We start from the raw sequence: 48,648 nt of genomic DNA, 5'->3' as shown, positions 1-48,648 counted from the left end.
CAAACTTTGCTGTTGGGCAAATCCCCCCTCGCCGGACAAAGAGTCCGGCAACCATGCAAACCATAAACCGGTCAAAACCCAGCGCGAGGGTCAAAATCAACCCAATTCTGCGCTTGAAAAAACACAGATGCTTGCCGTAGTCGATAAGCTTCTGCCGGTCGAGGTGCCCGATCTTCTCCTTGCCCAGATCGCGCTTGAGCGTCGTAAGCGTGGCGGCCTTGCTGCGACGCGGCGGTTTCCCTACCTCGCACATATCGGTTATATGAAGATCAATGAGGTCGCCAAAGGTCTGGAGGCGGGAAACGGACGACTTGTTCGGCGCCAGCCCCTGATCGACCCGGGTCTCCGCCTGGCGGGCCCAACGATGGGCGTCGTCGCGGCGGAGGAACGTCTCGCTCGCGTAGCGGCCCTTTCGTCTGATCTGGACCCGGTAGGCACCGGAGGGGAGCTTGGTGATGGAGGCCATTTTCGTGTGCGCTATGTGTGCAATGAGTCGTCGTAAAGGGGCAAATTCGGGGATATTGGGGCGTATTCCAGCGTAGAAGCATCCGCCGCCAACAGTTTGAAGATACACAAAAAATGCAAATAAATCAACACGCTATATTATCCTGTGCCCCTATGATGGATTGGACCGACCGGCATTGCCGTTATCTGCACCGGCTGCTCAGCCGTGACGTTTTGCTTTATACCGAGATGGTTACTGCGCCTGCGTTGGTGCGTGGTGGAGCGCTGCATCTGCTGGAGTTTCATCCCGCCGAGCATCCGGTTGCGCTGCAATTGGGCGGGTCGGATCCGCGTGAACTGGTGCAGGCCGCGCGACTGGGGGCGGCGGCGGGGTATGATGAGATCAACCTCAATGTCGGGTGCCCCTCGGACCGGGTGCAATCGGGCTGCTTTGGCGCGGTGTTGATGGAGCAGCCCGGCCTCGTGGCCGATTGCGTCACGGCGATGCGCGATGCGGTGGATGTCGACGTCACCGTCAAATGCCGCATCGGTGTGGATGACCAGAACCCCGAGGAGGTGTTGCCGGAGTTTCTGGCCCGCATCGTGGCCGCCGGCTGTGAACGGGTCACGATCCACGCGCGCAAGGCCTGGTTGCAAGGTCTCAGCCCCAAGGAGAACCGCGATATCCCGCCGCTCGACTATCCGTTGGTGCAGCGGATGAAGGGGCTCTTTCCCAACCTCCACATCTCGATCAACGGGGGCATCTCCTCGCTGGAGGAGGCGCAGGGGTTCCTGGATGCCGGGCTTGACGGGGTGATGATCGGGCGCGCGGCCTATCACCAGCCCGCCGATATTCTGTGCCGCGCGGACCGGCTGATCTTTGGCTCCGGGAGGGACAGCACGCCCGAACAGGCCGCGCGCGCGATGCTCCCCTATATCGAGGCACATCTGAGCGGTGGCGGACGCCTTCATCAGGTTACCCGTCATATGCTGGGCCTCTTTGCGGGACGTCCCGGCGCGCGCGGATGGCGGCGAACGCTCTCGGAAGGGGCAGTGCGCGCGGGTGCCGGGCCGGACCTGGTCGAGGCGGCGCTTGCGCAGATATCCGCACTGGATACCCAGGCTCACGCGGTGTAGAGAGCGGCTGATTTTCTATCCCCGAAACGAGGTTTTCTGATGCCCGACACGGTGCTCCTGTTGCAGATGCTGGGGCTTTTGATGGTCATCGGCGCCATCGCGGGCGTGCTTGCGGGGCTTCTGGGCGTGGGCGGCGGTATCGTCCTGGTGGCGGCGTTTTTCTATGCATTCCAGACGCTTGGCTATGACAGCCCGCAGTTGATGCAGATCTGTCTTGCCACGTCGCTGGCCACGATCATCGTGACCTCGGTACGGTCTGTTCTGAGCCATCACGCGAAAGGGGCGGTGGATTGGCAGATCCTGAAGACCTGGGCGCCGGGGATTGCGATCGGCGCGATCGGGGGGGTGATGGTAGCATCCTCGTTGAGATCCGAAACGCTTCAGGCGATCTTTGGGGTGCTGGGCGTGACGGTGGGTCTTTATATGGCCTTTGGCCGGGCGACCTGGAGGTTGGGCGAGGCGATGCCCGGCGGTTTGATCCGTGCGGCGCTCTCCCCCGTTGTGGGGTTTTTGTCGGTGCTGATGGGCATCGGCGGCGGCAGTTTCGGTGTGCCGCTGATGACGCTGTTCGGTCGGCCCATTCACCGCGCGGTTGCGACGGCGGCGGGGTTTGGCGTGTTGATCGCGGTGCCCTCGGTGATCGGATTTCTGCTGGTACCGGTTGATCCGGTGTCGCGGCCGCCTTTTACCGTGGGCGCGGTCAATGGCGTGGCTTTCCTGGTGGTGATCGCGATGACGCTGATCACGACCCCCTTGGGTGTGCGGATGGCGCATGCGATGAACCCCGCGCCACTCAAGCGGGTCTTTGCGGTTTTTCTGATCGTGGTGGCGCTGAACATGCTGCGCAAGGCACTGGGATGGTAGACGGGCTGGCGCGGTGCGGTTGGGCCCGGTTCGGCTGGGACAGCCGGACGGCGGATTGGACCGAGGCCGCGCGGGAGGCCGGGCTTAAAGCTCTTCATGATCCTGCGCTTGCGCATTGGTATGATTGTGAAAACACCTGGTTCATAGGGGTCGACGCGCTGCCCAATGACATCAGCGGCGCGCTTGCGGGCAGAGCGCTGGAAGGCCCTGCGATCGATGCGCTTCGGGACAGTTTTGGGCCGCTCCCGCCCCTTCATCCGGCACAGCTGTCGGTGATCTTTCCCGGCTATCCCAAGCCGCGCAGGGGCGAGAGTGCTCAGGGCTTTCGGTATCGTCTCAACCGGGATGCGGCCCATGTGGACGGGGTTTTGGCCGAAGGGGCCGCCCGCAGACGGTTTGTTCGCGAGCCACATGCCTGGGTGCTGGGCCTGCCCTTGACCGACAGTTCGCCAGAGGCGGCGCCAATGGTCGTCTGGGAGGGCAGCCACAAGATCATGGCCGCCGCTTTCCGCAAGGTCTTTGACGGGCATCCACCCGCATATTGGGGAGACGTGGATGTGACGGAGGTTTATCAGGCGGCCCGTCGCGCGGTGTTCGAGAGCTGCGCGCGCGTGATCGTTCACGCTCGTCCGGGGGAGGCCTATCTGGTGCATCGTCTGGCGCTGCATGGGGTTGCGCCCTGGCAGGGGCCAGAGGCGCCCGGGCGCATGATCGCCTATTTCCGGCCTGAAGTGTCGGGCGGCGGCATGTCGGCCTGGCTGGACGGGATCTGAGCCGGGTCTGACGCGATTTGCCAGGCGGTCTGCCCCGCATCGGATGGCCGTCACTCTGGCCCTGCCCACCGGATCCAATTGCCGCGCCTGCGGCGCGATTCCGATTCTCGATTTGGCGCGGGATGGCAGACGGTCAGCCGATCTGACGGGCCGCGCGCCCGCCGCGGCGTTTGGCCAGGCGCGGGGCACGGGTCGGCAGCTCATCCATGATCCGGCTGCGGTCTTCGGCGCTCATCTTCGACCATTGGGTGATTTCGTCAATGGTGCGGAAACACCCGGTACAGATCCGTTCCGCCGGATGCACGACGCAGATCTGAATGCAAGGCGATTGCACCTCGTTGCGTGTCCAGACCTGGTCGTTTGATGCGCTGTCGCTCATGATTGTGCTGCCTCATTGATATGGCGCAGTCTGTCCAGCGCTCCTTGCAAGATATAGCCCGCGGCCACATGATCAATAACCTCGGCGCGACGTTTTCGTGTCGTATCCGCCTCCAGCAGCGCCTTTTCCGCCGCGACGGTGCTGAGCCGTTCGTCCCAGAAGGTGATGGGCAGATCGGTCAGCCGCTCCAGATTGCGCGCGAACGCCCGGGTGGACTGGCACCGCGGTCCTTCGGTGCCATCCATGTTGCGCGGCAGGCCCAGGATCACGCCACCGGCCTCGCGATGGGCGATGATCTCCAGCAGCCGCGCCGCATCGAGGGTGAATTTCCGGCGCCGGATCGTTTCCAGCGGGGTTGCCACGCTCCAGATCCGGTCCGACACCGCAACCCCGATGGTCTTGTCGCCCAGATCGAGGCCCAAGAGCGTGCTCATCGGCCGCGCGGCCGCGCGGAACGCCGCGATGTCGGCGCAGATCACGGGATCAGCCCGCCCCGGCGCGCGCCGTCCCGGATAACCTCAATCGCCGCATCATCATCGGCAAAGGTCACCAGCGCATTGTTATAGACCGCGATCGCATCGGCCTCGCGCCCCAGCACGCCCAGCGAGCCGATTAGGCGCGCCCATTCCTCGGGCGGCCCGCCTTCGTCGGCCAGCCTTTCGGCAAGCCCCGAGACCATGCCTTCGATCATCGTGCGGCGATCCTCTGCCGACAGACCGTCGGCGGCTTCGATATCCTCGGCAGTGGGACCGGCCAATTCGTCGGGGTCGGGCAGCACGAAATTGTTAAAGCCTGCGCGAAACGCCATCTCCTCGATCTGGAGGCGGATCGGTGCAATCCAGGGCGCGTCCTGCGGCCCTTCGACCAAAAGCTGCTGCCACATGGCAAAAGCCTGGTCGGGGCGGCCGATCTGGCTGAGCATCAGCCCGATATAGTAGCGTGCGGGCCCGTTCTGCGGGTCGATCTGCAAGGCGCGGGTCAGCGCATCCTCGGCCCGGGGCGAGACAAAGCCACCCGCGGCCAGGATCAGCATATCGGCATAGTCGGTCCAGTCCGAGGCCGTCGCCCCCGGACCCAACAGCTCGATCACCCGCGCTTGTGCCTGATAAGCGGCGGTAAAATTGCCCAGCACGGCTTCGTTGCGGGCCAGCAGCCGGTGCCCCTGAATGTCGTCGGGCCGCGTCGCCACCGTGGTGCGCAACTGCTCCATCAAGGCCACGAAATCGGGGCTGACATCGCTGCGCTGGCTTTGTGGGGGCAGGGAGGCTTCGGCCTCCTCCTGGCTGGGACGGGTCTGGCGCGCTTCTTCGGCCAGCGCCATCCGATCGGCCAGCGCCAGATCGCCATAGCCCGGCGCTCCGATCCGGGCATAGAGAAAGAGGCTCCCCACGATCAGCACCACACCTGCGACCGCAGCCGTTATCAGACCAATGGCACGTCCGCCCGCGCCCTCTGGACCCGTTTCTTCGGCTGCGGCATCCGAGGCCAGAATGCGGCGCGAGATTTCGGCCCGGATCCGGTCGGCATCTTCGGTTCCGATCACACCGCGCGCAAGATCGCGATCCACCTCCTTGAGCTGATCGCGATAGACGCGCAAATCATAGGACGCAGCCGTTTGCGCATTGCGCGGTGTCCGCATCAACGCAAGGCCCAAAAGAAGCGCCACAGCCAGCGCCAGTGCACAGGTGAGTATCCAAAACATCATATCCCCCACTTATAACCGGCCTTGCCCCGGAAAAAGGGCAAAACGACCCATGCGGCGCCCATGTCGCAACTGAGTGATATTGCGACGGTTCGGAACGTGGACCTCTGGCCCTGTCGCGCGATATCCAAAATGCAACCCAACCGGTCGGATTCGCCCCATGAAACGCTATTCCGCTTTTGCCATCGCCCGTGAGGCGCTTCGCTTCCATTCCGGATGGGAGCGCGCCTGGGCCTCGCCCAAGCCGAAAAAGAAATACGATGTGATCATTATCGGGGCCGGCGGGCACGGCCTGGCAACGGCCTATTACCTGGGACGCAACCACGGTATCCGCAATGTGGCGATCCTGGAAAAAGGCTGGCTCGGCGGCGGCAATACCGGGCGCAACACCACGATTATCCGCTCGAACTACCTTCAGGATCCGTCGGCGGCGATCTATGAGAAATCCCGCGCGCTTTACGAGACGCTCAGCCAGGACCTGAATTACAACGTGATGTTCAGCCCGCGCGGCGTGATGATGCTGGCCCAGACGCAACACGAGATCCGCGGTTATCAGCGCACCGCACATGCCAACGCCCTGCAAGGGGTCGAGACCCAATTCGTGGGCCCAGAGCGCGTTAAGGAGCTGTGCCCGATCATCAATATCGCCGGGCCGCGTTACCCGGTGCTGGGCGCGCTGTGGCAGCCGCGCGGGGGTACCGCGCGTCATGATGCGGTGGCCTGGGGCTATGCGCGGGCGTGCTCGGATATGGGCATGGACATCATCCAGAAATGCGAAGTCACCGGCATCCGGCGCGAAGGCGCGCGGGTTGTCGGCGTGTCCACGACCAAGGGCGAGATCGACTGCGACAAGCTGGGGATCGTGGTCGCGGGCCATTCCGGGCTGCTGGCCGAACAGGCGGGCTTTCGTCTGCCGATTGAATCGGTGGCCTTGCAGGCGCTGGTCAGCGAGCCGATCAAACCCTGCATGGACGTGGTGGTGATGGCCAATACCGTGCATGGCTATATGAGCCAGTCTGACAAGGGCGAGATGGTGATCGGTGGTGGCACGGATGGCTACAACAACTATACCCAGCGCGGCTCGTTCCACCATATCGAGGAGACCGTGCGCGCCCTGATCGAGACCTTCCCGATGATTTCCCGCCTCAAGATGCTGCGCCAATGGGGGGGCATCGTTGATGTGACCGGCGACCGCTCTCCGATCCTGTCGAAAACGCCGGTGGAGGGTGTGTTCATCAATTGCGGCTGGGGCACCGGCGGGTTCAAGGCGATCCCCGGTTCAGGCTGGGGCATGGCCGAGCTGATGGCCAAGGGCCACTCCCCTCTGACCGACGCCTTCGGACTGGAGCGGTTCCGCGAAGGCCGGTTCATCGATGAAAGCGTCGCGGCGGGGGTGGCCCACTAATGCGGGCGGTTCCAATCATGCACGGCGCGGTGCTGCGCCCGGATGATTTCACTTTCGGTATGCGCGCTGTTCTTGGGGCGCAGGTTCAGGTTATGCTTAAGCAAGCTCCGGTGCTTTCTGCGTTCGATAAACGCCAGGACCGCACTCAGCGCGATCAACCCAACCAACATCACGACAATCGTCTTCATCTCGGCTCCAGGCTCCGTCGTCTCGGGGCAAATCGCTCAGCGGCGTCGAATGGGCCGGTCGGGCGGGTCTTCGCGCGGGCACACCGGGCGCATGGCGTATGCCAGCGCATTCAGGCCCAAAAAGCCACCCGAGACTATGATAAGGTACAAGCTTTCCATAGGTTCGAGATGGGAATCCGGGCTCCGCGTGTCAAGGTGCCGGGGGCGCGGAATGGCGTATGACTCCGACATGGCAGAAACCATGCGCGCCGATCTGGGGGTCGAGCCGGGGCTGTCGGAAAAGAAGATGTTCGGCGGCCTGTGCTTCTTTCTCGATGGCAACATGACCTGCGGTGTGGGCGGGCAGGGCGCGCTCTATCGTCCGGGCAAGGCGGCCGAGGCCCGCGCGCTGGCCCATGACGCGGTCAGCCCGATGATCATGGGCACGCGCCGGATGGGCGGGTTCGTGCGGCTGTCGGATGACGGGTTCGCCGATGATGATTTGCGCAAGACCCTCACACAGATGTCACTGGCGCATGCCGCCAGCTTGCCGGTCAAGGGGTAGGGGATGCGCCGCTTTTTGCCGATCCAAACGCTGCCAGCAGGTTTTGGCCTGACTGCGCCGACCATTCCGGCTGTCGCTGGCCGATCCGCACGCTTGGCCGACGCTTGCGTTGCGGGGGGTCAGAAGCCTGCGATCCTGAGCACCTTCATAACGGAGGAAGTCTCATGGACGAATTCTCGACATCACGTCCCGCGCACCCGCGCGGCGAAGGCACTGGGTTCTGGACGTTGGGCGCCGTTTTGGTTGTGCTGGTTCTGGTCATTGCGATCATCGGACTGGGCAGTGCAGGCGGCAGCGATGACCCTGCCGCAGTGCAGGACCCCGCTGCGGCCTCGACCCCCGCGCCGATCATTTCCGAGTAACCCGCCTCGCACCGGCGGCGGGCGCCCAGCGGTGCCCGCCGCCTCACTCGGCCTTGTCAGAGTTCTGCGCCTTGAGGGCCGCTTCGCTGCCAAAAAACATGATATCCGAGATATCGACAAAAGTGCCCTCGGCCTTGCGTTTGGCTACCGCCCGGCGCTCCATCCAGAACATGCACAATGCCCCCAGACCCAGCGCGCCGAACACCACAAAGGCCAGCAGTGTTTCATTCATCGGTTCTCTCCTTGTTCGCAAAAACTGTCAGGATTGATTGACAGTATAGCCCGCGCCTTTGCACCGCGCCACGATTTCCTGCCTGTCTTGAGAAAAGGAGCCGCCCCATGCTGATCCTTGAATGCCCCTATTGTGGCGTCCTGGCCGATGAAACCGAACTGACCCCCGGAGGCGAGGCTCATCTCAAACGCTTCGGTCCCGGATCCAGCGATGAAGCGTTCCACGGCTATCTGTTTGAACGTGAAAACCCCCGAGGTGTGCATTTCGAACGCTGGCGCCATTCCTACGGGTGTGGCAAGTGGTTCCACGCCGCGCGCGCGACCGACACGCTCGAAGTCTTTGGAACCTACTCTGCGCAGGTCTTCGACCCCCCCGAAGAGATCCGCAAGAAAATCACCGCCAAACGCCCGGGCTGGACCTGGAAGGATCTGAGCTGATGCAGTTTCTTCTCGCCAAAAATACGCAAGACCAACGGCAGACCACGCGGAAAGGCCAGCAGACATGAGCACCCGCCTCTCCACATTCGGTCGCCTCATCGACCGCTCGGTCCAGGTGAAATTCACCTTCAACGGCACGTGGATGCGCGGCCATCCCGGCGATACGCTCGCCTCGGCTCTTCTGGCCAATGATCAGATGCTGGTGGGCCGGTCGTTCAAATACCACCGTCCGCGCGGCATCGTGGCGTCGGGTGCCGAAGAACCCAACGCGCTGGTCAATCTTGGCAAGGGTCCCACGTTCGAGCCCAACCAGCGCGCCACCACGACCGAGCTTTATGACGGCATGACCGCCACGTCTCAGAACCACTGGCCCAGCCTCGATTTCGATATCGGTGCGATCAACACCCATCTCAGCAGGGTCCTGCCCGCTGGCTTTTACTACAAGATGTTCATGTATCCGCGCGCCTTCTGGAAACATGTCTATGAGCCGTTCATCCGCCAATCTGCCGGTCTGGGGCAAGCCCCCAAGGATCGCGATGCCGATACGTATGAGCATTTCTACGCCTTTACGGATGTGCTGGTCATCGGCGGCGGAATAGCGGGGCTGCAAGCCGCCAAATCCGCGGCTGAGACAGGTGCCAGGGTCCTTCTGATCGAGCAGACCGCCCATTGGGGCGGGCGCGCCATGGTCGATGCGCAGGATGCCGAAACCGTCAACGGGGCCCCTGTGGATAAGTACGTGGATGAGATCACCGCGCAGCTGTCGCAGATGCCCAATGTCACACTGCGCACCCGTTGCATGGGCGCGGGTATCTATGACCACGGCTATGTGCTGGCTTATGAGCGGTTGCGGGATCACGCGCCGGAAACGCCCGGTCCGCGCCACAGGCTCTGGCGCGTGCGTGCAGGCCGGGTCATCACCGCCACCGGGGCGATTGAACGGCCCTTATCCTTTGCGGGTAATGACCTGCCCGGGGTGATGCTGGCGTCAGCTTTGCGCGATTACGTGGTCAATTACGGCGTTTCCGCAGGCGACCGGACAGTGATCGCGACCAACAATGACGACGCCTATCTGACGGCAATTCTCCTGAAAAAGGCGGGTCTGGAGGTCCCGAGGATTCTGGATGCCCGCCCTCAGGGCGGCGGTGCGCTGATGGCCGAGGCGCAGGCGCTGGGCCTGCGCGTCGATACCGGCCGGGCGATTGCCAAGGTCAAAGGCGGGCGCCGGGTCTCCAAGGTGCAGATCTGCGCGCAGGCCGGTGAAGGCGGCGTGCTCGACGAGGTTGCGTGTGATGCGGTGGCGATGTCGGGCGGCTGGTCTCCGGTCGTACATCTGTGGTCCCATTGCGGTGGAAAACTCCTTTGGGATGAGGGTCATGCGATGTTCCGCCCCGATGTGGATAACCCGCCGCGCAGCCACGATGGCGCAGGCTTTGTCGCCTGTGCCGGCATGGCCAACGGTGCCATGACGCTGGACGCTGTCTTGCACGACGCACACGATGCCGGGCAGGCGGCGGCCGAGGCGACCGGCCATAGCCCCAAACGCAGCAAGGCCCCGGCGGCGACGTCCTGCACCGCCGCGCCTCTGGCGCCGGTCTGGCTGATGCCTCAGGGCGCCAAACAGGAGCTGCGCGCCAAGACCTGGCTCGATTTTCAGAACGATGTCAAAGTCACCGATGTGCAGCTCGCGGCGCAGGAAGGGTTCGAAAGCGTCGAGCACACCAAACGCTATACCACGCTGGGCATGGCAACGGATCAGGGCAAGCTCAGCAATATCAACGGGCTGGCAATCCTGTCGGACGCTTTGGGCCAGCCGATCCCGGCCACCGGTACGACAACGTTCCGCCCGCCCTACACACCCATTTCGATGGGCGCCATCGGCGGAGAGGCGCGCGGCGACGTGTTCCAACCGATCCGGCGCACGCCGATGCATGACTGGCACGCGGCCAATGGCGCCCAATCGGAGCCCGTGGGCCATTGGCGTCGTCCTTACGCCTATGTCCGGCAGGGTGAAGACGCCCATGACGCGGTGATGCGCGAGGTAACCAATACCCGCACCCATCTTGGCATCCTTGATGCCTCGACACTGGGCAAGCTGATCGTCAAGGGCTCCGATGCGGGGCGCTTTCTCGATATGCTCTACACCAACGTGATGAGCAGCCTCAAGCCGGGCCGCTGCCGCTATGGGCTGATGTGTTCGGAGAACGGATTTCTCAGCGATGATGGCGTTGTGGCCCGCATTGATGAGGACACCTGGCTCTGCCACACGACCTCGGGCGGCGCCGACCGGATCCACGGGGTTATGGAGGAATGGCTGCAGACCGAATGGTGGGACTGGAAGGTCTATGTTGCCAACGTGACCGAGCAATACGCCCAGATCGCGGTGGTCGGTCCCAACGCGCGCAAGGTGCTTGAGAAACTGGGCGGCATGGATGTGTCCGCCGGTACGCTCAGCTTCATGGGTTGGGCCGATGGCACCATCGGTGGGTTCGACTGCCGGGTCTACCGTATCTCTTTTTCGGGCGAGCTGAGCTATGAGATTGCCGTCAGAGCCTCGGAAGGCCAGGCGTTCTGGGACGCGCTCATGGCCGCGGGACAGGCGTTCGGCGTCATGCCCTACGGGACCGAGGCGCTGCATATCATGCGCGCCGAAAAGGGGTTCATTATGATCGGGGACGAAACCGATGGCACGGTGATCCCGCAGGATCTGGGCCTTGACTGGGCGATTTCGAAAAAGAAAGAGGATTATCTGGGCAAGCGTGCGCAGCAGCGCAGCCATATGATCGATCCGAACCGTTGGAAGCTGGTGGGGCTGGAGACGATCGACGGGTCGGTTCTGCCCGATGGAGCCTATGCGGTTGCGCCGGGCATGAATGCCAACGGCCAGCGCAACATGATCGGGCGCGTGACCTCGACCTATCACTCACCGACGCTGAACAAGGGTATCGCCATGGGACTGGTCCATAACGGCCCCGGGCGGAGGGGCGAGATACTGGAGTTTCCCGGCACCGATGGCACGAACTACAAGGCCAGGATCGTGAGTCCGGTTTTCTATGACCCGGAAGGGGAGAAGCAGAATGTCTAAGGTCATCTCCGTCCTCAACCAGGCCCGGTTCCACGGCATCGCCGATGTGACCGAACTGGGGGTGCAAGGCATGATCAGCCTGCGGGGCGATCTGTCCTCAGCCAGGTTGAAAACGGCGGCACGGACAGCGACAGGCGCGACCGTGCCCGAACCCCATCGGGTCACGATCAGCGACCAGGGCGGCCTATGCTGGATGGCGCCTGACGAGCTATTGGTTTTGGTGCCTTACGCGGAGGTTTCCACCCGCCTGACAAAGCTGCAAGATGCGCTGGCAAAGGATCACGCCCTGGCTGTCGACGTGTCAGATGCGCGGGCCGTCTTTCAGCTCGGTGGGCCGCATGCCCGCGAGGTGCTGGCCAAACTCAGCCCGGTCGATCTGTCAGCGCGAGCATTTACCCCCGGCATGCTGCGCCGCACCCGCTTGGCACAGGTCGCAGCCGCGTTCTGGATGACGCAGGACGAGGCGTTCCGGATTGTCTGTTTCCGCTCGGTCGCGCAGTATGTTTTTGACCTTCTGAGTATTGCGGCACAGGACGGCAGCGAGGTCGACGCGTTGTGAACGTGGCACCCAGGTCTTGGACGCGCGGCGCAAGCCCGCCATCCGGGAAGGTCGTATTTTTGGCAAGAAGAAGACCGGGGTAACGCTCTTTTCTTCTTCTTGCTTGCAAATACCGACGGGGAGTTTGAGGGGCTGGCCCCTCAATCATCGGCCGGTTGTCCCGCTTTGCGCGGTGCACCCTTGACGCGGACGCAGCCCCGCCGCATGTAAAGTTCCAGCGAAACACACCAAACAGTGGGGGCCACCATGGCTTTTGAACTTCCTGATCTTCCTTACGCCCATGATGCTCTGGCCGACAACGGCATGTCGAAAGAGACACTCGAATATCATCACGATCTGCACCACAAGGCCTATGTCGACAATGGCAACAAACTGATTGCCGGGACCGAGTGGGACGGAAAATCCTTGGAAGAGATTATTACCGGCACCTACGACGCCAATGCGGTGGCCCAGAATGGGATCTTCAACAACATCAGCCAGCTGTGGAACCACAACCAGTTCTGGGAGATGATGGGGCCGGGCGCGTCCGCCATGCCCGGAGAACTGGAAAAAGCGCTGACCGAGGGTTTTGGCTCTGTCGATGAGTTCAAATCGCAATTCTCCGCCGCGGGCGCGGGCCAGTTTGGCTCAGGCTGGTGCTGGTTGGTCAAGAACGCCGACGGCTCATTGGCGGTGACCAAGACGGAAAACGGTGTGAACCCGCTTTGCTTCGGTCAGACGGCGCTTTTGGGCTGCGATGTGTGGGAACACTCCTATTACATCGACTTCCGCAACAAGCGTCCTGCGTATCTGACAAACTTCCTCGACAATCTGGTCAACTGGGAGAACGTCGCGTCGCGCATGTAAGCGGCGATCCGAGACCTCTTGGAAACGCCTCGCCTGGTTTGGCGGGGCGTTTGCATTCTCGTGCCAGTCTCGGGCATGGCGCGCGCCCGCAGCGCCTGCCCATAATGCGCGGAGGTCCGCGCGTTCATCGTGAGCAGTTCGACAGCCCGGAGGACGTGACCCCGCCTCAACCTCTTGCCTCCGTCGTCGGCCAGTGCCGCAGGAGCGCGGGTCGAGCGAGGATCAACCCGGCATGACAGAAACGCCAGCGTCGCGGTCTGAGCGAAGCGGCCTGGCAGTTGCCCGGCACGGACGACCTCTTCCGGTGGCATTGCCTCGCCTACGAGATATATGATCTCGGGGGCGCAGCAAACCGCCAGACTGATGTCGGTGTCGTCCAGGCGAAGGGGGATAGCCGGAACCGTTCTGTCTCAAGAGCCGCGGCGCGGACTGCGATCAAGTTTGGCTGGTTTCCGCCAATGTCGTACAGGGTGAGCGGTTGCGGCAATATCGGGACCACGCTCGACAATTGTCTGCCTCGGAAAGAGCCCTGTTACAACAGTGCCGCGCGCAAGCCAGCGATCAGGTCTTGTGGCGTCTGAGTGACCGAAACGAACCGCTTGAGCGACGGGTCGGCAAAGCCTTGTTCGATGACATGATCAACCAGAGCGATCAACGGATCCCAGTAGCCTTCTGTATTCAAAAGGAAAACCGGCTTTTCATGAAGGCCCAGCTGCCGCCAGGTCAGCACCTCGAAGAACTCGTCGAGCGAACCTGCGCCGCCCGGCAAGACCACGATTGCGTTGGCATTCATGAACATGACCTTCTTTCGCTCATGCATGGTCTCGGTGACGACATAGCGGGTCAGGTCGGTTTTGCCGACCTCCAAATCGACCAGATGCTTGGGGATCACGCCGAACGTATCGCCGCCTGCACGCTGGGCGGATCGCGCCACGTCGCCCATCAGACCGACATCGCCTGCACCATAGACCAGTTGCCAGTCCTCCCGCGCCAGTGCGGCGCCGACGGCCTGTGCGGCATCGCTATAGGCCGGGATTGCGCCATGTCGCGATCCACAATACACACAGACGGATTTTGCAGCCATTGGCGCGTCCTTTCACGGGGGCGGGGTTCGAAGGGGAGCTTTGACCCCTGATACCCCGGTTGATAGGGTGGCTCAACCGTCGTGCGGGGCTCGTCGGACAGGGGATGGAAACGATGACGGACAAAGCGGGCTTTCTGGGCCTTGGCACGGTCGGCGGCGTGGTCGCTGCCGGGTGTGTGGTCGCGGTTGGTGTCGGCGCGCTTTACATGGCCGGTGCGCTGTCTCCGCAGGAGCCTGTGCCCCCGGTCCCGGTGGCCGCGGTCCAGACGCCTCAGCCCGTACCGACAGATGCCGAGACAGCAAGCCCCCGAGCCCAAAGCGTGGCCGCACCGGCGCCGGGCTCGGTGGATGCCGAGAGGCGCGCCGATGCGCCCCAGCCAAACGCGTCAGGATCCGCCGGGGCCGACAGCGATACCGCACCTGCCCAGACCGTCACGTCGCCTCAGGAGCCGGAGGAGCCCGCGCTGAGCGCGCCGCGTTTTGACGTGGTCCGCGCCGCGCCTGACGGCACCACGATCATTGCGGGGCAGGGCGCACCGGGAAGTGTCGTCACCGTACTGCTGGACGGGCAGGTGGCCGACAGCCAGACCGTGAGTGAAGGCGGCGAGTTCGTCAGCTTTCTGAGCTTGCCTGCAAGCACCGCGCCGCGCCTGCTCAGCCTGATCGCGCGGCAAGGAGATCGCGAGGCCCCCTCGGTGGAAGAGATCATTCTGGCACCGACACCCCCGCCGCAGGTGGCCCGATCACCTGATGACCAGGGGACGGTTGCGGAAGAGGTCGCGGTTGCCGAACCTGCCGCTGCACCGGCAGGGCCGGGTCCGGTCGGCACCGATACGGCGCCAGCTGCGGCACCCGCCGGGACTGCCCCGGAGAGCGGGGAACGTGTGGCGCGCGAAACCGCGCAGCCTTCGACACCGGAGCCTCTCGCTGAGGTCGCGCCGGTGTCCGACACTCCGGCGGATGCGCAGGCTGACGCGAATACGCGAACCTCCGAGACCCAGGCCAGTGCGGAAGCCCAAACCGGGGAGGCTGCGCCTGAGACCCAAGCGGCGCCCGAAGGGGCTGCCCCGCAGGCACAGACCGCCGTGAACGACCAGCCCCGCTTGCCAGTGGCGCCACCGCAGGACACAGCAGCACCTGCACCCTCGACCGCTGTTGCGGTGCTGCGCGCCGATGCGGCGGGGGTCGAGCTGATCCAGCCCGCAACGCCCGATGCGGCCCCGTCGCGCGAGCAGATCGTGCTGGATACCATCGGCTATACGCCCGAGGGCGCGGTGTTGCTGAGCGGGCGATCCGCTCCGGCCGGGCTGGTGCGGATCTATCTCGATAACCTGCCCCTGGCCGACCTGAGAGCGGGTGCGGACGGACGTTGGCGCGCCCGGCTGGAGGGTATCGCACCGGGTATCTATACGCTGCGGCTCGATGCGCTTGACGAGGATGGCGGCGTGCTCAGCCGTCTTGAAACGCCGTTCAAACGCGAAAGCGCCGCCGCACTCGCCGCCGCTCAGGCCCAGGCGCAGGCCGCCCCTCCGGCACCGCCGGTCAGCCAGGTGACCGTTCAGGCCGGCGACACACTCTGGGCGATCTCGCGGGAGCGCTATGGCGACGGGCTTTTGTTCGTCAGGGTGTTCGAGGCGAACCGCGATGCGATCCGTGACCCCGATCTGATCTTTCCCGGACAGATCTTCGCCATCCCCGACTGATCTCGGCGCTGGTCAATCCCTGCGCTGCAACCTATGTCACGAGGCCATGGCCTTAGCTTCCGGTATCCTATGACTGATCAGATCGCCCAAGACGAGCGTCGCTCCGGCCTGCGCACCATCCGCAAGGTTGCCCCCTATCTTTGGCCAGAGGGCGAGCGGTGGGTAAAGATCCGTGTTGTGGGTGCCATCGCTTTGCTGGTTCTGGCCAAGCTGATCGCGGTTGGGATACCGGTTCTTTACAAAGGAGCCGTGGACGCGCTGGCCGGGGAAGGGGTGCCGATGCTGGCGCTGGGGGCTGTGGGGTTGACTGTCGCCTATGGTTTTGCCCGACTGATCAATGTGGGCTTTCAGCAGCTGCGCGATGCGGTGTTCGCAGCCGTCGGGCAACGCGCGCTCAGGGCGCTGGCGCTGGAGACGTTTCACCATATCCACCAGCTGTCGCTGCGCTATCACATCACGCGCAAGACCGGCGGACTGAGCCGGATCATCGAGCGCGGCGTCAAGGGGGTGGATTTCCTCCTGCGGTTTCTTCTGTTCAGTGTCGGCCCTTTGGTGCTGGAGCTGTTGATGGTGGCGGTGATCCTCACCGTGCTGTTTGATGCGTGGTATCTGCTGATCGTGGCCGGCACGATTGCGCTTTATGTCTGGTTCACCTTTGCGGTGACCGAATGGCGGGTCAAGCTGCGCCGCGAAATGAACGACCAGGATACCGACGCCAATCAAAAGGCCATCGACAGCCTGCTCAATTTCGAGACGGTCAAGTATTTCGGAGCCGAGGAACGGGAAGCCAGCCGCTATGACAGTGCGATGCGCCTTTACGAACAGGCCGCGCTCAAGACATCCTATTCGCTGGCGTTTCTGAATTTTGGCCAGTCGCTGCTGATTACCGGGGGGCTGATCGGTGTGATGGTGTTGGCAGCCCTGGGCGTGCAGCGCGGCGATTTGACGGTCGGGGATTTCGTGATGGTGAATGCCTATATGATCCAGATCACCGTTCCGCTGAATTTTCTGGGCACGGTCTATCGTGAGATCCGTCAAAGCCTTGTGGATATGGGCGAGATGTTCAACCTGCTTGAGCAGCCCCGGGAAGTCAGCGACAAACCGGACGCACCGGACCTCAAGGTGGCGGGCGGGCGCATCACGCTGGAGGGCGTGCGATTTGGGTATGAGGAGACCCGCGAGATCCTCAAAGGTGTCGATCTGACGGTCGAGCCGGGACAGATGGTGGCCATCGTCGGGGCGACCGGCTCGGGCAAATCCACGATCGGGCGGCTGTTGTTCCGGTTTTACGATGTGACCGAGGGTGCGCTGAAGATCGACGGCCAGGATATTCGTGACGTGACACAGACCAGCCTGCATGACGCCATCGGCGTCGTGCCCCAGGATACGGTGCTGTTCAACGACACGATCCGCTATAACATTGCCTATGGCCGCGACGCGGCCACGCAGGAGCAGATTGAGGACGCGGCGCGCGCCGCGCAGATCCACGATTTCATCATGTCGCTTCCCGAGGGCTATGAGACAATGGTGGGCGAGCGGGGACTGAAACTGTCGGGGGGCGAAAAGCAACGCGTGGGTATTGCGCGGACGCTTTTGAAGAACCCGCCCATCCTGCTTTTGGATGAGGCAACCTCGGCGCTGGACAGCGATACCGAGGCCGACATCAAGGACGCACTGGCCCGGGCCGGTCAGGGGCGCACGGTGATCACCATCGCACATCGCTTGTCGACGATTGCGGAGGCCGATCAAATCGTCGTGCTGGAGGCAGGCGACGTGATCGAGCGTGGCACTCATGATGTGCTTCTGGCCCAAAACGGGCGTTATGCGCAGCTCTGGAACCGCCAGCAGGCTGATGAGGCGGCCTGATGACGGGGCGCCGCTCGGCTGCGCCTTCGCCCCGCCCGCCATCCCGCAAATCGCTTGACCCACCCTCTGGCGCCGGGGTTTGGTGAGGGTGGACCGCTTGGCCGGTCCCATGGGACTTTGGGGGGACATGACCATGAAAGCCTTACTTGCCGTGTCAGCCCTCTATGTGCTGGCCGCCCATGCGCCTGTGTTGGCGCAAGACCTCGACTTTTTGCTGATCAACGACAGCAGCGCCGATCTGGTCGCGTTCAACGTATCAACCGCTGCGTCGACCAGTTGGGAAATGAACCTGATGCGCGGCGGCTACCTCGCGCCGGGCTATGAGATCGATGTGGTGATCGCGGATGGCGAGGCCACTTGCATATACGACATTCGTGGCCTGTTTTCTGATGGCGCGTCGGTTGAGGACTATGGTCTCGATCTTTGCGAGATGGGCGAATACATCTTTACCGACTGATCGGACGGGATGCGCCAAGGCGCTGGGGCATGATGGTTCACGGGGCGCCTTGCCAAAGGGCACCACGCGTCAATCACGCCTGTGTTTTCCCGGTTCAGGTGACCCCGCGGAGCCTATGGGGCAAACCCCGTCGCCGCACCTTTTGGCGTGCCGCTATTCGGCCGCTTTGAGCGGCGCGCCGGGTGCCACCGGTTGGCGCACAGGCTCGTCTTCCCAGATAATCTCAGGAAGGGTGAGGCGCCGGGCCGCGCGTTGCAGGGCCCAGTCCTGAGCTGCACGGCTCGACCGACCAAGCGACAGCCGTGCCAGCGCGCGCGCGATCCAGGTCAGGTAGGTGACGATCCAGATCCGCAGCGCCAGCAGGGACGGTGTCACCACCAATGTCAGAACGGTCGCAACGCCCAGGCCGAACACCACGGCAGTGGCCAGTTGTTTCCACCAGAGCGCGGTCGGGCTGTTGATCGAATAGCCGCCATTGATGAAGTCGAGCGACAGCCCGAACATCATCGGCGCGAGTCCCGCCATGGTGGTGATCGTGGTCAGCAGAACCGGTCTGATCCGCGCCTCGGCCGTGCGCACGATGGCCTCGATCCGGGGCATATAGCGGGAATACTCCTGATAGGTGTCGATCAGGACAATGTTGTTGTTCACCACAATCCCGGCCAAGGCCACGATCCCTGTCCCCGTCATGATGATCGAGAAGGGTTGCTGCATCACCATCATCCCGATCAGAACGCCCGTGGTCGACAGAACAACCGCCAAAAGCACCAGGATCGCGTTGTAGAACGAGTTGAACTGAGTCAGCAGGATGATGAACATCAGCCCCAATGCGCCGCCGAAGGCATAGATCAGGAACTCCTGGCTTTCGGCCTGTTCTTCCTGATCGCCGGTCCATTCCCATGCGATCGTCGCGGGCAGGGGTGTGGTGTCCAGCCATTCGGTCAGCACGGCGATCCGTTCATTGGCGTTGATCGGCACCGCGCGCAGGTCGCCCGCCTCCACCGCGGCGGTCAGGTCGCTGTCGCTGACCCCGTCGCTCAACCCGGTCAGCCGATAGCCGACCTGACCGCCGCCCAGGCGGATCAGGCTGCTGTCGCGCGCCAGGACCGCGGGGTCATCGACCAGCCGCGCCGTGGCAAGCCGTGTCTCGGGATCGTCCCCATCGACGATCAGCTTGACCAACCCCGTCTCCACATCGGCCTTGACGTCAAAGATGCGTTTCTGATCGACCCGCGTGATCGAGGCAAGCTTGGCCACCGGCTCGCGGGTGATGAAGTTCGACAGCGGCACCAGCCCGTCCTCGGTCCGCACCTTGAGCGTATCGAGCGTTGACAGCACCCGGTCTTCCTCAGGCAGGCGGACACGGATCTCGATCTCCTCGTCGCTGCTGTCCACGCGCATGGTGTCCAGCAGAATGCCGCGCGTCACAAGCTGTACCATCGCGCCCACGGTGGCCACATCCGCCCCATAGCGCCCGGCCTTTTCCACATCGACATTGATCTGCCAGTCGATGCCGGGCAGGGGGGTCGTGTCCTCGATCTTGATCAGGCCGGGGGTGTCTTCGAATGCCGCGCGCGCCGTTGCGGCTGCGGCGTTGAGGTCTTCCCAGCTGTCGCCCTTGAGCCGTAGATGCACAGGCTTGCCGGAGGCAGGGCCGTTCGCCAGGGCGAGAATCTCGGCCTCGAACCCCGGCAATTGTGCCAGTTCAACGTTCAGTTCCTCGATCACCCGGTCGCCGTCAAAGGCATAGGCCACGACTTCCCGCTCCAAAAGGCCAAAGAACCAGGTTTCCGTGGTGGTTGGACGATCTTCCCAGGGGGTGATCTCAAACTGCACCTGACCGACCGTATCGCTGGGGATCGAGGCGCCGGACGCATCGGTGTTCAACCCGCCATCCCCGGCAAAGGAAAAGACATTGATCACCGCCGGATGTTCCATGATCAATCTTTCGACCTGGCCGACCATTTCGTCGGCTTCCCAAAGCGAGACATTGCCGCGGGCGCGCACATAGATCGTGGCCTGCTCGGGCTCGTTCTCGACAAAGAACTCGACGCCGCGATTGTTCTCGCTGTAAAGGCCAAAGACCGTGACCACGCCAAAGCCCACCACCGCCAAGGTGACCAGCGGCATGATCGGGTTTCCGGCAATCGCCTTGATGAACCAGCCAAAGGGCGTGCGATGATGCCCTGCGCGCACCGGTTTTTCCGGGCGTTCGATCCGTGCCGCATCCAGTGTGATCGACCCGGCAAAGGCGCCGATCAGAAAGATCGCGATGCCGAACAGCTCGGCCAGGATCAGCGGCACACCGGCTGGCAGCAGGTACTGCGCGTTCAGGATCTGCATCGCCCCCAGAAAGATCGTGTAAAGCGCGACCGGCACCAGCGCGGCGCGCACCAGCCAGGGCGTGTTCGCCTTGAGCGCGTCCGAGGCGAAGCCGAAACTGCGGCTCATCCGGCCCGACACACCGCCCATCACCGGCAGATAGATCAGCGCGACCACCAGCGAGGCCGACAGAACGAAAATCAGCGTGACCGGCAACATGCCCATGAACTCACCCGGCACGCCGGGCCAGAAGAGCATCGGAAGAAACGCGCAGAGCGTCGTCGCGGTTGACGAAACCACCGGCCAGAACATGCGCTGGGCGGCCTCGACATAGGCATGCATCGGGCCAGAGCCCTCTTTGATGCGCTTGTCGGCATATTCCACCACCACGATCGCGCCATCCACCAGCATCCCCACAGCCAGGATCAGACCGAACATCACGATGTTGGAAACACTCACCCCCATCACCGCAAGGAACGCAAAACACAAAAGGAACGAAGTCGGGATCGCAAAGCCCACCAAAAGCGCCGCACGGCTGCCCAGAGCCGCCAGCACCACAATCATCACCAGCGCCACAGCGGTCAGAACCGACCCCTCAAGCTGGCTGACCATCGAGCCCACGATACGGCTTTGGTCATTCGATGTACCGACGGTGACGGCGGCCTGCAATTCCTCGGGCCAGCCCAGCTCGGCCACGGCAATCCGCTCCTTGACCAGATCGGCGGTGTCGATCAGGTTATACCCCTTGCGCTTGACCACCTGGAGGGCGACGGTGTTCTCGCCGTTGAACCGCGCGGTGCCCGCACGGTCTTCAAAGGTAAAGTTGATCTCGGCCAGATCGCCCAGCGTGACGACACGGTCGCCATTGGTCTTGACCGGCAGGTCATAGACATCGCGCGGCTCGTCAAACGAGGACGGGATCTTGACCGCGAAAGTGCCCTGCTGGGTTTCAACCTCACCTGCGGCGACGAGCAGGTTGTTGTTCTGCACCACATTGATCAGCTCATCTGCGGTGACGTTGTAGCTTTCCAGCCGCAAGGGATCGATGATCACCTCCAGCATTTCGTCGCGATTGCCTGCCAGACCGGCCTCGAGCACCGCGTCCATGGCTTCCAGATCGTCCTGCAAATCCTTGGCGATGCGCGCCATTGTGCGTTCGGGAACGGCGCCCGTCAGGTTGACGATGATGATCGGAAACTCGGAAAAATTGATCTCGGTGATCGAGTATTGCTCGGCGCCATCGGGAAAATCGGCTTGTGCCGCGTTCATCGCATCGCGCACATCCGCCATGATCGCGGTCTTGTCCCAGCCGAACTCGAATTCCAGCGCCACGCCGGCATAGTTTTCGGCCGCCGTGCCCGTCATCTCCTTCAGCCCGTCCAGATCGGCCAGTTCGGTCTCCATCGGCTTGACCAGCAGGCTTTCACTGTCTTCGGCCGAGATGCCGGGGAACTGAACGGATACAAAGAGCGCGGGGATCTCGATATCCGGCTCACCTTCCTTGGGCAGGTTGACATAGGCATACCCCCCCACCAGAAGCGACAGCGCGATGAAGGCCAGGATCATCCGTGCCCGGGCCGCGGCCCATGAAACGACACCGGTCATGGCGTGACCTCCCCAAAACTGGCCTTGACCCGCACGCCTGCGGTGACAAAGTCCTGGCCGACCACGATCACATCCGCCTGATCGGGCAGACCGGTGACCCAGACGCCGTCAATCGTGTCGCGCAGCAGGGTGATCGGCACGAACTCGACCAGATCGTCGCCGCTCACCGTCCGCAGACCCAGCTTTCCTTCGGAATTCAGTGTCAGGGCCGATTGCGGCACCTTATGGGCCATCAGACCGTCAGCGGCGATCAGGATTTCCGCGGTCTGGCCGTCCCGGATCGAGAAATCCGGGTTGGCCACCTGGATCTCGGTGCGGAAGGTGCGTGTGGTCGGATCGGCAGACCGGCTCAGAAATGTGACACGGCCCTGGACCTCGCGGCCCGACACCAGGCGCGCGCCAGCCAGCGCGCCGACCTCGACGCGGTCAACCTCGGTTTCGGGCACGAACCCGACCAGCTTGATCGGATCGAGCTGGATCACCGTGGCGCAGAGCCCGCCGGGCTGCATCAGGCTGCCCAACTCCGCGGTGTCGCTCTCAAGAAGCCCTGCGAACGGGGCGGTAATCTCCAGCCGGTCAATCTCGGTTTCGGCGGTGGCCACGGCGGCTTCGGCCGATTGCACGCCGGATTTGGCCGATTGAATGGCCGTGCGCGCCGATTCCAGTCCGGCCCGCGCGGCCTCGACCCCGGCCTCGGCCGCGCGGACACCGGCGCGTGTCGTGGCGACCCTGGTATCTGACGCAAACCCGCCCTCGCTGAGCCTGGAGGCTGCATTGTCGTTGATTTCCGCTTCGTCCAGCCGGGCCAGCGCCTCTTGCAGACGTGCATTGGCCTCCGACGTGCCGGCCTCGGCCTCGGGCAGGCGCGCGCGCGCCTCCTCCAGTTGGGCGCGGGCCTCGGAAAGGCTTGCTTCGCGGGTGCCGGGATCGAGATGGCACAACAGCTCTCCGGCTTCGACGAAATGCCCCTTGCGCAGCGGCTCGGATATCACGGTGGCCGAGGTTTCGGCGCGCACGTCGACCTGGCGATGCGCCTCGGTCTGGCCGCGCAGAATCACGGCGCTGTCGACTTCCTGGGCTTGTGACCGCAGCGCAACGACGCTGATCGAAGGGGCTATGGCTTGGGCATTCTCAGCGATATCCCCGCCCGCGTCCTCCTCGGTCTGGGGTTGCTGTGCAGCGGCGTCGCCCAAGGCAAACGCCACCAGTGCTTCGCGTTGAAATACCGCGATATAAAGGGCCGCTGTGACCAAAATAGCGATCAGGACCGGAATAACTCGCATCTATATCGTCTTTCCTGCGTGGTGCTCTATCCGTTTTCCGCGGGTACCGCGCGATGGGTATGCGCCTCAATATATGGTTCGTCCAGACTAAACTAACCAGTTCAGATTAATTTTTTTCGCCGGGTCGCGCAACTGCATCGGCGCGGCCGGTTCGGCGGCTCTTGGCTTGCTCTGCATCGCGCGGTAAGAGGAGCGCAACGTCATCACTGGATACGCCGCCGACCGGACGGTGGATCAGTAAATCATGGATGGGCCGACATGAGCGATACCGACAGCTTTATCGACGAAGTCACCGAAGAGGTCCGTCGTGATCGGCTTTATCGTTATCTGCGCCGCTATGGCTGGATCGCGGTTCTGGTGATCCTGGCCATCGTGGGCGGCACCGCGTTCAACGAATGGCGCCAGGTCCAGGCCCAGGGCGAGGCGCAGGCGCTGGGGGACGCGCTGACCGCCGCGCTGGAAGAGCCGGATGCCGCATCCCGCGTGGGCGCGCTGGAGGCGTTGTCTCCGCAGAGTCCGGGTGGTCAGGCGGTGCGCGATTTCCTGCTGGCGGCCGAACAGGCCGAGACGGGCCGGACCGAGGCGGCCCTTGCCACGCTGGACCGGATCTCGACGAATGGAGATGTGGCGGACATTTATCGGCAAATCGCGTCGTTCAAATCCCTGACCTTGCAGGCCGATGCGATCAGCATCGAAGAGCGACGCCTATCATTCGAGGCATTGGCCCGGCCCGGCGCGCCGCTGCGGCTTTTGGCCGAGGAACAGCTTGCCCTGATCGAGATCGAAGAGGGCGCAACGGAGGCCGCGATCTCGCGCCTGGAGGCGATTGTCTTGGATGCCGAGGTCAGCACGGACTTGCAACAGCGCGCCCGGCAGGCGATTGTGGCGCTGGGCGGTTCGCCGGAGGCGGCACCCGGCTCGCAGGGCTGACCCCGGAGACAACCGGGCAGGGCGGTTGAACAGGACCGGAACAGGGTAAGACGGACGGGACAGGACAGGCCAACCAGATGAGTTCACTTCTTTGCACAGCGCGCACGCGGTTCTTCATGGCCGCCGGTTTGATCACAGCTCTGGCCGCCTGTGCGGAGGACGATTTTGTCCTGCCGGGGGAGCGTGAGGATATCCGCCCACCCGAGGTACAGCTGGCCGCGTCTCTCGCGCCGCTGGCCGACCCCGAAGGATCCCGTGCCATCCGTTTGCCCGCAGCGGCAGTCAACGCCGAGTGGGCACAAAGCCATGGCAGTGCCGCCAACCGTGTCGCGCATCCCGCGCTGAGCGCCACCCCGCAACTGGCGTGGAGCGCCAATATCGGAGCGGGAGACAGCCGCAAACAGCGTATCACCGCCGATCCGGTGGTCGGCGGAGGACGCATCTATACGCTGGATGCCAAGGCACAGGTGAGTGCCGTCAGCCCCGCGGGGGACGTGATCTGGTCGCGAGACGTGCGTCCGGCGCGCGACCGCGAGGAGGACGCCACCGGTGGCGGCCTGGCCTATGACAATGGCACGCTATATGTGTCCTTGGGATTTGGCGAGGTCAGCGCACTGGATGCCGCGACCGGCACGGTGCGCTGGCGCCAGCAGCTGGATGCCACAGGCTCCGGCAGCCCGCTGGTTCTGGGCGACACGCTCTATCTGGTGGCCGGTGACGACACTGGCTGGGCGATCGATACCGATGATGGCCGTGTCGTCTGGCGCGTTACGGCGACCCCGTCCGTCGCCAATGTGCTTGGCGCTCCGGCTCCGGTCTTGGTCGGTGGCCTGATGGTCTTTGCCTTTGGGTCGGGCGAATTGATCGCGACCTTTCCCAAGGGCGGGCTGCGGCGCTGGGCGGCCTCGGTCGCGGGGCAGCGCATGGGTGTTGTGACGGCCCGCTATTCGGACATCACCGGCGCCCCGGTCGCGGTCGGCGACACGATCTACGCCGGCAATCATTCCGGACGGCTTGTCGCGTTCGACGCAGGCAATGGCGAACGCATCTGGACTGCGCGCGAAGGCGCGCTGAGCCCTGTCTGGCCAGCGGGTGACAGCGTTTTTGCCATCACTGACCGCAACGAGCTGATCCGCCTTGATGCAAGCACAGGGCAGATCATCTGGACATCCGAACTGCCGGGGTATGTGCGCGACCGGCCCCGTCGGCGCGATGAGATCGTTGCAAATCACGGTCCCGTGCTGGCCGGAGGCCGCCTGATTGTAACCTCGAATGACGGGGTGATGCGGGCCTTCTCGCCCGAGAATGGCAGCTTGCTCTCGACCGTCGAGATCCCCGGCGGGGCCACCACCGGTCCGGTGATCGCGGGCGGGACGCTCTATGTGGTGTCGACGCGCGGCCAACTCCACGCTTTCCGTTAAGGAGCGGATGCGCTAAACCGCGCGTCTGATCCTTTGGGGCCTGATACTCATGAGCTTTACCCTCGCCATCGTGGGCCGCCCGAATGTGGGCAAGTCCACGCTCTTTAACCGTCTTGTCGGCAAACGGCTGGCGCTGGTCGACGACCAGCCGGGCGTGACGCGTGACTTGCGCGAGGGCGCGGCCCGTCTGGGCGATCTGATATTCACCGTGATCGACACCGCCGGTTTGGAAGAGGTCACCGATGACAGCCTTCAGGGCAGGATGCGCCGCCTGACCGAGCGCGCGGTCGATATGGCCGATATCTGCCTTTTCATGATCGACGCCCGCGTCGGGGTCACCCCCACCGATCAGATTTTTGCCGATATCCTGCGCAAACGCTCGGCCCATGTGATCCTGGCAGCCAACAAGGGCGAAGGCTCAGCCGCCGATGCGGGCGTGATCGAGGCCTATGCGCTGGGCCTGGGCGAGCCCATTCGGATGTCTGCCGAACATGGCGAAGGCCTCAACGATCTTTATGCGATGCTTCAGCCCCTGGCCGATGCCTTTGCCGAGCGCACCGAGGCGGAGGCGCCTGAAACCGATGTGAGCATCGACGAAGAGGACGGGGAGGTCGCCCGTCAGCCGACCGCCGCCAGACCCTTGCAGGTCGCGGTCGTGGGCCGCCCCAATGCGGGCAAATCCACCCTCATCAACCGCATTGTCGGCGAAGACCGTCTGCTGACCGGGCCCGAGGCCGGGATCACCCGTGATGCGATCTCGCTGCGCACCGACTGGCAGGGCACGCCGATGCGCATCTTCGACACGGCCGGTATGCGCAAAAAGGCCAAGGTGCAGGAAAAGCTGGAAAAGCTCAGCGTCTCGGACGGGCTGCGCGCGGTGAAATTCGCCGAGGTTGTCGTGGTGCTGCTCGATGCCGCGATCCCGTTCGAGCAGCAGGACCTGCGTATTGCGGATCTGGCCGAGCGTGAGGGGCGTGCGGTCGTCGTCGCGGTGAACAAATGGGATGTCGAGGAGCACAAACAGGAAAAGCTGAGGGATCTGCGGGAGGCGTTTGAGAGGCTGCTTCCGCAGCTCAAGGGCGCGCCTTTGGTGACGGTTTCAGCCAAGACGGGTAAGGGGCTCGATCGACTTCTTGCCGCGATCCTGCGCGCCTATGAGATCTGGAACCGCCGGGTGCCCACCGCCGCGCTGAACCGCTGGCTGACAGGCATGCTGGAGGCGCATCCGCCGCCCGCGCCGCAAGGCAAGCGGATCAAACTGCGCTACATGACCCAGGCAAAAACGCGGCCGCCGGGGTTCGTGGTGATGTGTTCGCATCCCGACAAGATGCCCGAAAGCTATACGCGGTATCTGGTCAACGGGCTGCGCCTGGATTTCGACATGCCGGGCACGCCGATCCGGCTGCATATGCGCGGCCAAGGGGAAAAGAACCCCTATAAGGGCCGCAAGAAGGCGCAACCGTCGAAACTCAAAAAGCACCTGAAGCGGTCTGGCTGACGGGTCGTGTCGCGCGGGTCATGCGGTGCTGGGGGCTCTGCCCCCGGCCTGCGGCCTCCCCCGGGAATATTTCTGGCCAGAAGAAGCAGGGGCTCTGCGCCGACTTGGGTCGGGGATGCTCATCCGACAGGGCCGCGTGCTACCCGCTGGCCGAACGCTCGTTGCAGGTTTGCCGCGCCTGGACCAGGGTCAGGGAGTTGCCGACCACCTCGACGGAGTTGGAAAAGCTCGGAGCGCCGGCACCCGCAGGCGGTGTCAGGCCAAAAACGACCGCGCGTTTTCCCGGAGCGGCACTGCTGGGTCCGGGACCCTGGAGGACATAGATCCGCTGGGTCGATCCCGCGAGCCCTTGTGCAGCGACGCTTGCCCCGCACCAGTAAAGCGCATCCTCGCTGAACTGGGCGACCACCTCGAATGTGCCGTTTGGCAGTGGAAATGCCTCGACCCGGGACCGGTTGTCGGCCGTTGCCGGCAGGGCCGCCAGCAGCGCAGCCGTGGTCAGACCAAGGATAAAATACTGTGTCGGCATCGTTCTTTCCTCCCGTTGGTTCTGGGGGGAATACGGTGGGCCCTATCTTGTGGATGACCCAACGGCGCTGACATATGCGTGAAGAAGGCAGGAACCCGGCGCTGTCGGTCGCGGCCCGCCAGATCGGCAGTCCACCGCTCTTTGCGATCCTACGCTCTTGAAATCTCCGTCAAAAACTTGTGCGATTGGACTGTTAGACTTATCTGAGAAATATGTGGGTTCGCTTCGGGAAATCGAGGCGGCGTCTGACGGGGGACGACATGAATTTGCGTGAGTATACGCGGCTTTACTGCGACAAGGACAACCGTATCGCCGCGCTGAGTTATTTTGGCACCTTTGCGGTGTATTTCAGCTCGCTGTGGCTGGCGATTGCCTTCCGGGACAGCTGGTGGATCCTGCTGCCCGCAGGCGTCGTGCATGCGGTGGCCTCGGTCCGGCTTTATGTGTTGCAGCATGATACAGGTCATCACTCTCTCTTTGAGACGCGCGAGCAGAATGAATGGGCGGGGATCGGCCTGTCGCCTTTCACCTTCGCGCCCTATGAGGTGATGAAGCAGAACCATAACCTGCATCACGCGGGCACCGGCAATCTGGACCATCGCGAGACCGGTGAGATCCACACAATGACCCTGCGCGAATGGGAGCAGGCCGGGTTCTGGCAGCGCCTGCAATACCGGCTTTACCGCAATCCGTTTATCCTGGTGCCGCTGGGTGCGCTTTTCACCTATTTCATCCGTTACCGGTGGCCCAAGAATGCCGCGCGTTTTGGCGTGGGCGCGGTGCTGGCTCATAACGGGCTGGTGCTGGCCTGGGTCGGTCTGATCTATCTGCTCTCCGGTTTGCCTGGGCTGGCGATCTATTTCAGCTTTGCGTTTCTGGGAGGCATGCTGGGCGTGTTTCTGGTCTATCTCCAGCATAATTTCGAGGATACCTATTGGGACCGCCGTCCGGATCTCGACCCGGCGCTGGCTGCGCTACAGGGGTCCTCGACGCTCGATTTCGGCCATTGGTTCGATATCGCGGTGGCCAATATCACGTGCCACGACCTGCACCATTTCAATGCCAATATCCCCAGCTATCGCCTGCGCAAGGCGCGCTATGACCTGCCCGAAGAATTCGCGCCCCGCCGGATCGGGTTCATCGAAGCGGTGCGCGCGCTTAATCTCAAGCTCTGGGATGAAGAGGCGCAACGGCTGGTGCCCTTCCCGAAAGCGCGGGAGCGACGTGCCAACAGCACGGCCCGCGCCTGACAGAGAGGTGTAGGGCGGGACTTGTCCCGCCGCTCGCGGAGCCTCAGGTCTTGAGACGAGTCTTTAGGACGGGCTCCTTCACGCGCGCGGGATTGTCATCGCGCGGAGTGCCAGCAGCCCCACGACCGCAGCCCCCGTCAGCGCCAGAACCACCACGAAAAGCGCACCACCCAGATTGTTGACCGCCACCGCCAGCAGGGCCCAGACCACGGCCGCACCATATTCGGGCACCCCCTCCAGCGCCACCTGGATCACGCTGGCCAATGCCGTCGCCAGCACCAGACACAGGATCGCGGCCTGCACCTCGCCCATCACGCCCCAGCCCGCCAGAACCAGCCCAAGCGCGACGAAGGACGCCGCCGACAACCATCCGGCGTAAAGCCCGATCGGCGCGCGCGCCCACCAGCGGTCCAGAAGCGGCGCCCGAAACAGCGCCAGCAGCGCCGGGATCAGCATCGCCCAGATCAGAATTGCAGCGGCAAAGGCGCTGAGTTTGGCCACCGCGAGCCAGCTTGTGCCCACCGCCAGCGACATCACCAGATAGGGCCGCATCTCCTCCCAATCCGGAGCGTCGGCGCGGGCCAGGACGCCAAACGCCGCGCCCGCCAGCAACCAAAGATAAATCACCGCCCAGATCGCAAAGGCATAGCCCGCAGGCTGTACCGCCGGATCCTCTTGCGGGACCGGGAATTGATCGGCGTCGAATCCGCCGAAATCGGGGATCACGAAAGACGACGCACCAAAGCTGACGGCCGTTACCAGAACCGCCACGGCCCAAAGGGTGTTGCGCGCTTCGGGGCTCATCTGAGGACACCGTCGGCGCCCAGTATGGTCTTGCCGCCGAGATAGGGGGCAAGCACCTCCGGCAGCCGAACCGATCCGTCCTCTTGCTGGCCATTTTCAAGCACTGCGATCAGACAGCGCCCCACGGCCAGACCCGACCCGTTGAGCGTGTGCACGAACTCGGGTTTGCCGCCGCCTTGCGGTCTGAACCGCGCGTTCATGCGGCGGGCTTGGAAATCGCCGGTGGTGGAGACCGATGAAATCTCCCGATAGGTGTTCTGCCCCGGCAGCCACGCCTCGATATCAAAGGTGCGCCGGGCGCCGAATCCCATATCGCCAGTACACAGCACAATCGTGCGATAGGGCACACCCAACCGCTCCAGCAGATCCTCGGCACAGCGCAGCATGCGCATTTGTTCGGTGTCGCTGTCGTCGGGATGGGTGATCGAGACCATCTCGACCTTCTCGAACTGATGATGGCGCAGCATGCCCGTGGTGTCTTTGCCCGCCGATCCTGCCTCGGAGCGGAAACACAGCGTATGGGCGGTCATACGGATGGGCAGGTCCGCAGCCTCCAGCACATCGCCCGCCACGGAATAGGTCAGCGTCACCTCTGAGGTGGGGATCAGCCACCAGCCATTGGTGGTCTGGTAACTGTCATCGCCGAATTTCGGCAGTTTGTCCGTGCCATACATCGCCTCGTCGCGCACCAGAACGGGGGTGGCCATCTCGGTCAGCCCGTTTTCCTCAACATGGGTGTCGATCATGAACTGTGCCAGCGCCCGGTGCAGCCGCGCGACCGCGCCCTTCAGCACGACAAAGCGCGCGCCCGAGAGCTTGGCCGCCATCTCGAAATCCATCGAGGCGGCGACGCCCGCGATCTCGAAATGTTCCTTGGGTTCAAAGGGCAGGGCAGGCGGCTCCCCCCAGCGGTTCACCTCGACATTGTCCTGCTCATCCGCGCCGTCCGGCACGTCCTCGGCAGGCAGGTTGGCGATCCGCGCCAGCATATCCGTCAATTGCGCATCCAGCGCCTTGGCCTCGGCCTGCATCGCGGCGACCTCGGCCTTTTTGTCCGAGACCAGCGCGCGCAGCCGCTCGAACTCGGCCGCGTCGCCCTTGGCCTTGGCCGCGCCCACCAGCTTGGAGGCTTTGTTCTGCTCGGCCTGCGCGGTTTCCGCCGTCAGGATCTTGGCCCGCCGCGCCTCGTCCACGGACAAAAGTTCCGACGACATGGCCGCATCCCCCCGGCGCGCCAGGGCGGCGTCAAAAGCGGCAGGATTTTCGCGGATCGCGCGGATGTCGTGCATTGGTCTTGTCCTTGATGAGTCGTCCTGTCCGACTTATGCCGCAACACCGCGCCGGTGGGTAGAGGGTTGGGGCGCGCCACCCCACCAATCCCCCTGAACCGATCAGGCCTCGGCGCTGCGGACTGCCCGTACCCGCGCATGCAGGCGATGCATGGCCGCATCCTCCAGGCCCAGCTCATCCAGATGCCGGACCAGCGAGTCCAGATAGTCGAAATTGGGGCCAAGCCCGCCCTCGGCATGGGCGATCATCAGTGCGGCCCGCTCCTCCGGCACATCCGGCATGTAACGCGGATTGCTCTGGTCCATGACAAAGGTCAGTGCCTCGACCGGGCCTTGCGGTGTCGCCACCTCCAGGAAGACCGGGCAATAGGCGCCCGCGAACATCTCGCGGTTCCACATGAAGGCGGTTTCGCCGTCCACCCGGTCGGCGGGCAAACGAAACACCACGCCGTCGCACCGGCCGCCTTCGTCCAGTGCGGCCATCAGACCGGGCCGCTCATGGGTGCCGCGCCCGCCTTCCAGCCGCATGCAGAAACTGCGCCGCCAGCCGCTGAGCCCGCCATAGCGGTACTCCTCCACATAAACCGCCGGGTCCCAGATCAGGGAACCATAGGCAAAGACCCACAGATCGGCGTTCATCCGGTCGCCCAGCACCGCCTGCCTGTTGGCCTCGCGCGCGTCATGCTCCATCCGCCAGCCGGGCGGCCAGCCTTCTTCGGCGGCCTGAACGTCCAGCTCTGCAAACCGGTCCAGCCCGAACCGCATCTCGGACTGGTCCGGCGGCGTGATCAACCCGCGCAGGGCCGGGGTATGGCGAAAGACATGAGGGGCAAAGGGCATGAACGGGATCTAGCCCGTTTTGTGCAGCGGAGGCCAGCGGATTTGTCCCCCGGTCAAACCACCGCCGTTCGCCTTGATCGCGCCCGCTTATTCGTCCCGCGCCGCGGGATCGTCCGGATCGAACCCGATCTCTTTCTGCCACGCGCGCCAGGCAGAGCGGAAGTCGTCCCAATCCTGATACTCCCGCAAAAACCGTTCCGGGGGATCGATGTGTTCCGGCAGGCTCACGCTGGCATCGCCAAAGACACTATCGATCTGCTCCAGAGATATGGTAACTTGGGTATAATCGACAGACCTCAGCGCCGCACCTCGAAGAGGTGCGGCGCCGGGGACTGCGCCCAGCGGAGGTCTGCCCCCTGCAACTGCGCCCCGGTCAGGCGGGTTTTGTCGAAATCGAGCTCGCGCAGCGACATTGCCTGCAAATTGGCCTCGCGCAGGTCAATGATCAGGTCATCCCCCGCCTGTCTCGCCCAATAGCGCAGGCGGCCCAGCGTCTGCACCGCCTTTTCCATGTCGGATCGTTGCAGCGCCAAACCGGCCGCCCAGTCCCGCAGGTCCGATGGCGCAGCATCCTTTGGCGGGTCCACCGCCGGATGCGCCTTGGACAATTCCCGCACATAGACCGACAACATGCGGGCCACGCCCACGGCGTTCTCGGCACGTTCCTCCACCAGCCGCTCCAGCTGATCGATCGCGGCGTTGCGGCGGATGATGTCGTCTTCCCAAAAGTCCTGATGATGGCGATAGCTTCCACCCCGCACCAGCGGCTTGGTCACCTGCCGCTGGGCATAAAGATCGCGCGTCGCCTCGGTGATCTTTGCATTGTACAGCACATCCTCCGCATGGCGGTTCTGGTCCCGCGTCAGGGTTAGCCGGATCAGCGTGAAGGGCAGGGCGACCACCGCGCCCAGTGTCGCGGTCAGGGCGGCAATCGCAAAAAGGTCAGTCCGGATGTCTGTCAGATCCGCGCTGTCAAAGACCAGGGTGATGGCGTGAAAGACCAACCCCAGCAACCCCAGGAACAGCCACAGGAACAGCACAGTCCAGAAGACCCCCGCCACGACCAAAAGCGCCGAGGGGACGGACCGCAGTCCCAGCCGCGCTTTAGCCCGGTCCAGAAGGTTGCCCTTGGCCCCGCCCGACAGCGTCGCCAGAACCCCGACGACCAGCAGCGCCGTGATCAGCGTCCCCAAAGCCAGCATCCGCCATTCAGGGGCAAATGTGTCGAACATCACACGTCCATCCCATCCCGTTCCCAACGCCAACATGACGCCAAACCACGTCACTGCCAAGCACGCAGGGGCGGGCCTGTGGCGGCAGTGCAAATCAGAGGCTCGAATTACCCGCCAAGCCGCCTTGCACCGCCCCCGTTCAGCGCATAAGTTCCGCCAAACTTCGCGGGCAGCCCCCGCGCGTCATTCAAAGAAGGAAAATCCCATGGACGGTGGCGCATTCGCCCAGTTTCTCCCGCTTATTCTGATCTTCCTGATCATGTATTTCCTGCTGATCCGGCCTCAGCAAAAGAAGGTCAAAGAGCATCAGGCCATGGTCGAGGCGCTGCGCCGCGGGGACCAGATCGTCACCCAGGGCGGGCTGATCGGCAAGGTCACCAAGGTCAAGGACGATGGCGAGATCGAGGTTGAGCTGGCCGAAGGTGTCAAGGTGCGCGTGGTGCGCAGCACGGTCGCTCAGGTGATCAACAAGACCGAACCGGCAACGTAAACTTTGCCCGCCAAGGCGTTGAAAAGGCAGGTCTATGCTGCAAATTGATCTTTGGAAACGGCTGCTGATCTGGCTGACCTGCGTGGTGGGTCTGGTGCTGGCCCTGCCCAACGGGTTCTATTCCCGGGTCGAGACCCATAATGACGCGATGCAGGCGATCGAGCTGATGGGCGAGACGCCCCAGCGTCGGGCCGAGGCGGATCTTTGGCCCGAATGGATGCCGTCCTCTCTGGTCAATCTGGGCCTGGATCTGCGCGGTGGCGCGCATCTTTTGGCCGAAGTGCAGGTCGAGGACGTCTATAGCGCCCGGATGGAGGCCACCTGGCCCGAGGTGCGCGACATCCTGCGCCCCGAACGCGCGACCATCGGGACGATCCGCCTGCAACCCTCGGCGCCCGATGAGATTCGGGTGCGCATCGGCACGCCCGAGGGCATGCCCCGCGCGCTTGAAGTGGTCCGCGCGCTGGCCCAGCCGATCCCGTCGCTGACCGGGGTAACGGCCTCCGACATCGACGTGCGCGGCGAGGGCGACGTTCTGATCGTGACGCTGAGCGAGGAAGAGCGCGCGGCGTCCGACGACAGGACCGTCCGGCAAGCCCTTGAGATCATTCGTCGGCGGATCGATGAGGTTGGCACGCGCGAACCCACGATCCAGAGGCAAGGCGCGCAGCGTATCCTGATCCAGGTGCCGGGCATCGGCAGCGCGTCTGAGCTGAAAGAAATCATCGGCACGACAGCGCAGCTGACCTTCAATCCGGTGATCGGCCGGGGTACGGATGCAAACGCGGCGCCGGGCGTGGGCAACAAGCTGTTGCCCAGCATTGACGAGCCGGGCACGTTCTACACTCTGGAATCCGCGCCCGTTGTGACGGGCGAGGAACTGGTCGACGCCCAGCCCTCCTTTGACCAGAACGGGCGGCCTGCGGTCAATTTCCGGTTCAATCCGACCGGTGCCCGCAAATTCGGCGACTATACGGCCGAAAACATCGGCAATCCGTTCGCGATCGTTCTGGATGACGAAGTGATCAGTGCGCCGGTGATCCAGTCTCATATTCCGGGCGGGTCAGGTATCATCACCGGCAATTTCTCGGTCGAGGAGTCGACAAACCTGGCGGTGCTGCTGCGGGCAGGGGCCTTGCCCGCCGGGCTGGAGTTCCTCGAAGAGCGCACCATCGGGCCCGAACTTGGCCAGGACAGCATCGATGCGGGCCGTGTCGCCACGGTGGCCGCGTTCGTGGGCGTGCTGATTTTCATGGCGCTCAGCTATGGCATGTTCGGGCTTTTCGCGAATGTCGCGCTGATCCTGAATATCGCGCTGATCTTTGGGCTGCTGTCGCTGATCGGGGCGACGCTGACCTTGCCGGGGATTGCCGGGATCGTGCTGACCGTGGGGATGGCGGTCGACGCCAATGTGCTGGTCTTCGAGCGGATCCGCGAAGAGCTGAAATCCGCCAAGGGGCCAGCCCGTGCCATCGAGCTGGGCTATGAAAAAGCGCTCAGCGCCATTCTGGACGCCAACATCACCACCTTCATCACCGCGGTGATCCTTTATGCCATGGGCTCGGGTCCGGTCCGCGGCTTTGCGATCACGCTGGGTCTGGGCATCCTGACTTCGGTCTTTACCGCGATATTCGTCACGCGCCTGATCATCGTGATTTGGTTCGAACGGCGCCGCCCGAAAACGATTGAGGTATGAGATGCGACTGAGACTGGTCAAACAAGGCACCTCCTTCGATTTCTTCAGCCGCTGGAAACTGTGGCTGGGTATCTCCGGTCTGTTGATGGTCGTGGCGATGGTCTCGTTCTTCCTGCAAGGATTGAACTATGGCATCGATTTTCGCGGCGGCACGACGATCCGGACCGAAAGCACCCAACCCATCGATGTCGCGCAATACCGCGCCGCGATGGAGGCGTTGCAACTGGGCGATATCACCATCACAGAGGTGTTCGATCCGACATTCCCCGAGGATCAGAATGTTGCCATGGTGCGCATTCAGGCCCAGGAAGGGCAGGAATCCGTCACGGCCGATGTGATCCAGAGGGTGGAGGCGGCGCTGCGCGCCGTGGTGCCGGACATCAAATTCGTCTCGGTCGAAAGCGTTGGTCCCAAGGTCTCGGGGGAACTGATCACGACCGCGATCATCGCCGTGATCCTGGCCATCGGCGCGGTGCTGGTCTATATCTGGCTCAGGTTCGAGTGGCAGTTCGCGCTCGGCGCCGTGGCGGCGCTTGTGCATGATGTGGTGCTGACCATCGGGATATTCTCCGAACTTCAGATCAAGTTCGATCTGGCGATTATTGCGGCCCTTCTGACAATTGTGGGCTATTCGCTGAACGACACCGTGGTGGTGTTTGACCGGGTGCGCGAGAACCTGCGCAAATACAAGAAACGGCCGCTGGCGGAGGTGCTGAATATCTCGATCAACGAGACGCTCAGCCGGACGGTGATGACCTCGGTCACGACGCTTTTGGCACTGATAGCCCTCTTTGTGCTGGGCGGAGATGTGATCCGGGGCTTTGTCTTTGCGATGATCTGGGGCGTGATCGTGGGGACCTATTCGTCGGTCTTCGTGGCCAGCGCGATCCTGCTCTATCTGGGGGTCAAGCGGGACTGGTCGAAGCCGACCGATACCACTGGCAACCAGTTCGCCAATGTAGATGCCTGACATTCTGGCCCAGGCCCTGTCTCTGCCGGGACTTGGTTGGCTGACCGCCGCAATAGTCGCGGCGGGTCTTGTACGGGGGTTCTCGGGCTTTGGCTCGGCCATGATCATCATGCCGGCGGCCAGTTCGGTTCTCGATCCGTTTGCGGCTCTGGCGTTTCTGGTGGTCGTTGAATTCTGGGGACCGCTGCCCAATCTGCGTGCGGCTTTGCGCGATGGCCACCGGGGCGAGGCGCTGCGCCTGCTGATCGGCGCGGCGATTGGTCTGCCTCTTGGCCTGTGGGCGTTGTCGATGCTGTCGCCGGAGGTTTTTGGCTGGACCGTTTCAGTGGTGGTTTTGATCCTGCTGGGCCTTGTGATCAGCGGCTGGCGCTATACTGGAACGCTTGGCCCGGCGGCGATCACGGGCCTGGGATCGCTGGGCGGATTTCTGGGCGGTGTTGCGGGTATTCCCGGGCCGCCTGTGATCATGCTCTACATGGCCAGCGCGCGGGCCATTTCGGTCATCCGCGCGAATTTCCTGCTCTACCTGCTGGGCATCGATGTTCTGATGCTTGGCCTGTTTATCGCACTTGATCTGCTGGATGCGACAGCCGTGGTGGTGGCGTTGATCCTCGTCCCGCTCTATATGATTTCAAACATCGTTGGCGCACGGCTGTTTGATCCCGAGAGAGACCGGGTTTTCCGGGCCGTGGCCTATGCGGTTATCGCCGTCTCGGCCCTTCTGGGGCTGCCGATCTGGGAGTAAATCCATGCGCCTGAACGAAGTCACCTATACTGATGCGGCCCCTGTCGAAGGCTATGGTCCAGGATTTTTCCGTGTCGGCGGACAGGTCTATGAGGGGGGCGTCCTGACCGGCCCCACAGGCACCCAAGCCTGGGCGGGCTATGAAGACCGCGCGCGGCTCTTTGCGTTGCAGGGTCAGATCGACGTCCTTTTTCTGGGCACGGGGGCCGAGACCGCCCATATCCCTGCCGACCTGCGGGCCGAGCTTGATGGGCTGGGGATAGGGGTCGAGGTGATGAACTCGCCCTCCGCCGCGCGGACCTACAATGTCCTGCTCTCGGAAGGGCGGCGTATCGCTCTGGCAATGTTGCCAGTCTGATCCGCGCTGAGACGATCTAGCGCTTTTGTGTGCAGCATGGGTGGGTTAGAGGTTTGGCCATGAGCCTGACCGTGACCGATCTTAGCGTTGCCCGTGGCGGCCTTCCTGTGTTGGAGGGCGTGTCTTTCACTGTGCCCGATGGCGGCGCGCTGATCCTGCGGGGCCCCAACGGCGTTGGCAAGACAACGCTCTTGCGCACGATAGCGGGGCTGCAACCGGCCTTGGCCGGGATGGTGACCGGCGCGGAGGATCGCATCGCCTATGCGGCCCATTCCGACGGGATCAAACCGACGCTGAGTGTGGCCGAAAACCTGATTTTCTGGGCTCAGGTCTTTGGTGCCGGCGGGATTGACGCCGCGCTTGACGCCTATGCGCTGGCACCGCTGCGCGACCGGCCCGCAGGGGCGCTTTCGGCCGGGCAGAAACGGCGGCTGGGGCTGTCGCGGCTGATGGTGACGGCGCGGCCTGTGTGGGTGTTTGACGAGCCCACTGTGTCGCTTGACCGCGATGCGGTGGCGATGTTTGCCGGGGCGGTGCGCGCGCATCTGAAGCAGGGCGGCGCAGCCATAATGGCCACCCATATCGAACTGGGGATCGAGGCGGAGGTGCTGGAACTGGCCCCCTACCGCGCGGCGCTGGATGCGGTCGACGCCTTCGAGGAGAGCTTTTTGTGATTGCCCTGTTGATGCGCGACCTGCGGCTGGCGTTTCGCGCGGGCGGCGGATTTGGCCTGGGGCTGGCGTTCTTTTTGATCGTAACGGTGCTGGTCCCGTTCAGTGTCGGGCCGCAATCGCAGCTTTTGACGACCATCGCGCCGGGGATCTTGTGGCTGGGCGCGCTTTTGGCCTGTCTCTTGTCGCTCGACCGGTTGCTGGCGCTGGATTGGGAGGATGGGTCGCTTGACCTTCTGGCGACGGCACCTTTGCCGTTGGAGAGCATCGTGTCGGTCAAGGCGCTGGCGCATTGGTTGACCACTGGCCTGCCGCTGGTGCTGGCGGCGCCGCTATTGGGGGTGCTCTTGAACCTTGCGCCACCGGGCTATGTCTGGGTCGTGATCTCCCTGGCCCTGGGCACGCCTGCGCTGTCGGTGATCGGCACGTTCGGGGCGGCGCTGACCGTGGGGCTGAAACGCGGGGGGCTTTTGCTGTCGCTCTTGGTGCTACCGCTTTATGTGCCCACGCTGATCTTCGGGGCCGAGGTGGCGCGGCGCGGCGCCCAAGGGATGGAGGTCACAACCCCGCTGTTGATGCTTGCGGGGATAACGGCGGGTGTCATTGCGCTCCTGCCGTTTGCGAGCGCGGCTGTCCTGCGCGTCAATCTGCGTTAACAGTTGTGAATTGAGACCGGAGAGGTAAGGGGTTAAATGGGGTCTATGTCGCTTTGGGAATACGCAAATCCAAAAAAATTCCTCACCACGAGTGAGCGGATACTGCCGTTTTTCTGGGCCGCTGCCGCGGTCTGTCTGGTCGTGGGGCTGATCTGGGGGTTCTTCTTTACGCCGGATGATTTCCGGCAGGGCTCCACGGTCAAGATCATCTATCTTCATGTGCCTTCGGCGATGATGGCGATCAATATATGGGTGATGATGCTGGTCACCTCGCTGATCTGGATCGTGCGTCGCCACCATGTGAGTGCGCTTGCCGCCCGGGCCGCGGCCCCCATCGGCATCGTGATGACGCTGATCGCGCTGGCAACCGGGGCGATCTGGGGCCAGCCCATGTGGGGCACCTGGTGGGCCTGGGATCCGCGGCTGACGTCGTTCCTGATCCTGTTTCTGTTTTATCTTGGATATGTGGCACTGTGGGAAGCGATCGAGAACCCCGATACCGCCGCCGATCTGACAAGCGTCCTGTGCCTTGTCGGATCGGTCTTTGCGATCCTGAGCCGCTATGCGGTGCTGTTTTGGAACCAGGGCCTGCATCAGGGGGCGTCGCTGAGCCTGGATAAAGAAGAGAATGTGGCGGATGTGTTCTATTATCCGCTGTTGGTCTGCATCGCGGGTTTCGTGTTCCTGTTCATTGCCCTGGTGCTCTATCGGACCGGAACTGAGATCCGGGCGCGCCGGATCAGGGCCTTGGCCACACGGACGAGGGCGCAGGCATGATGCCGGATCTGGGTAAATACGCGGATGCGGTGCTGTCGGCCTATGCGGCCTCTATCGTGCTGTTGGTCGTGTTGGTGGTGATGACGGTGCTGCGCGGCCGCAAGGTGCGCGCCGAGATGGCGCGAATAGAGGAGCAGCGCAGCAAGAATGGCTAGGATTTCCCCCCTTATGCTCGCCCCTCCGGCGATTTTCGCAGCCTTTGCCCTTTTGGCGGGGATCGGCATGTTTCGCGAAGATCCTGATGCGCTGCCCTCGGCGCGCGAAGGACAGCCCGCACCGGCGGTGGTTCTGACCGAATTGCCGGGCAAGACGCTGTTCAGCGATGCCGATCTGCGCGACGGAGAGGTCAAGCTGGTGAATTACTGGGCCAGTTGGTGTGCGCCGTGCCGGGTTGAGCATCCCCACCTTGAGACACTGGCCGACGAAGGCATCCCGATCTACGGGGTGAATTACAAAGATGAGCCCGCCAAGGCGATTGGCTTTCTCGAAGAGTTGGGCGACCCCTATCGCGGCATCGGCGCGGATGCCAATGGCCGTATGGCGTTAGATTGGGGGCTGTATGGCGTGCCCGAAACCTATGTGATCGCGGGCGACGGTACGATCATCCTGCGGTTTGCCGGGCCGGTGACCGAGCGGGTGTTGCAGGACCGTTTGCGCCCCGCGATCGAGCGGGCGCGCGGCGCGGGCGGTTGATGGCGGGCCCGCTCTAGAGGCCCGCCACGCGGTCACGGATCAGGAATAGGAATACGTGGTCGGATTGATCCGGAGCACCGGGGCGAACTCGGCACCCAGAGGGTCCAGCACACCGTATTTGTAAAGGATCGCCGACAGCATGTTCATGGTGGGCTGCAAGGCCCCGTCGATCCAGCCGCCGATAAAGGATGTGCTGTCACCGGTGATGAACACACCCGCATACTCGCTTTCATAGATGATGGCGTTGTAGGACTGATAGAACATGTCCGCGATCTGTTGATCCTGCCCGGGCTGGGCCAGCGTAAACGCGCCATAGGAGTTGGCGTCAAGCTGCCAGTGGATCATGTAGATATCGCTGTCTCCGTTCACCGGCACAAGATTGTCCACATAGTTCGGGAAGGCCGATTGCTGCATGATCACGTTCAGTTCGGCCTTGAGCATATCCAGCAATGCCGAGGGCGAAGGGGTGGCGTCTTCTGCGTTCGAGACGGCCATTAGCTGGGTCGACAGATCCTCCCAGGTATAGGTGACCAGCACCATCCCATAGTTCGGATCGCCATAGTCAAGCGTGTAGAGCTGTGGCGCCTTGGTGTCCGACAGGATGTTGCGGGGAAAGTCGTTGCTTTGACCCTCCCAGAATTTCGCCGTTCGGATAAAGAGCTTGGACGACGAGGTCATATGCGTGCCATTGATCGCCTGGTTCACATTGTCGGGCAGGTACTGAACATTGGCCTGATGTCCCGTCACGTTGTAGTCGGACACCGACATGCCGACATTCATCGCACGGCTGGTGGTGGCGGCGATGACGATGTCGTATTGCACATCGGTGGTGGTGCCGTTTTGATCCGTTTCGCGCACGGTGACATAGTTCTGGTCCGGCCCGACACGCACGGAATCGACGACCGTGGCCTTGGTAGACAGCTTGGTGGTCACGCCCAGATCGGTCGCCTTCTGCCAGATCGCCTGGGTCAGGTCCTGGATCCCGGTAGGCTGCGGCGTGCCGCCATTGTTGAGATTGGCAAAGGTGGACTGGTTCGTCTCAAGCCCGTTTGGGATCAGCCGGAACACATAGTTGAACCCGATGGGATAAAGCGGCCCGAACCCGCCCGATCCCAGCCCAAGCGCGCCGAATTTGACAAAGTCCTCATCGGTCCAGACCGTCCCGCCGGGCACATCCCACTGATGGTTTGCGCCAAAGATCTTTTGCAGACCGGTGTAGAAACTGTCGCTGCCGAACGTATCCAGGTATTTCTGCCATTCGGTGATCACCGTGGACGCGTAGTTCTGCGTCGGGTTGGTGAGATAGTGTTGCAGGCTCTCCGCGGAGGCCAAGATCGTCGATCCGCCGGAGGTTATCCCATTGCTCAGAAACGCGTTCCAGCCGGTATAGACGGTGCCGAACCCGGTGGGGTAGTTTTCCGACGAGGTCCAGGTTTGCGCGGCCCCCTGATAGGAGACGACCGTGGGCTGGTTGCCCGGATCCGGAAAGCCCGAGACAAACCCATAGCCCAGGCTGTTGGCATAGTAATAAAGCAGATCCTCGCTGGGCGGGAACCGCATCGCGCCCAGTTCCGCGACATTGATGCCATCCGGTGTGACGACCGATCTTGTGCGGCCGCCGATGTCGCTTCGGGCCTCGTAAAGCGTGATCTGCTGGCCCGTCCCGCAGGCTTTGGCCAGCTCAAAGGCCGAAGTGACGCCCGACATGCCCGCGCCGATCACCGCGATTCGGGTGGCGTTGGGCAGGCCGCCAAGGGGCGCGTCGATACCGCCACAGGCCTGGTTCCAGTTCGAATAGATCAACTGGGGCGTGTCGAGAAACGCTTGCGGCGCAATGGGTTGAATGGCGCCATCCGTGTCGGCGAATTTCTTTCCGGGACCGAATGCCGGATGCGCTTTACCCAGGCCGACGGACTGTCTGAGATTTGGAATGATTGGCATAATAACCTCCCTGATCATGCACGCGCATATGATGCGGCGGCACTATGCCAATCACTATCATCATTTGTGATGATTTATTTTTGCACAAACCGGGGCGCAATTGTGCGCACCAGAAGAATCGGCGGGGCAGGGCCTTGCCTTGTTCCCCGGGGCAGGATCAGCGTCCCGCGCTCCTGGCCTGAAGCGAGACCCACCAGATGGCCGCCGCACCCAGCAGAAAGACGCCAAAACCGGCAAAAAACAAACAGATAAACAGCATTGGCGAGATGGTCATGGTGGGCTCCACCTTGAGTTTTCTGGGTTGGCTGGGCAGGTGCAGTATCTGCGTTGCACCCGGCAGAGCATTGACTTTGATCAATCGCGGCGGCCGGTCTGGTTGTCGCGTATCAACGGCCTCTTTTCGCGCCATAATCCATCGAAAAGAAAAGAGGCGCCCCAAGAGGCGCCTCGATCAACGTCTATTTGATATCGCGGTTACGCAGCGGCGAGGTTACGCAGCACGTAATGCAGAACGCCGCCGTTTTCGATATATTCAATTTCCACCGCGGTATCGATCCGGCATTTCAGGGTGATGGTCTTTTCGGTTCCATCGGCCATCACGATCGTGCAGGGCACTTCTTGCAAAGGTTGAATCGTGTCGAGCCCATGGATCGACACTGTCTCTTCGCCGGTCAGGCCCAGAGAGGAGCGGCTGTCACCGCCGGTGAACTCGAACGGGATCACGCCCATACCCACCAGGTTGGAGCGGTGGATCCGCTCAAAGCTCTCCGCGATCACGGCCTTGACACCCAGAAGTGCCGTGCCCTTGGCCGCCCAGTCGCGGGACGAGCCTGCGCCGTATTGCTCACCGCCGAACACCACCAGCGGAGTGTCCTGGGCCTGATAGGCCATTGCCGCGTCATAGATCGACATCTGCGCGCCATCGGGTCCTTTGGTATAGCCGCCTTCGACCCCGTCCAGCATCTCGTTCTTGATGCGGATATTGGCGAAGGTGCCGCGCATCATCACCTCGTGATTGCCGCGCCGCGAACCATAGGAGTTGAACTCCCGCACGGGCACCTGACGCTCGATCAGGTACTGACCGGCGGGTGTTGTGTCCTTGAACGACCCGGCGGGCGAGATGTGGTCGGTGGTGATCATATCGCCCAGCACCGCCAGCACCTTGGCGCCTTCGATATTCTCGATCTTCTTGGTGTCCATCGTGATGCCCTGGAAATAGGGCGGGTTCTGGACATAGGTGCTGGCAGGCGGCCAGTCATAGGTCTTTTCGTTCGTGGTTTCGACCGATTGCCATTTCTCGTCGCCGGTAAAGACTTCGGCGTATTTCTCGACAAAGGCCTCGCGGGTCACGGTTTTGTCGACCAGCTCGGCGATCTCTTTCTGGCTGGGCCAGATATCCTTGAGATAGACGTCCTTGCCATCGGGGGTCTGGGCGATCGGGGCCGTGGCCAGATCGATGTCCATCGTGCCGGCCAGCGCATAGGCCACCACCAGCGGCGGTGAGGCGAGGTAGTTGGCGCGCACATCGGGCGAGATGCGCCCTTCAAAGTTGCGGTTGCCCGACAGCACCGAAGTGGCCACCAGATCGCCCTCGGCAATCGCTTCGGAGATCTCTTTCTGCAAGGGACCGGAATTGCCAATGCAGGTGGTACAGCCATAGCCCACCAGGTTGAAGCCGATCTTGTCGAGATCCTCTTGCAGGCCCGCGGCCTCCAGATAGGCGCTGACGACCTGAGAGCCGGGAGCGAGCGAGGTTTTGACCCAAGGCTTGCGATCCAGACCCAGGGCTGCGGCCTTGCGCGCCACCAGCCCTGCGCCGATCATAACATAAGGGTTCGACGTGTTGGTGCAGGACGTGATCGAGGCGATCACGACCTTGCCGCTTTCCATGGTGTAGTCTTCGCCCGCGACGGGAACTTCCTTGCCCATGGGGCGCTTGAAGGTCTCTTCCATCTCGCGTTGGAAGGCGGTCTGCGCATCGGTCAGGGCGACGTAATCCTGCGGGCGTTTGGGGCCCGAGATCGCGGGCACGATGGTGCCCATGTCCAGGTGCAGCGTGTCAGTATAGACCGGCGCGTAATCATCGCCGCGCCAGAACCCGTTTTCCTTGGCATAGGCTTCGACCAGCGCGATGCGGTCCTCGTCCCGACCAGTATTGCGCAGATAGCGCAGCGTTTCGCCGTCAATCGGGAAGAAGCCGCAGGTCGCCCCATATTCAGGGGCCATATTGGCGATGGTGGCGCGATCCGCCAGCGGCAGCGTGTCGAGGCCCGCGCCGTAGAATTCGACGAATTTGCCGACAACACCGCGTTCGCGCAGCATCTCGACCACTTTCAGGACCAGATCGGTGCCGGTGGTGCCTTCGACCATCTGGCCGGTCAGCTCAAAGCCCACGACCTCGGGGATCAGCATCGAGATCGGCTGGCCCAGCATCGCGGCCTCGGCCTCGATCCCGCCGACGCCCCAGCCCAGAACGGCGGCACCGTTGACCATCGTGGTGTGGCTGTCGGTGCCCACCAACGTGTCAGGGTATGCGACCTCGTCGCCGGCCTGGTCCACATCGGTCCAGACGGTTTGCGCCAGATATTCCAGGTTCACCTGATGGCAGATGCCGGTGCCGGGGGGCACGACGCGGAAATTATTGAACGCGGACTGGCCCCATTTGAGGAAGGTGTAACGCTCCATGTTGCGCTCATACTCGCGGTCCACATTCATCTGGAACGCGCGCGGGTTGCCGAACTCGTCGATCATGACCGAGTGGTCGATGACCAGATCCACGGGGTTCAGCGGGTTGATCTTTTCCGGATCCCCCCCCAAGGCCACAATGCCGTCGCGCATCGCCGCCAGATCGACAACCGCCGGAACGCCGGTGAAATCCTGCATCAGAACGCGCGCCGGGCGATAGGCGATCTCACGCGGGTTTTTGCCGCCCTGGGCACCCCAGGTCGCAAAGGCCTTGATATCGTCGACGCTGACGGTCTTGCCATCCTCAAAGCGCAGCATGTTCTCCAGCACGACCTTGAGCGCGGCAGGCAGGTTCGAGAAATCGCCCAAACCGGCCTCGGTCGCGGCGGGAATGGAGTAATACGAAATGCTTTTGCCGTTCACGGTAAGCGTACGGCGGGTCTTGGCGGTGTCCTGTCCGACGGTAATGGGCATCTTTGGCCTCCCTGATCAGGTGGGTAAAAGGGGTGGGTGTTGGGTGCTATCTGACGCCTAACGCGGTTTGGTTCAACAGCAAAGAGAGGGGGTGCGTCGATTTTGTATACCATGGTGCACAAACTACAGGGCAGCTGCACATATGACAAACTCTCTCGAAACATTGATTGGTCATTTCCTGGCGTCTTGTCTATGTCCCTATGACACTCACACGGACGTTCTGGACATCTGATGAAGCCCTTTGTTGCCCTTATCGCCCTTATGTGGGTTTGCGTTGCTGCGCCGTCATCGGCCCAAACAAACCCTGTGGTGGTCGAGCTGTTTACGTCGCAAGGGTGTTCGTCCTGTCCACCGGCCGACAAGCTGATGCATGACCTGGCGGCGCGTGACGATGTGATCGCACTTGCATTGCATGTGGATTATTGGGACTACATCGGCTGGAAGGACCAGTTTGCCAGCCCCGCACATACGGAACGGCAAAAGGCCTATGCCGTGGCGGGACAACGGCGGTCTGTCTACACGCCGCAGATGATCATCAATGGCACCGACAGCGTCATCGGGGCCCGGGCGATGGAACTGGCCAAGCTTATCTCCGATCACGCGGCGCTTCCGGCGCAGGCGCATCTGGCAGTGCAGCGGGCGGGGGACGAGCTGATCATTCGCGCCCGGATGGTGGCCGAGGCCCCCCATAACATGATGGTCGTGCAAGTGCTGCGCTATACGCCAGAGCGCAGCATCAATATCACCCGAGGGGAAAATGCCGGCCATTACATGCGCTATGCGAATGTTGTGCATGAGATGACGATCGTGGCGGATTGGGACGGGAAAAACCCGCTGGAACTGAGCATGCCCGTGACCGGCACGGATCCGGTGGCGGTTCTGGTGCAAAACGAGAACCACGGCGCGATTGTTGCGGCGGTGCGGATCGATTAACCGCCGCCGTCGGGCAAGCCGCGCCCATACCAGGGTTTCCAGCGCCGGTGGATCCAGAACCACTGATCCATATGCTGGCGGATCATCGCTTCGAGATCGTCATTCATGGCCTGTGTCATGGTGCGCGGATCCGTATGCGGGATGGGCGCGTGCAGCTCGATCTTGAAGTCCAGACCGTTGGGCTGGCGAATGGCGTAGAACGGGATAATCTCGGCCTCGTATTTCAACGCCAGCTCGGCGGTCACCAGCGACGTTACAGCCGACTGGCCGAAAAACGTCAGCTCTTCACCGCCATGGACATGTAGATCGTGCAGGATGGCCACTGTTCCGCCTGCCTTGAGATGTTTGATCATCTCGCGCATGCCGCGGCGGCCCTGCTCGAACAGAAGCGGGCCGTTGATCTGCATCGAGCGCACGTAATGGGCGTTGAAATACGGGTTGGCCATACGCCGGTAAAGCGAGCCCATCTCATATCCGCGCGGGATCAGATTGGCGCGCATCGCATCGTAATTGCCAAAGTGCCCCCCCGCCAGAAAGACGGGCCGCCCGGCGTCCCGCGCGGCCTTGAGCGCGGCAAGCCCGGGCCCTGTCGGCTCGGACGCGTTGGCGTGGCGGGCAAACCCGTCGCCTGAATAGATCTCGATCAGGGTGCGGCCGGCAGTGTTGGGCACCGCGCGGCAGAGGCGCCTGACCTCCGCCTCCGGTAGATCGGGATGGGTCAGGGACAGGTTATGGCGGATGCGTTTGTCGAACCCGGCGAGGGGGGCGGCCACGGTTGAGACCAGCCATCCCATGAACCGCACGCGCATTGCGTAAGGCAGCAGCAAGACCGCGCCGATCAGGCCGCGCAGCACAAGATTGGTGGCGAAATGCCGAGCGCGGGCAGCGCGGGAAAGTTGCGAGGCATCAACGGGCATGACAGCGATCAGCGACGATAGGTTTCGCGGTGCCAGACATAGAGCCCCGCCGCCGCGATCACAAGTGCGCCCGCGACCGTCCAGAGATCCGGCCACTCGGCAAAAAAGACGATGCCCCAGATGGCCGCGAAGATCAGCCCGCAATAGGCGTAAGGGGCGAGCATTCCCGCCTCACCCAGGCTGAGTGAGCGGATTAACAGAAGCTGCCCGGCGGTGCCGAACCCTGCCGTAAGCAGCATCAGTGCGATGGCGGTCGCATCCGGGGCCTGCCAGGCAAAGGGCACCGCCAGGGTCAGGATCACTGTGCCGACGAGACCGGTGTAAAAGAGCGATGTCCAGACATCCTCACGGTGGCCGATCCGTCGGGTCAGCAGCGCATAGGACGAGTAACACACCGCCGCCAGAAGCGGCAGAAGGGCGGCAGGCGTAAAGATATCGCTGCCGGGACGGATGATGATCGCAGCACCCAGAAGGGCCGCCAGGATCCCGCCGATCCGCCGAAAGCCCAGCTTTTCGCCCAGAAAGAGCGCAGCACCCAGGGTGATCAGTACCGGGTTCACCGCCATGAGGGCCGCCGCATCGGTGAGCGCGATCAGGCTGAGGCCCCAAAAGAAAAACCCCGTCGCGCACATCAGCAGGACAGACCGCGCCAGTTGTAGCCCCGGATAGGCAGTGTGGGCGACCGTCTTCAAACGGGGCAGCACCAGCACGAACACGAGCAGCATCTGCCCGGCATACCGCGCCCAGAGCGCGGGCAGAACACCCACCTTGGGGGCCAGCGCCTTGACGGTGGCATCCATCAGCGAAAAGCACAGGATCGCCCCGATCATCATCAGGATCGCACGGCTGCGCGATGCGGTCTCGGCTTTGGAGGCGGCAATACTCATGTGGTCGGCCGCAGAAAACGGACAATGGGAAATGGGCCAAGCACGCGCATAGCGCCTGAGTGACCGATTGCGCGCGACTTGTCCATTGCTGTGATGCGTCGCGTGACTGGTGAGGCGCGACATATCTGGGTGGGGACGAGATTGGCGCGTGGCATGATTGGCCGGTCTTGTCCGCAAGCGGCACCGTGGGCCATGTCGTTCCTGGGCAGACCAAGATCGGGCGAAGGGGGTGGGCAGGACGTGAGGCGCGAACCGCGAACTCTGATCGTGACAGATCTCCAGATCATCATCCACAGCCACCGTTCTCCGGGCCGCTTGAACCAGAACGCTGGCGCGCCCAACCCCAATGGACGGGTTGCGCCATTTACGGAAAGGCCTAAAGCGTTTCGACCTGAACCTGAAGCGGGGGGGGGCCCATGAGGGTTGAGATGTGAGTCATCTGTATTGGGAGGATGGATCATGTCAGCCCCGTTGCCATGAGCGCTCCGGGCGCGGTTTCAGACGTACATTGAAGAAGGGTTAAACGGGCGTGCGGCGGCATTGCGCCTGAAGGTTTCGCCCGCCACAGGGGCTAGATGGGCGCGTCAGGTTCGGACCAAGGGCCATGCGGCCCCCCAACGCCAGGGGCCCCCCCGCGGCCGGGCAAAGCTGGCACCCCCCCAGCGTTCCTTGGGGAAACGGGCCG

At 63.0% G+C, this 48,648-nt stretch carries 47 protein-coding genes and 1 pseudogene; 28 read left to right on the top strand and 20 right to left on the bottom strand.

Annotated features, from left to right (window positions below):
* A pseudogene (locus HEP69_RS21900) lies at positions 1 to 466 on the bottom strand (hypothetical protein); the annotation flags it as partial.
* 113 nt (positions 467 to 579) lie between these two features.
* Between HEP69_RS21900 and dusA the strand changes: the two are divergent.
* The 3 genes from dusA to HEP69_RS21885 are packed head-to-tail and all read left to right on the top strand — an operon-like array spanning position 580 to position 3,218.
* Entirely contained in the window at positions 580 to 1,581 is a 1,002-nt protein-coding gene (gene dusA, locus HEP69_RS21895) for a tRNA dihydrouridine(20/20a) synthase DusA (RefSeq protein ID WP_290560642.1), read from the top strand.
* 39 nt (positions 1,582 to 1,620) lie between these two features.
* A complete protein-coding gene (locus HEP69_RS21890; protein WP_290560641.1) occupies positions 1,621 to 2,445 on the top strand; it encodes a sulfite exporter TauE/SafE family protein in 825 nt (274 codons plus the stop codon).
* Complete coding sequence (locus tag HEP69_RS21885; protein WP_290560640.1) at positions 2,439 to 3,218, top strand: hypothetical protein; 780 nt, start codon at positions 2,439 to 2,441, stop codon at positions 3,216 to 3,218. The genes HEP69_RS21890 and HEP69_RS21885 overlap by 7 nt, the downstream gene beginning before the upstream one ends.
* 133 nt (positions 3,219 to 3,351) lie before the next feature.
* Here HEP69_RS21885 and HEP69_RS21880 read toward each other — a convergent pair whose 3' ends face one another.
* The 3 genes from HEP69_RS21880 to ccmI are packed head-to-tail and all read right to left on the bottom strand — an operon-like array spanning position 3,352 to position 5,302.
* On the bottom strand, positions 3,352 to 3,597 hold the full coding sequence (locus HEP69_RS21880; RefSeq protein ID WP_290560639.1) for a DUF1289 domain-containing protein: 246 nt from the start codon (positions 3,595 to 3,597) through the stop codon (positions 3,352 to 3,354).
* Positions 3,594 to 4,031, bottom strand: a complete 438-nt coding sequence (gene ruvX, locus HEP69_RS21875) for a Holliday junction resolvase RuvX (protein ID WP_290560644.1) — start codon at positions 4,029 to 4,031, stop codon at positions 3,594 to 3,596. The genes HEP69_RS21880 and ruvX overlap by 4 nt, the downstream gene beginning before the upstream one ends.
* 41 nt (positions 4,032 to 4,072) lie before the next feature.
* On the bottom strand, positions 4,073 to 5,302 hold the full coding sequence (gene ccmI / locus HEP69_RS21870; protein ID WP_290560638.1) for a c-type cytochrome biogenesis protein CcmI: 1,230 nt from the start codon (positions 5,300 to 5,302) through the stop codon (positions 4,073 to 4,075).
* 157 nt (positions 5,303 to 5,459) lie between these two features.
* Here ccmI and HEP69_RS21865 point away from each other — a divergent pair, with 157 nt between their 5' ends.
* Complete coding sequence (locus tag HEP69_RS21865; protein ID WP_290560637.1) at positions 5,460 to 6,704, top strand: sarcosine oxidase subunit beta family protein; 1,245 nt, start codon at positions 5,460 to 5,462, stop codon at positions 6,702 to 6,704.
* Here the strand turns inward: HEP69_RS21865 and HEP69_RS21860 are convergent.
* Entirely contained in the window at positions 6,701 to 6,892 is a 192-nt protein-coding gene (locus HEP69_RS21860) for a hypothetical protein (RefSeq protein ID WP_290560636.1), read from the bottom strand. The two genes, HEP69_RS21865 and HEP69_RS21860, sit on opposite strands and share 4 nt — an antisense overlap.
* 211 nt (positions 6,893 to 7,103) lie before the next feature.
* Here HEP69_RS21860 and HEP69_RS21855 point away from each other — a divergent pair, with 211 nt between their 5' ends.
* Positions 7,104 to 7,436, top strand: a complete 333-nt coding sequence (locus HEP69_RS21855; RefSeq protein WP_290560635.1) for a TfoX/Sxy family protein — start codon at positions 7,104 to 7,106, stop codon at positions 7,434 to 7,436.
* A gap of 164 nt (positions 7,437 to 7,600) precedes the next feature.
* Positions 7,601 to 7,798 carry a hypothetical protein gene (locus tag HEP69_RS21850; RefSeq protein ID WP_290560634.1) on the top strand — a complete coding sequence of 66 codons (198 nt, stop codon included), beginning with the start codon at positions 7,601 to 7,603 and terminating at the stop codon, positions 7,796 to 7,798.
* A gap of 43 nt (positions 7,799 to 7,841) precedes the next feature.
* Here HEP69_RS21850 and HEP69_RS21845 read toward each other — a convergent pair whose 3' ends face one another.
* Positions 7,842 to 8,030 (bottom strand): hypothetical protein, encoded by a 189-nt coding sequence (locus HEP69_RS21845; RefSeq protein WP_290560633.1) that lies wholly within the window; start codon positions 8,028 to 8,030, stop codon positions 7,842 to 7,844.
* A 107-nt stretch (positions 8,031 to 8,137) separates the two neighbouring features.
* On the opposite strand from HEP69_RS21845, the gene HEP69_RS21840 reads away from it, so the two are divergent.
* From HEP69_RS21840 to HEP69_RS21825, 4 genes are all read left to right on the top strand, one after another.
* A complete protein-coding gene (locus tag HEP69_RS21840) occupies positions 8,138 to 8,467 on the top strand; it encodes a sarcosine oxidase subunit delta (protein WP_290560632.1) in 330 nt (109 codons plus the stop codon).
* 64 nt (positions 8,468 to 8,531) lie between these two features.
* A complete protein-coding gene (locus tag HEP69_RS21835) occupies positions 8,532 to 11,552 on the top strand; it encodes a sarcosine oxidase subunit alpha family protein (protein WP_290560631.1) in 3,021 nt (1,006 codons plus the stop codon).
* Positions 11,545 to 12,111, top strand: a complete 567-nt coding sequence (locus HEP69_RS21830; RefSeq protein WP_290560630.1) for a sarcosine oxidase subunit gamma family protein — start codon at positions 11,545 to 11,547, stop codon at positions 12,109 to 12,111. The genes HEP69_RS21835 and HEP69_RS21830 overlap by 8 nt, the downstream gene beginning before the upstream one ends.
* 246 nt (positions 12,112 to 12,357) lie before the next feature.
* The gene (locus HEP69_RS21825) at positions 12,358 to 12,957 is read left to right on the top strand and encodes a superoxide dismutase (RefSeq protein WP_290560629.1); all 600 of its coding nucleotides are present in this window, start codon (positions 12,358 to 12,360) and stop codon (positions 12,955 to 12,957) included.
* Between the two features lie 532 nt (positions 12,958 to 13,489).
* On the opposite strand, the gene HEP69_RS21820 is transcribed toward HEP69_RS21825, so the two are convergent.
* The gene (locus HEP69_RS21820; RefSeq protein ID WP_290560628.1) at positions 13,490 to 14,041 is read right to left on the bottom strand and encodes a TIGR00730 family Rossman fold protein; all 552 of its coding nucleotides are present in this window, start codon (positions 14,039 to 14,041) and stop codon (positions 13,490 to 13,492) included.
* A gap of 113 nt (positions 14,042 to 14,154) precedes the next feature.
* Here HEP69_RS21820 and HEP69_RS21815 point away from each other — a divergent pair, with 113 nt between their 5' ends.
* The 3 genes from HEP69_RS21815 (at position 14,155) to HEP69_RS21805 (ending at position 18,067) form a co-directional block, all read left to right on the top strand.
* Positions 14,155 to 15,744 carry a LysM peptidoglycan-binding domain-containing protein gene (locus HEP69_RS21815; RefSeq protein ID WP_290560627.1) on the top strand — a complete coding sequence of 530 codons (1,590 nt, stop codon included), beginning with the start codon at positions 14,155 to 14,157 and terminating at the stop codon, positions 15,742 to 15,744.
* A 69-nt stretch (positions 15,745 to 15,813) separates the two neighbouring features.
* Complete coding sequence (locus tag HEP69_RS21810) at positions 15,814 to 17,610, top strand: ABC transporter ATP-binding protein/permease (RefSeq protein WP_290560626.1); 1,797 nt, start codon at positions 15,814 to 15,816, stop codon at positions 17,608 to 17,610.
* 133 nt (positions 17,611 to 17,743) lie between these two features.
* On the top strand, positions 17,744 to 18,067 hold the full coding sequence (locus tag HEP69_RS21805; RefSeq protein WP_290560625.1) for a hypothetical protein: 324 nt from the start codon (positions 17,744 to 17,746) through the stop codon (positions 18,065 to 18,067).
* 153 nt (positions 18,068 to 18,220) lie between these two features.
* Here HEP69_RS21805 and HEP69_RS21800 read toward each other — a convergent pair whose 3' ends face one another.
* Together HEP69_RS21800 and HEP69_RS21795 are read right to left on the bottom strand one after the other, a co-directional pair.
* Positions 18,221 to 21,994 (bottom strand): efflux RND transporter permease subunit, encoded by a 3,774-nt coding sequence (locus HEP69_RS21800; protein WP_290560624.1) that lies wholly within the window; start codon positions 21,992 to 21,994, stop codon positions 18,221 to 18,223.
* Positions 21,991 to 23,277, bottom strand: a complete 1,287-nt coding sequence (locus HEP69_RS21795) for an efflux RND transporter periplasmic adaptor subunit (RefSeq protein WP_290560623.1) — start codon at positions 23,275 to 23,277, stop codon at positions 21,991 to 21,993. The genes HEP69_RS21800 and HEP69_RS21795 overlap by 4 nt, the downstream gene beginning before the upstream one ends.
* Before the next feature lie 258 nt (positions 23,278 to 23,535).
* Here HEP69_RS21795 and HEP69_RS21790 point away from each other — a divergent pair, with 258 nt between their 5' ends.
* The 3 genes from HEP69_RS21790 to der all read left to right on the top strand — a co-directional run bounded on the left by HEP69_RS21790 (position 23,536) and on the right by der (position 27,126).
* On the top strand, positions 23,536 to 24,207 hold the full coding sequence (locus HEP69_RS21790; RefSeq protein WP_290560622.1) for a tetratricopeptide repeat protein: 672 nt from the start codon (positions 23,536 to 23,538) through the stop codon (positions 24,205 to 24,207).
* A gap of 77 nt (positions 24,208 to 24,284) precedes the next feature.
* Entirely contained in the window at positions 24,285 to 25,628 is a 1,344-nt protein-coding gene (locus HEP69_RS21785; protein WP_290560621.1) for a PQQ-like beta-propeller repeat protein, read from the top strand.
* A 49-nt stretch (positions 25,629 to 25,677) separates the two neighbouring features.
* Positions 25,678 to 27,126 carry a ribosome biogenesis GTPase Der gene (gene der, locus HEP69_RS21780; RefSeq protein WP_290560620.1) on the top strand — a complete coding sequence of 483 codons (1,449 nt, stop codon included), beginning with the start codon at positions 25,678 to 25,680 and terminating at the stop codon, positions 27,124 to 27,126.
* A 139-nt stretch (positions 27,127 to 27,265) separates the two neighbouring features.
* On the opposite strand, the gene HEP69_RS21775 is transcribed toward der, so the two are convergent.
* Positions 27,266 to 27,655: a hypothetical protein gene (locus HEP69_RS21775; RefSeq protein ID WP_290560619.1), complete on the bottom strand. Its 390-nt coding sequence runs from the start codon at positions 27,653 to 27,655 to the stop codon at positions 27,266 to 27,268.
* 260 nt (positions 27,656 to 27,915) lie between these two features.
* Between HEP69_RS21775 and HEP69_RS21770 the strand changes: the two genes are divergently transcribed.
* Complete coding sequence (locus tag HEP69_RS21770) at positions 27,916 to 28,905, top strand: fatty acid desaturase (protein ID WP_290560618.1); 990 nt, start codon at positions 27,916 to 27,918, stop codon at positions 28,903 to 28,905.
* 78 nt (positions 28,906 to 28,983) lie between these two features.
* Here HEP69_RS21770 and HEP69_RS21765 read toward each other — a convergent pair whose 3' ends face one another.
* The 5 genes from HEP69_RS21765 to HEP69_RS21745 form a co-directional block, all read right to left on the bottom strand.
* A complete protein-coding gene (locus HEP69_RS21765; protein WP_290560617.1) occupies positions 28,984 to 29,709 on the bottom strand; it encodes a hypothetical protein in 726 nt (241 codons plus the stop codon).
* Positions 29,706 to 30,998 (bottom strand): serine--tRNA ligase, encoded by a 1,293-nt coding sequence (gene serS, locus HEP69_RS21760; protein ID WP_290560616.1) that lies wholly within the window; start codon positions 30,996 to 30,998, stop codon positions 29,706 to 29,708. Before serS ends, HEP69_RS21765 begins: the two co-directional genes overlap by 4 nt.
* Before the next feature lie 102 nt (positions 30,999 to 31,100).
* Positions 31,101 to 31,838, bottom strand: coding sequence for a gamma-glutamylcyclotransferase (locus HEP69_RS21755; RefSeq protein WP_290560615.1), 738 nt, complete (start codon positions 31,836 to 31,838; stop codon positions 31,101 to 31,103).
* Between the two features lie 87 nt (positions 31,839 to 31,925).
* Entirely contained in the window at positions 31,926 to 32,066 is a 141-nt protein-coding gene (locus HEP69_RS21750) for a hypothetical protein (protein WP_290560614.1), read from the bottom strand.
* A gap of 68 nt (positions 32,067 to 32,134) precedes the next feature.
* Positions 32,135 to 33,070, bottom strand: coding sequence for a pentapeptide repeat-containing protein (locus HEP69_RS21745; protein WP_290560613.1), 936 nt, complete (start codon positions 33,068 to 33,070; stop codon positions 32,135 to 32,137).
* Positions 33,071 to 33,275: 205 nt separating this feature from the next.
* Here HEP69_RS21745 and yajC point away from each other — a divergent pair, with 205 nt between their 5' ends.
* The 10 genes from yajC to HEP69_RS21695 are packed head-to-tail and all read left to right on the top strand — an operon-like array spanning position 33,276 to position 40,126.
* Positions 33,276 to 33,560 (top strand): preprotein translocase subunit YajC, encoded by a 285-nt coding sequence (gene yajC / locus HEP69_RS21740; RefSeq protein WP_290560612.1) that lies wholly within the window; start codon positions 33,276 to 33,278, stop codon positions 33,558 to 33,560.
* A 34-nt stretch (positions 33,561 to 33,594) separates the two neighbouring features.
* Positions 33,595 to 35,256 carry a protein translocase subunit SecD gene (gene secD / locus HEP69_RS21735; protein WP_290560611.1) on the top strand — a complete coding sequence of 554 codons (1,662 nt, stop codon included), beginning with the start codon at positions 33,595 to 33,597 and terminating at the stop codon, positions 35,254 to 35,256.
* Position 35,257: 1 nt separating this feature from the next.
* Positions 35,258 to 36,226: a protein translocase subunit SecF gene (gene secF, locus HEP69_RS21730; protein WP_290560610.1), complete on the top strand. Its 969-nt coding sequence runs from the start codon at positions 35,258 to 35,260 to the stop codon at positions 36,224 to 36,226.
* Positions 36,219 to 36,971 carry a sulfite exporter TauE/SafE family protein gene (locus HEP69_RS21725; RefSeq protein WP_290560609.1) on the top strand — a complete coding sequence of 251 codons (753 nt, stop codon included), beginning with the start codon at positions 36,219 to 36,221 and terminating at the stop codon, positions 36,969 to 36,971. The genes secF and HEP69_RS21725 overlap by 8 nt, the downstream gene beginning before the upstream one ends.
* 4 nt (positions 36,972 to 36,975) lie before the next feature.
* A complete protein-coding gene (locus HEP69_RS21720; protein ID WP_290560608.1) occupies positions 36,976 to 37,329 on the top strand; it encodes an Mth938-like domain-containing protein in 354 nt (117 codons plus the stop codon).
* 59 nt (positions 37,330 to 37,388) lie between these two features.
* A complete protein-coding gene (gene ccmA / locus HEP69_RS21715; protein WP_290560607.1) occupies positions 37,389 to 38,003 on the top strand; it encodes a heme ABC exporter ATP-binding protein CcmA in 615 nt (204 codons plus the stop codon).
* Complete coding sequence (gene ccmB, locus HEP69_RS21710) at positions 38,000 to 38,656, top strand: heme exporter protein CcmB (protein WP_290560606.1); 657 nt, start codon at positions 38,000 to 38,002, stop codon at positions 38,654 to 38,656. The genes ccmA and ccmB overlap by 4 nt, the downstream gene beginning before the upstream one ends.
* Before the next feature lie 45 nt (positions 38,657 to 38,701).
* Entirely contained in the window at positions 38,702 to 39,433 is a 732-nt protein-coding gene (locus tag HEP69_RS21705; RefSeq protein WP_290560643.1) for a heme ABC transporter permease, read from the top strand.
* Positions 39,430 to 39,588, top strand: coding sequence for a heme exporter protein CcmD (gene ccmD / locus HEP69_RS21700; RefSeq protein ID WP_290560605.1), 159 nt, complete (start codon positions 39,430 to 39,432; stop codon positions 39,586 to 39,588). Before HEP69_RS21705 ends, ccmD begins: the two co-directional genes overlap by 4 nt.
* Positions 39,581 to 40,126, top strand: coding sequence for a DsbE family thiol:disulfide interchange protein (locus tag HEP69_RS21695; protein WP_290560604.1), 546 nt, complete (start codon positions 39,581 to 39,583; stop codon positions 40,124 to 40,126). Before ccmD ends, HEP69_RS21695 begins: the two co-directional genes overlap by 8 nt.
* Before the next feature lie 39 nt (positions 40,127 to 40,165).
* On the opposite strand, the gene HEP69_RS21690 is transcribed toward HEP69_RS21695, so the two are convergent.
* The 3 genes from HEP69_RS21690 to acnA all read right to left on the bottom strand — a co-directional run bounded on the left by HEP69_RS21690 (position 40,166) and on the right by acnA (position 45,226).
* The gene (locus HEP69_RS21690; protein ID WP_290560603.1) at positions 40,166 to 42,067 is read right to left on the bottom strand and encodes an NAD(P)/FAD-dependent oxidoreductase; all 1,902 of its coding nucleotides are present in this window, start codon (positions 42,065 to 42,067) and stop codon (positions 40,166 to 40,168) included.
* A 157-nt stretch (positions 42,068 to 42,224) separates the two neighbouring features.
* Positions 42,225 to 42,476 carry a hypothetical protein gene (locus tag HEP69_RS21685; RefSeq protein WP_290560602.1) on the bottom strand — a complete coding sequence of 84 codons (252 nt, stop codon included), beginning with the start codon at positions 42,474 to 42,476 and terminating at the stop codon, positions 42,225 to 42,227.
* 65 nt (positions 42,477 to 42,541) lie between these two features.
* A complete protein-coding gene (gene acnA / locus HEP69_RS21680; RefSeq protein ID WP_290560601.1) occupies positions 42,542 to 45,226 on the bottom strand; it encodes an aconitate hydratase AcnA in 2,685 nt (894 codons plus the stop codon).
* A 231-nt stretch (positions 45,227 to 45,457) separates the two neighbouring features.
* Here acnA and HEP69_RS21675 point away from each other — a divergent pair, with 231 nt between their 5' ends.
* Positions 45,458 to 46,159 (top strand): DUF1223 domain-containing protein, encoded by a 702-nt coding sequence (locus tag HEP69_RS21675; protein ID WP_290560600.1) that lies wholly within the window; start codon positions 45,458 to 45,460, stop codon positions 46,157 to 46,159.
* On the opposite strand, the gene HEP69_RS21670 is transcribed toward HEP69_RS21675, so the two are convergent.
* Both HEP69_RS21670 and HEP69_RS21665 read right to left on the bottom strand, forming a co-directional pair.
* Complete coding sequence (locus HEP69_RS21670) at positions 46,156 to 47,076, bottom strand: lysophospholipid acyltransferase family protein (RefSeq protein WP_290560599.1); 921 nt, start codon at positions 47,074 to 47,076, stop codon at positions 46,156 to 46,158. The genes HEP69_RS21675 and HEP69_RS21670 overlap by 4 nt on opposite strands.
* A gap of 8 nt (positions 47,077 to 47,084) precedes the next feature.
* Complete coding sequence (locus HEP69_RS21665; RefSeq protein ID WP_290560598.1) at positions 47,085 to 47,963, bottom strand: DMT family transporter; 879 nt, start codon at positions 47,961 to 47,963, stop codon at positions 47,085 to 47,087.
* Positions 47,964 to 48,648: the final 685 nt, after the last annotated feature.

Source organism: Aestuariivita sp. (assembly GCF_021404545.1).
Classification (GTDB): Bacteria; Pseudomonadota; Alphaproteobacteria; order Rhodobacterales; family Rhodobacteraceae; genus Aestuariivita.
Note: the sequence above shows the minus strand (reverse complement) of the source record. Positions and strands in the feature narration are given on the sequence as shown.

Excerpts from the sequence above, each read along its gene's own strand:
- secD (WP_290560611.1), top strand. The coding sequence starts at position 33,595 with ATGCTGCAAATTGATCTTTGGAAACGGCTGCTGATCTGGCTGACCTGC.
- der (WP_290560620.1), top strand. The coding sequence starts at position 25,678 with ATGAGCTTTACCCTCGCCATCGTGGGCCGCCCGAATGTGGGCAAGTCC.
- HEP69_RS21795 (WP_290560623.1), bottom strand. The coding sequence starts at position 23,277 with ATGCGAGTTATTCCGGTCCTGATCGCTATTTTGGTCACAGCGGCCCTT.
- acnA (WP_290560601.1), bottom strand. The coding sequence starts at position 45,226 with ATGCCCATTACCGTCGGACAGGACACCGCCAAGACCCGCCGTACGCTT.
- HEP69_RS21810 (WP_290560626.1), top strand. The coding sequence starts at position 15,814 with ATGACTGATCAGATCGCCCAAGACGAGCGTCGCTCCGGCCTGCGCACC.
- HEP69_RS21865 (WP_290560637.1), top strand. The coding sequence starts at position 5,460 with ATGAAACGCTATTCCGCTTTTGCCATCGCCCGTGAGGCGCTTCGCTTC.
- HEP69_RS21845 (WP_290560633.1), bottom strand. The coding sequence starts at position 8,030 with ATGAATGAAACACTGCTGGCCTTTGTGGTGTTCGGCGCGCTGGGTCTG.
- HEP69_RS21765 (WP_290560617.1), bottom strand. The coding sequence starts at position 29,709 with ATGAGCCCCGAAGCGCGCAACACCCTTTGGGCCGTGGCGGTTCTGGTA.
- yajC (WP_290560612.1), top strand. The coding sequence starts at position 33,276 with ATGGACGGTGGCGCATTCGCCCAGTTTCTCCCGCTTATTCTGATCTTC.
- HEP69_RS21885 (WP_290560640.1), top strand. The coding sequence starts at position 2,439 with ATGGTAGACGGGCTGGCGCGGTGCGGTTGGGCCCGGTTCGGCTGGGAC.
- ccmA (WP_290560607.1), top strand. The coding sequence starts at position 37,389 with ATGAGCCTGACCGTGACCGATCTTAGCGTTGCCCGTGGCGGCCTTCCT.
- dusA (WP_290560642.1), top strand. The coding sequence starts at position 580 with ATGCAAATAAATCAACACGCTATATTATCCTGTGCCCCTATGATGGAT.
- serS (WP_290560616.1), bottom strand. The coding sequence starts at position 30,998 with ATGCACGACATCCGCGCGATCCGCGAAAATCCTGCCGCTTTTGACGCC.
- HEP69_RS21705 (WP_290560643.1), top strand. The coding sequence starts at position 38,702 with ATGTCGCTTTGGGAATACGCAAATCCAAAAAAATTCCTCACCACGAGT.
- HEP69_RS21825 (WP_290560629.1), top strand. The coding sequence starts at position 12,358 with ATGGCTTTTGAACTTCCTGATCTTCCTTACGCCCATGATGCTCTGGCC.
- HEP69_RS21840 (WP_290560632.1), top strand. The coding sequence starts at position 8,138 with ATGCTGATCCTTGAATGCCCCTATTGTGGCGTCCTGGCCGATGAAACC.
- HEP69_RS21720 (WP_290560608.1), top strand. The coding sequence starts at position 36,976 with ATGCGCCTGAACGAAGTCACCTATACTGATGCGGCCCCTGTCGAAGGC.
- HEP69_RS21830 (WP_290560630.1), top strand. The coding sequence starts at position 11,545 with ATGTCTAAGGTCATCTCCGTCCTCAACCAGGCCCGGTTCCACGGCATC.
- HEP69_RS21775 (WP_290560619.1), bottom strand. The coding sequence starts at position 27,655 with ATGCCGACACAGTATTTTATCCTTGGTCTGACCACGGCTGCGCTGCTG.
- HEP69_RS21890 (WP_290560641.1), top strand. The coding sequence starts at position 1,621 with ATGCCCGACACGGTGCTCCTGTTGCAGATGCTGGGGCTTTTGATGGTC.
- HEP69_RS21670 (WP_290560599.1), bottom strand. The coding sequence starts at position 47,076 with ATGCCCGTTGATGCCTCGCAACTTTCCCGCGCTGCCCGCGCTCGGCAT.
- HEP69_RS21785 (WP_290560621.1), top strand. The coding sequence starts at position 24,285 with ATGAGTTCACTTCTTTGCACAGCGCGCACGCGGTTCTTCATGGCCGCC.
- HEP69_RS21815 (WP_290560627.1), top strand. The coding sequence starts at position 14,155 with ATGACGGACAAAGCGGGCTTTCTGGGCCTTGGCACGGTCGGCGGCGTG.
- HEP69_RS21805 (WP_290560625.1), top strand. The coding sequence starts at position 17,744 with ATGAAAGCCTTACTTGCCGTGTCAGCCCTCTATGTGCTGGCCGCCCAT.
- HEP69_RS21690 (WP_290560603.1), bottom strand. The coding sequence starts at position 42,067 with ATGCCAATCATTCCAAATCTCAGACAGTCCGTCGGCCTGGGTAAAGCG.
- HEP69_RS21685 (WP_290560602.1), bottom strand. The coding sequence starts at position 42,476 with ATGGCGCGAAAAGAGGCCGTTGATACGCGACAACCAGACCGGCCGCCG.
- secF (WP_290560610.1), top strand. The coding sequence starts at position 35,258 with ATGCGACTGAGACTGGTCAAACAAGGCACCTCCTTCGATTTCTTCAGC.
- HEP69_RS21695 (WP_290560604.1), top strand. The coding sequence starts at position 39,581 with ATGGCTAGGATTTCCCCCCTTATGCTCGCCCCTCCGGCGATTTTCGCA.
- HEP69_RS21800 (WP_290560624.1), bottom strand. The coding sequence starts at position 21,994 with ATGACCGGTGTCGTTTCATGGGCCGCGGCCCGGGCACGGATGATCCTG.
- HEP69_RS21855 (WP_290560635.1), top strand. The coding sequence starts at position 7,104 with ATGGCGTATGACTCCGACATGGCAGAAACCATGCGCGCCGATCTGGGG.
- ccmD (WP_290560605.1), top strand. The coding sequence starts at position 39,430 with ATGATGCCGGATCTGGGTAAATACGCGGATGCGGTGCTGTCGGCCTAT.
- HEP69_RS21755 (WP_290560615.1), bottom strand. The coding sequence starts at position 31,838 with ATGCCCTTTGCCCCTCATGTCTTTCGCCATACCCCGGCCCTGCGCGGG.
- ruvX (WP_290560644.1), bottom strand. The coding sequence starts at position 4,031 with ATGAGCACGCTCTTGGGCCTCGATCTGGGCGACAAGACCATCGGGGTT.
- HEP69_RS21820 (WP_290560628.1), bottom strand. The coding sequence starts at position 14,041 with ATGGCTGCAAAATCCGTCTGTGTGTATTGTGGATCGCGACATGGCGCA.
- HEP69_RS21770 (WP_290560618.1), top strand. The coding sequence starts at position 27,916 with ATGAATTTGCGTGAGTATACGCGGCTTTACTGCGACAAGGACAACCGT.
- HEP69_RS21745 (WP_290560613.1), bottom strand. The coding sequence starts at position 33,070 with ATGTTCGACACATTTGCCCCTGAATGGCGGATGCTGGCTTTGGGGACG.
- HEP69_RS21665 (WP_290560598.1), bottom strand. The coding sequence starts at position 47,963 with ATGAGTATTGCCGCCTCCAAAGCCGAGACCGCATCGCGCAGCCGTGCG.
- HEP69_RS21835 (WP_290560631.1), top strand. The coding sequence starts at position 8,532 with ATGAGCACCCGCCTCTCCACATTCGGTCGCCTCATCGACCGCTCGGTC.
- HEP69_RS21675 (WP_290560600.1), top strand. The coding sequence starts at position 45,458 with ATGAAGCCCTTTGTTGCCCTTATCGCCCTTATGTGGGTTTGCGTTGCT.
- ccmI (WP_290560638.1), bottom strand. The coding sequence starts at position 5,302 with ATGATGTTTTGGATACTCACCTGTGCACTGGCGCTGGCTGTGGCGCTT.
- HEP69_RS21790 (WP_290560622.1), top strand. The coding sequence starts at position 23,536 with ATGAGCGATACCGACAGCTTTATCGACGAAGTCACCGAAGAGGTCCGT.
- HEP69_RS21860 (WP_290560636.1), bottom strand. The coding sequence starts at position 6,892 with ATGAAGACGATTGTCGTGATGTTGGTTGGGTTGATCGCGCTGAGTGCG.
- HEP69_RS21880 (WP_290560639.1), bottom strand. The coding sequence starts at position 3,597 with ATGAGCGACAGCGCATCAAACGACCAGGTCTGGACACGCAACGAGGTG.
- HEP69_RS21850 (WP_290560634.1), top strand. The coding sequence starts at position 7,601 with ATGGACGAATTCTCGACATCACGTCCCGCGCACCCGCGCGGCGAAGGC.
- HEP69_RS21725 (WP_290560609.1), top strand. The coding sequence starts at position 36,219 with ATGCCTGACATTCTGGCCCAGGCCCTGTCTCTGCCGGGACTTGGTTGG.